We start from the raw sequence: 48,388 nt of genomic DNA, 5'->3' as shown, positions 1-48,388 counted from the left end.
CATGATCAAACTCTTCAATTTAAGTTTGATGCTCGTGAATTAAACTTCGTAATGAATTACGTATGTTCACTCAGAGACTTGGTATTCATTTTTCGTCTTGCGACGTTAAGAATCCATGTCACTTTGAGTGCCCACACAGATTGTCTGATAAATTGTTAAAGAGCAGTGCAACGCGGCTTTCGCTCACCGTTGCGAGGTGGCGTATATTACGCTTTCCTCTTTCAGAGTCAACCCGTTATTTCAGGATTTTTTCTCTTCAACCGACCGGGTTAACTGTGAAGTGATTCACATCCGCCGTGTCGATGGAGGCGCATTATAGGGAGCTGCCGAGGAATGACAAGCGGAAATATGCATTTTTATTTCGACCGCTCACCTTTTCGCCAAAAAGGCTATTTCTGATGCTTTTTTATCTCTTTTGGCAGCTCTGCCAGACTATTAATCACCCAATCCGCTGCACTTTCTGCTTCTGGTGTTACGGGCTTACCGGTACGCACTAATATTTTGGTACCCACTCCCGCCGCTGCGGCCGCCTGCATATCTTCCAGCTTATCGCCCACCATATAAGAAGCAGCCATATCAATGTGCAAGAACTCCTGCGCAGAGTTAAACATGCCCGGATGCGGTTTACGGCAGTCGCAGGTCTGACGATACTCTTCTACCGTTCCCTGCGGGTGGTGCGGGCAGTAGTAAATGCCATCAAGATCGACCCCGCGATCGGCCAGCGACCAGTCCATCCATTCCGTCAGCGTCTCAAACTGCGCTTCGGTGAACTTACCGCGCGCGATGCCGGACTGGTTCGTTACGACCACCAGCGCATAGCCCATCTCTTTTAGCTGGCGCATTGCCTCTATAACGCCGTCGATAAATTCGAATTCATCGATCTCATGCACATAACCGTGATCCACATTAATCGTGCCATCACGGTCGAGAAAAATTGCGGGTACTGATTTTGCCACCGGTTTGCTCCTGAAAAAGGCCTGTTGAGCTAGTATCTCATGAATCGCAGCGCAATAAAGTGCTCATCGTACAGAGTTGGATTGATTTAGACGTCTGGATGCCTTAACATCCGTTTTGTTTACGGTCATCACCCGTATCTGGCAGAAGAAAATGCCACGGCTAACTTACATACGATAAAAATAATCTAATGATTAAACTTTCCAATATCACCAAAGTGTTCCAGCAGGGGAACCGAACCATTCAGGCGCTGAACAACGTCAGCCTGCATGTTCCTGCTGGTCAAATTTATGGCGTCATTGGCGCATCGGGTGCGGGTAAAAGCACGCTGATCCGTTGTGTTAACCTGCTTGAGCGCCCAACCCAGGGCAGCGTAGAAGTTGGCGGTCAGGAACTTACCGCCCTTTCAGAAAAAGAACTCACCAAAGCGCGCCGTCAAATTGGCATGATCTTCCAGCACTTTAACCTGCTGGCTTCCCGCACGGTGTTCGGCAACGTCGCCTTACCGCTGGAGCTGGATAACACGCCGAAAGAAGAAGTGAAGCGTCGCGTTACCGAACTGCTCGACCTCGTGGGTCTGGGTGATAAGCATGATAGCTACCCGGCAAATCTGTCCGGTGGGCAGAAGCAGCGTGTTGCTATTGCCCGCGCGCTGGCCAGCAACCCAAAAGTACTGCTGTGCGACGAAGCTACCAGCGCACTGGATCCGGCCACCACACGTTCTATTCTGGAACTGCTGAAGGACATTAACCGTCGCCTGGGCCTGACGATCCTCCTTATTACGCACGAGATGGACGTGGTGAAACGCATCTGCGACTGCGTGGCAGTCATTAGCAACGGTGAACTGATCGAGCAGGACACGGTAAGCGAAGTATTTTCCCATCCGAAAACGCCGCTGGCGCAGCAGTTTATTCAGTCCACGCTGCATCTGGATATTCCAGAAGATTATCTGGAGCGTTTGAAAACCGAGGCAACGGCGGACAGCGTCCCGATGTTGCGTATGGAATTCACCGGTCAGTCCGTTGATGCCCCTCTGCTTTCCGAAACCGCGCGTCGCTTTAACGTGAACAACAACATTATTAGCGCGCAGATGGATTACGCCGGTGGCGTGAAGTTCGGCATCATGCTGACGGAAATGCACGGCACGCAGGAAGAAACCCAGGCGGCAATCGCCTGGCTGCAAGAACATCATGTAAAAGTAGAGGTACTGGGTTATGTCTGAGCCGATGATGTGGTTACTGGTTCGCGGCGTTTGGGAAACGCTGGCAATGACCTTTGTATCGGGTTTCTTTGGTTTTGTGATTGGCCTGCCGGTAGGCGTACTGCTGTACGTGACGCGTCCGGGTCAAATCATTGAGAACGCGAAGCTCTACCGTACGCTCTCCGCGCTGGTGAACATCTTCCGTTCCATCCCGTTTATTATTCTGCTGGTGTGGATGATTCCGTTTACCCGCGTGATCGTCGGCACATCGATTGGTCTGCAGGCGGCTATCGTTCCGCTGACCGTAGGCGCTGCGCCGTTTATCGCCCGTATGGTGGAGAACGCCCTGCTGGAGATCCCAACCGGTTTGATTGAAGCTTCTCGTGCAATGGGGGCAACACCTATGCAGATCGTCCGCAAGGTTCTGCTGCCTGAAGCACTGCCGGGCCTGGTGAATGCGGCAACGATTACGCTTATTACTCTGGTAGGGTATTCCGCGATGGGCGGTGCAGTTGGCGCTGGCGGTTTAGGACAGATTGGTTATCAGTACGGCTATATTGGATATAACGCTACCGTGATGAATACTGTTCTGGTATTGCTGGTTGTTCTGGTTTACTTAATCCAGTTCTCTGGCGATCGCATCGTCCGGGCTGTTACTCACAAATAACGTTACACACAACACAAACTCGACGAGTTAAGGATAAAACATGGCGTTTAAATTAAAGACCTTTGCAGCAGTAGGCGCGCTGATTGGATCTCTGGCACTGGTGGGTTGCGGTCAGGACGAAAAAGATCCAAACCATATTAAAGTGGGCGTTATCGTAGGTGCAGAACAGCAGGTTGCTGAAGTTGCTCAGAAAGTGGCGAAAGAAAAATACGGTCTGGACGTTGAGCTCGTAACCTTCAACGATTACGTTCTGCCGAACGAAGCGCTGAGCAAAGGCGATATCGACGCCAACGCCTTCCAGCATAAGCCATACCTGGATCAGCAGATCAAAGATCGCGGTTATAAGCTGGTTGGCGTGGGTAACACCTTCGTCTACCCGATTGCAGGCTACTCCAAGAAAATTAAATCGCTGGACGAACTGCAGCCGGGCTCTCAGGTAGCCGTGCCTAACGATCCAACCAACCTCGGACGCTCCCTGCTGCTGCTGCAGAAAGTGGGCCTGATCAAACTGAAAGACGGCGTTGGCCTGCTGCCAACCGTTCTGGATGTCACCGAGAACCCGAAAAATCTGAAAATTGTTGAACTGGAAGCACCGCAGCTGCCGCGTTCTCTGGACGATGCGCAGATTGCCCTGGCCGTTATCAACACCACTTACGCCAGCCAGATTGGCCTGACGCCAGCGAAAGACGGTATCTTCGTTGAAGATAAAGACTCTCCGTACGTTAACCTGATCGTGACTCGCGAAGATAACAAAGACGCGGAAAACGTGAAGAAGTTCGTTCAGGCCTATCAGTCAGACGAAGTTTACCAGGAAGCCAACAAAGTGTTTAACGGCGGCGCTGTTAAAGGCTGGTAATCTCACCTCAGTGTAATATCATCAGGACGGGCTTATGCCCGTCTTGTCATTTGTGCAGTCACCTGATTCAATATCTGACGTTTTGATTATCCATTGAGGAATTATTATGCGTGCTTTACCGATCTGTCTTTTAGCACTCATGCTGAGCGGCTGTTCTATGCTAAGCAGATCTCCTGTTGAACCCGTTCAAAGCACGGCAACCCCGCCAAAAACAGAGCCTGCAAAACCGAAAGTGGTTCGCCCTGCGCCGGTTCGCATTATCACCAAGGCTGACGAACTGGTCGGCAAACCGTTCCGTGAACTGGGTGAAGTGAGCGGTGAATCCTGTCAGGCAACCAATCAGGACTCTCCACCGAATATCCCGACTGCGCGTAAACGCATGCAGATTAACGCCGCAAAAATGAAAGCTAACGCGGTGCTGCTGCACAGCTGCGAAGTCACCAGCGGCACGCCGGGCTGCTACCGTCAGGCGGTTTGCATCGGTTCTGCGCTGAACATTACGGCGAAATGAGTGCATTTCAGTTTGAGCAAATAGGCGTTATCCACTCTCCGTATAAAGAGAAGTTCGCCGTGCCCCGCCAGCCCGGTCTGGTCACCAGCGGCAGCGGCGAGCTTCATCTTCAGGCACCTTATAACCAGGCCGATGCGGTACGCGGGCTCGAGTCTTTCAGTCACTTATGGGTGGTATTTGTTTTTCACCAGACAATGGAAGGCGGCTGGCGTCCCACCGTGCGTCCCCCGCGCCTGGGAGGAAATGCGAGAATGGGCGTGTTTGCGACTCGTTCGACCTTCCGCCCCAATCCGATCGGGATGTCGCTGGTTGAACTGAAAGGCATACGTTGCCAGAAGGATCAGGTCATCCTTGAGCTGGGCAGCCTGGACCTGGTTGACGGCACGCCGGTTATCGACATTAAACCCTATTTGCCTTTCGCCGAATCCCTCCCGAATGCGCGTGCAAGCTACGCTCAGGACGCACCGCAGGCGGATATGCCAGTCTCGTTTACGCCTGAGATAGCCTTACAGCTGAGTCAGCTGGAGAAACGCTATCCTCGCTTACGGCATTTCATCACTGAAGTTCTGGCACAGGACCCCCGTCCGGCCTACCGTAAAGAAGAGGAAGCAGGAAAGACGTACGCCGTCTGGCTGCTGGATTTTAACGTGCGCTGGCGCGTCACTGGGGCAGGTTTCGAAGTGTTTGCCCTTGAACCCAGGTAATTTTGTTCTCCTCTCTTTTGGCATCTTTGCCACACTGGTAAACTAAACCACTTTTTTTGTGTCAGGCTGGCGTTTCAGCCTGTTCCAATCGTCGAAATGGAACCGTAACAACATGCGTACTAGCCAATATCTGCTCTCCACTCTGAAGGAGACACCTGCCGACGCCGAAGTGATCAGCCATCAGCTGATGCTGCGCGCCGGGATGATCCGCAAGCTGGCCTCCGGGTTATACACCTGGCTGCCGACCGGCGTGCGCGTCCTGAAAAAAGTCGAAAACATCGTGCGTGAAGAGATGAACAACGCCGGTGCTATCGAGGTGTCCATGCCCGTGGTTCAGCCCGCTGACCTGTGGCAGGAGAGCGGTCGTTGGGAGCAATATGGCCCAGAACTGCTGCGCTTCGTCGATCGCGGCGAGCGTCCATTCGTTCTCGGTCCAACGCATGAAGAAGTCATTACCGATCTGATTCGTAATGAGCTGAGCTCTTACAAACAGCTGCCGCTGAACTTCTTCCAGATCCAGACCAAGTTCCGTGACGAAGTGCGCCCACGTTTCGGCGTGATGCGCTCTCGCGAATTCCTGATGAAAGATGCCTACTCTTTCCATACGTCACAGGAATCGCTGCAAGAGACCTACGACAAAATGTACGAGGCTTACAGCAAAATCTTCTCCCGCATGGGTCTGGATTTCCGCGCTGTGCAGGCTGATACCGGCTCCATCGGCGGTAGCGCGTCCCATGAGTTCCAGGTTCTGGCGCAGAGCGGTGAAGACGATGTGATCTTCTCTGACTCTTCAGACTACGCGGCGAACATCGAATTTGCAGAAGCGCTGGCACCAAAAGAACCTCGCGGCGCGGCAACGCAAGAGATGACGCTGGTTGATACGCCAAATGCGAAAACCATCGCCGAGCTGGTCGAGCAGTTCAGTCTGCCAGTCGAAAAAACCGTGAAAACGCTGCTGGTGAAATCCACCGAAGGCAGCGCTTACCCGCTGGTTGCCCTGCTGGTGCGTGGCGATCATGAACTGAACGAAGTGAAAGCCGAAAAGCTGCCGCAGGTCGCCAGCCCGCTGACGTTCGCCACGGAAGCGGAAATCCGCGCCGTCGTGAATGCCGGCCCAGGCTCTCTCGGTCCGGTGAATATGCCGGTTCCTGTCGTTATTGACCGCACGGTTGCTGCAATGAGCGACTTCTCCGCGGGTGCTAACATCGACGGTAAACATTACTTCGGCATCAACTGGGATCGCGACGTAGCGACGCCGGAAGTAGCTGACATCCGTAACGTGGTTGCAGGCGACCCAAGCCCGGACGGCCAGGGTACGCTGATGATCAAGCGCGGTATCGAAGTGGGCCACATCTTCCAGCTGGGTGATAAATACTCTCGTGCGCTGAACGCCGCCGTTCAGGGTGAAGATGGCCGTAACCAGATCCTGACCATGGGCTGCTACGGTATCGGGGTAACGCGCGTGGTGGCTGCGGCCATCGAGCAGAACTACGACGAGCGCGGCATCGTCTGGCCGGACAATATCGCGCCGTTCCAGGTGGCCATTCTGCCAATGAACATGCACAAGTCTTACCGCGTGCAGGAGCTGGCCGAGAATCTGTATGCCGAGCTGCGCGCTCAGGGTATCGAAGTGCTGATGGATGACCGTAAAGAGCGTCCGGGCGTGATGTTTGCCGATATGGAACTGATCGGTATCCCGCACACCGTCGTCATCGGCGACCGTAACCTCGACAGCGATGAGATTGAATACAAATACCGTCGCAGCGGCGAAAAACAGATGATCAAGACCGGCGATATTCTTGATTACCTGGTGAAAGCCGTCAAAGGCTAAACAAAAAACCCCGCTCTGGCGGGGTTTTTTAATGGCTCAACGTCAAATTATTTACTGTTACAGTCTTTACCCGCGGCAAACTTCGCGTCTTTATCTGCCACCAGCGTTTTCACCATCTCCCCGCTATCCGGGTTTGGCTCCAGCGTAAAGTGGCCGTCAACCGTCAGCAATACCGGCTTGCTGTCATTGCCGCGCGCCACGGCGTAATCACGTTCAAGCTGCGCATTGTTTGCCACGCTGACTTTCTTACCGGTAGCGCAGTCAGTAAAGATCGCCGCATCCGCCATATAGAAATACATCCCCCGCATCGTCATTGGCGTGGCTGGCAGCGACGCTTTCACCGGCGTCAGCGTGTAGTTGAGCTGGGATTCAATCGGATTGCCTTCCCGGTCGAGCATTTCCATGTTCTCACCTTTAGGGCGGAACCAGGTTTTGTCACCGGTGGTATCTGTCAGGACCAGCTTCTCCGCCGTACGCGCCCATGTCCCGTAGGTGGCAAATGAAGAGGGTTCTTTCGCGCCCTGGTAGCGTTGGTTCATCACCCAGGTACCGTCTTTTTGCAGGAACAGTGACGTTTCAATGCCTTCGCAGTCCGCGCAAGGCAATACGCCGCGCCAGCTCTGCTGCATTGGCTTTAACTCTTCATTCTGCGCTGGCTGCAAAACCTGCGTTTCAGAACGGTTGTTACACCCGAAAAGCGCAAACAATGTACTCACTGCCAGCGCTGAAAATAATGCTTTTTTCACAATGAATTCCTTATGAAAATTGTGTTCCCTTTCGTCACTCCATCGGGCGACGAACTTTACCGCGCAATGCTTTCACTGTGGATTTTTGGGCTTTCGAGGACAGCCGACGCTCTTTCGATGCGCGGGTTGGCCGTGTTGCCCGGCGGCTTTTTTGTACTGCCGTTAACTCTTTGATGACCGCCACCAGCCTGGCTAGCGCCGCCTCCCGGTTTAATTCCTGGCTGCGATACTCCTGGGCTTTGATCACAATCACGCCATCGCTGGTGATCAGATGATGGCTGGCGGCAAGCAGGCTTTCTTTATAATACTCTGGCAGGCTTGATGCCCGAATGTCAAAACGCAAATGGATAGCCGTCGACGCCTTGTTGACGTGCTGTCCGCCCGCGCCCTGAGCACGGATGGCGGCGATCTCCAGCTCGCTATCAGGGATGCTGACGCTTCGGGACAAGACGATCATGACGCAGGCTGCCAGGCTGTCAGATGAATTTCCAGATTATTCTGAGAGTCAGAAAGCCAGATGGCTCCGTCCTGGATCGTTGCCTGCAGCGCCATCGTCCGGCTGGCGAACTCGCTCAGCTGCGCCAGCTGTTCATCATCCAGATACCAGACGACGAGATTTTTAAACTGCGCGCATTTATTCTTATTTTGCTGCCACCAAATCTCCGCCGCGCGCTGGTTATAGGCGAATAACGCCACTTCCGCAGACTGAGTACACGCCTTCTTAATCCTGCGCTCGTCCGGCAGACCGAGTTCAATCCATAAATCGATCCCCAGATGGTCGTTGCGCAGCCAGGCTTCAGGCTCGTCTTCCGCACTTAACCCACGGGTAAACTGCAGACGTTCATCAGCATACTTAATCCACGCCAGCAGGCGCAGCATCATACGCTCCTGTGTTTCGGAGGGGTGGCGTGCCAGCGTAAGCGACGCATCCAGAAACTGGTTGCGATCAAGATCGGCCACGTTGACCACTGCTTTATAAATTGTCGCTTTCAGCGCCATGAGAGAACTCCATTCGAATCAGCCGCACATTGTAGCGAAAACGGAGGCAAAAGGCTGTTACCGAGTAATAAATACACCGCTATCAAGGCGCTGATATTGCTTAAATGAGTATGGTATAGTCACCTTGCTAAACCGAGTTTATCTTCGTAGGCTTAATGATATCTCACAGTAAGTCAGTGCGCTGGCGGGAGGGGATGTGAATAATTATTGTGAGTTAATTCGCAAACGGTATGCGGAAATCGCCAGCGGAGATCTGGGGTATGTCCCGGACGCGTTGGGCTGTGTATTGAAAGTGCTTAATGAAGTGGCCTCTGATGAGAGCCTTTCAGAGTCGGTCAGGGAAAAAGCAGCGTATGCTGCGGCGAATTTACTGGTGAGCGATTATGTCGATGAATGATACTTATCAACCCATCAATTGTGATGACTATGACAACCTCGAACTCGCCTGCCAGCATCATTTAATACTGACGCTGGAGCTAAAAGATGGCGAAGTGTTGAAGGCGAAGGCCAGCGATCTGCTTTCACGCAAGAATGTGGAATACCTGGTCGTGGAAGATGCCGGTGCGACGCGCGAGCTGCGTCTGGACAAAATAGCCAGCTTCAGCCACCCGCAAATCGGCACCGTCGTGGTGAGCGAATCCTGATGACACTAACGGGCAGCCGGGCTGCCCGTTACGCTTTCCGCCACTCGAAGCTGGCCCCCTCTTCTGTCCACCCCTCTTCCGTGATGAAAACCCCTGCAGCAGCAATCAGCGTTTCACCGTAGAACAGCAGCGGCGTGGTGTCGCGTAGCCACGGCGGCACGTTGTACTCCTGCCATATCTTTTTCAGCTTCCGTCCCCCGTTGCGTCCGACGATATGCAGCAAGCCGCCAGCCTTAAAGCGCACGCTGACGGGTTCTCCGGGCTTTGGCAGACGCACATGCCCAGTCGGCATCAGAGAGACACTCCCCGCGTCACGGGGCAATATCAGCGGTGCCTCAGGTGAGGTCCAGTGAAGCACCACATCGGTCAGCGAGGGGGAGTATTTTACCCACCAGAGTTTGCCTTTATAGCGTCTGACCTCATATCCGCTGAGGTGTACGCAGGGGGAAGCATCTTCCCGCGCCTGCGCGACTTCGTCCCAGATACGGCTCAGCATTGCCCGCGACGGCATCGCAGCATGATGAGTGGCGAGCCAGCGACGTAACAGCGCGGCCCGATGCGCCGGGCTTATCGCCTCCAGAGGCGCAATTGCCAGCGCTCCGTCTTCTGAAATGAGGTCAGACAGCTCCTCGCTGAGTAACTCATCCAGCAGGCTTTCCTGTTCGGCACACAGCATGGCGCTTCTTGCCGTCGCGTCGGCGAAATGCGGCCAGCGCTCGCTTAAAAGCGGGAGGACGCGCAGACGCAGGAAGTTACGATCGTAGCTATCGTCCTGGTTGCTCTCATCTTCGATCCAGCTCAGCTGATGTTCCCGCGCCCAGGCTTCCAGCGACGCGCGTGTCTCGCCAAGCAACGGACGCAATAATTGCGTTCCGGCAAAATCAGAACGTGCCGGCATGGCGGAAAGCCCCGCGGGTCCGCTGCCACGCTTAAGCGCCAGCAAAAAAGTTTCGCACTGATCGTCCAGATGCTGCGCAGTGACCAGCGCTTCGCCGGGCAGCAATACGCCTGCAAAAGCGGTATAGCGGGCTTTACGCGCCTGCGCCTCAATACCCAATCCTTCATCAGCAAGCGTGACGCGCTCAACGATGAGCGGGATAGCCCACGCCTCACACAAGGCTTCACAGTGCGCCACCCAATCCTCTGCATGACGGCTTAGTCCGTGGTGGATATGTATAGCCCGAAGCTGGACGCCAGGGTCCCGGTCGCGCCAGAGCTTAAGGCGATGTAGCAACACGGTGGAATCCAGGCCACCGCTAAACCCCACCAGCAGCTGGCGGTACGGTGAAACGGCTTGTGCGATAGCGGGTAAGGTCATAGGAAATTACACATAAAAAATGCCCGAACTGAGCGGGCATTATCACACAGGACAAACATTACTGCTGGTAAAGCTCCAGCGGCAGGCCGTCCGGATCGTTGAAAAAGGTGAAACGCTTATCGGTAAATGGATCGACGCGAATCGCCTCGCACGTCACGCCGTGCGCTTCCAGGTGTTTTACTGCGCTATCAAGGTCATCAACGCTGAAAGCCAGATGACGCAGTCCGCAGGCTTCCGGACGGGACGGACGCGAAGGCGGGAAAGGAAAAGAGAACAGCTCAATCACATACTGCCCGTTTAGCGCGAGATCGCCCTTCCAGGAGTCACGCTCCTCGCGGTAGGCCTCGCTCATGAGCGTAAAGCCAAGAATGTCGCAGTAGAAGGCCTTACTTTTCGCATAATCGGTGGCGATGATCGCAATATGGTGAACCGCTTTTAAACCCAGCATAGCTTCTCCTTTTTATGATGCCTGAACGTTACAACCGAAAACCCACACCTGGCAAGCGGTCACCTTTATTTTAGGACTCGCACCCAGTACACGCCGTTTTCATCGCGTTTCGCGCCGTGGATATCCGTTTCAAAGCCTGGATAGTGACGTCCTACCGAACAGAGCATCAGCAGAAAATCGAGCACCGCCCGGCTCTCCTCGGTGATCATCTCACCCGGCATCAGCAGCGGCACGCCCGGCGGATACGGCAGGATCATGTTGGCCGATACCCGCCCGACCAGATTTTCCAGCTCAACGGTTTCGACTTCGCCTTTCACCTGCCGCTGCCAGGCTTTGTGCGGCGTCAGCTTCATGTCAGGCAGGACGTCAAACGCCTGGAGCATCAGGCGCGGCAGATCGTGCTGGCGGATCAGCCGGTGGATCCCCTGGGCCAGATCCTGAATGCGCATGTTGCGGTAAAAGTCAGGATCTTCCGCGTAGAGATCCGGCAGCATGTTCTTCACCCGCAGGTTGAGATCATAGGCGCGCTTGAACTCCATCAGCCCGCGGAGCAAACCCATCGCCCGTGTTTTATCGATCCCGATGCTGAACAGGAACAGCAGATTGTAAGGACCGGTTTTTTCCACCACCACACCGCGCTCGTCAAGGAACTTCGCTACCAGTGCAGCAGGGATCCCCTCCTCGCCCATCACGCCCTGTTCGTCCATGCCCGGCGTCAGGATCGTCACCTTCACGGGATCGAGAAACATGTGGTCTGCATCGGCATCCCGGAAGCCGTGCCAGCTCTCTCCCGGCGCGACGGGCCAGCACTCCGCCTCGTCGATCTCTTCCGGCTGCCAGATATCGAAGAACCAGCCGTCGGCCTCATCCTTCAGCCGCTGGACCTCTTTACGGAAATGCAGCGCCCGTTCCACCGAGCGGTTAATCAGGCGTTTACCCGGATTGCCGCGCAGCATCGCCGCCGCCGTCTCGATAGAGGCCACCAGCGGATAGCTCGGTGAGGTGGTGGTGTGCATCATAAAGGCTTCGTTAAACGTATCCTCATCGTACTCGCCTTTAATATGGATTAACGAAGCCTGCGAAAACGCGGCCAGCATTTTGTGCGTCGACTGCGTTTCGAAAAAGACCTTGCCCGGCACGCGCTCGCCGCTCATGCCGCTTTTACCCGCGTAAATCGGGTGGAAATTGGTGTACGGCACCCACGCGGAATCGAAGTGGATCGACGGCACGTCCAAAGTCTTTTTGATCCAGTTCGTGTTATACAGCAGACCGTCATAAGTGGAGTTGGTGATTACCGCATGGACAGGCCAGCTTGCGTCGGGGATCGCCGCAACCTTACTTTCGATGGCCTGGTGCGTGAACTCCCGGCGCGGAATGCCGCCGAGGATACCGAGCGCGTTACGCGTGGGTGACAGCCAGATCGGGACGACGTCGCTCATCATCAGCAGGTGCGCCAACGATTTATGGCAGTTACGGTCAATCAGCAACGTGCTTCCGGTTGGCGCGGCGTACATCCCGACGATTTTGTTCGAGGTCGAGGTGCCATTGGTCACCATATAGCTCTGCTCGGCGCCAAAGGTGCGGGCGATATACTCTTCGGCTTCCAGATGCGGGCCGGTGTGATCCAGCAGAGAACCCAGTTCTGTCACTGAAATCGACACGTCTGCTTTCAGGGTGTTGCCGCCGAAGAAATCATAGAACAGGCACCCCACCGGGCTTTTTTGATAGGCCGTTCCGGCCATGTGTCCCGGCGTACAGAAGGTGTATTTCCCCTCTTTCACATAGGTGAACAGCGCGCGCGTAAACGGCGGCGTGATGTTATCCAGGTATTCACCGGTGTACTGCTGAATGCGGGTCGCAATGTCCTCGGCCACGCCGAGCGAGTATTCGAAGAACCACAGCGCCATGCGCATATCGTGCGCGCTGACGTCCATGGTCGAGTGTGTGTTGATAAAGGCGTAGAGCGGAAGGTATTCATTCAGCCTGTTGATCTCGCTGCACAGCTCCATGTCGTATTCGTCCCAGTCGAATATCACGCCACAGATGCGCGGATTATGTTCGATGAATTTCAGCAGATCGGCGCTGTTTTGCGGCCAGATCAGCTGATAACCGCGTGCTTTAAGAGCTTGCTCCAGCTCCTTGATGGGCTCGTCTTTATAAAAGACGCCGTGTGGCCCCATGATGGCGATGATGTTCATGGTTTACCTCCTTGAAAAACATCAGATAAGCATAGTTAAGGTAAACGGCAGGTATAAAAAAAGCCGCAACAATGTGCGGCTTTTCAGATAATTGTGAAGCTTACGCGTAACCGTAGGTCATCAGACGCTGGTAACGACGGTTGAGCAGGTCTTCTTTGCTCAGGACGTCCAGATCGGCCAGGTCGGCCAGCAGCTGTGCTTTCAGGGAAGCAGCCATCACTTCCGGCTTACGATGCGCGCCGCCCAGAGGCTCCGGGATAACGGTGTCGATCAGCTTCAGCTCTTTCAGACGCGGCGCAATGATGCCCATCGCTTCCGCGGCCAGCGGCGCTTTGTCGGCGCTTTTCCACAGAATGGACGCACAGCCTTCCGGGGAGATAACGGAATAGGTGCTGTACTGCAGCATATTCACTTTATCGCCCACGCCAATCGCCAGCGCGCCGCCGGAACCACCCTCACCGATAACGGTACAGATGACCGGAACCTTCAGGCGAGACATCTCGCGCAGGTTGCGTGCGATAGCTTCAGACTGGCCGCGCTCTTCCGCGCCTACGCCTGGGTATGCACCCGGCGTGTCGATGAAGGTGATGATTGGCATATTGAAACGCTCAGCCATCTCCATCAGACGCAGGGCCTTACGGTAGCCTTCTGGTGCTGGCATACCGAAGTTACGACGGATCTTCTCTTTGGTTTCACGGCCTTTCTGGTGACCAATGATCATCACCGGACGTCCATCCAGACGCGCGATACCGCCGACGATAGCTTTATCGTCAGCGTATGCGCGGTCGCCTGCCAGTTCGTCAAATTCGTCAAACGCCAGGCGGACATAATCCAGGGTGTACGGACGCTGTGGATGACGCGCCAGCTGCGCGATCTGCCATGCGCCGAGATCGGCAAAGATTTTGCGCGTCAGCTCTACGCTTTTTTCGCGCAGACGATGCACTTCTTCGTCGATGTTAATATCCAGTTTTTCATCCTGACGGCTTACCGCTGTCAGAGAATCGATTTTCGCTTCCAGCTCAGCAATCGGCTGTTCGAAATCAAGGAAATTCAGACTCATAGTATTCCTGTATTAGTCAAACTCCAGTTCCACCTGCTCCGAACCAATGAGGCCACGGAGATCGTTCAGTAAACGATCGCTCGGAGAGACACGCCACGTTGCACCAAAGCGCAACCGCGCACGTGCATCCGCCCTCTGATAGTAGAGATGTACTGGAATGGTCCCCGAGCGGTGGGGTTCCAGAGACTGACGGAGTCGGTTTAAAAGCTGGTCATCAATTTGCCTGTCCGTCAGCGAGATAGCAAGCCCGCGAGCATATTTTTCCCGGGCTTCGTCAATGTCCATCACTTCGCGGGCGGTCATTTTAAGCCCCCCGCTGAAGTCATCAAAGCTGACCTGTCCGCTGACGATAAGTATGCGGTCTTTTTCCAGCAATTGCTGGTATTTATCCAGCGCGTCGGTGAACAACATCACCTCCAGACGCCCGGAACGGTCATCCAGGGTACAGATGCCGATACGATTGCCGCGCTTGGTGACCATTACCCTTGCAGCAATCACGAGCCCCGCAGCCGTGGTGATTTTACCACGTTCTGTCGGATGCATGTCTTTAAGCCTGTGGCCGCCGACATAGCGCTCAATTTCTTTAAGATACTGGTTGATCGGGTGCCCCGTCAGGTACAGACCTAACGTTTCCCGCTCTCCATCCAGCACCACCTGTTCTGGCCACGGCTGGCAGTTGGAATAGGACTGCTCGATCTGCTCTGGCTCTTCCGCCAGCACGCCGAACATATCCGCCTGGCCAATGGCTTCCGCTTTTGCATGCTGATCGGCCGCCTTCAACGCATCGCCGAGCGAGTTCATCAGCGCGGCACGGTGTGGCCCCAGCCTGTCAAACGCGCCGGACATGATCAGTTTTTCCAGCACGCGGCGGTTCAGTTTTTTGGTATCGGTACGGGCGCACAGATCGAACAGCTCACGGAAGTAGCCGCCGTTATTACGCGCTTCGATGATCGCCTCGATCGGCCCCTCACCCACGCCTTTGATCGCGCCGATCCCGTAGACGATCTCCCCGTCATCGTTAACGTGGAAATGGTACAGACCCGAGTTAATATCCGGCGGCAGGATCTTCAGCCCCATGCGCCAGCACTCGTCCACCAGGCCAACCACCTTCTCAGTGTTGTCCATATCGGCGGTCATTACCGCCGCCATAAACTCAGCGGGATAGTGGGCCTTGAGCCACAGCGTTTGATACGAAACCAAAGCATAGGCGGCGGAGTGAGATTTGTTAAATCCGTACCCGGCGAATTTCTCCACCAGGTCGAAGATTTTCATCGCCAGTTCGCCATCGACGCCGTTTTTCTTCGCCCCATCTTCAAAGATGGAGCGCTGCTTGGCCATCTCTTCCGGCTTTTTCTTACCCATCGCACGACGCAGCATGTCCGCGCCGCCAAGGGTATAGCCGGAAAGCACCTGGGCGATCTGCATGACCTGTTCCTGATACAGGATGATGCCGTAGGTCGGCTCCAGCACCGGTTTCAGGCTTTCATGCTGCCACTGTACGTCCGGGTAGGAAATCTCTTCGCGCCCGTGTTTACGGTCGATAAAGTTATCCACCATCCCTGACTGCAGCGGGCCCGGACGGAACAGGGCCACCAGTGCGATCATATCTTCGAAGCAGTCGGGCTGCAGGCGTTTAATCAGATCTTTCATGCCGCGGGATTCAAGCTGGAAGACGGCTGTTGTCTCCGAGCGCTGCAGCATGTCGAAACTTTTCTTGTCATCCAGCGGGATGGCCGCGATATCCAGCGGCGGCTCGCCGTTCTTCTCGCGGCGGGCGTTGATCATCTCCAGCGCCCAGTTGATGATAGTCAGCGTGCGCAGGCCGAGGAAGTCGAACTTCACCAGCCCGGCGTATTCCACGTCGTTTTTATCGAACTGGGTGACCGGGTGCTGGCCCGCTTCGTCGCAGTAGAGCGGCGCAAAGTCGGTGATTTTGGTCGGGGCGATAACCACGCCCCCCGCATGCTTACCGGCGTTACGCGTCACGCCTTCCAGCTTGCGCGCCATGTCGATCAGCGCTTTTACCTCTTCATCAGCTTCGTAGATTTCCGGCAGCTGAGGTTCAGCTTCAAAGGCTTTTGCCAGCGTCATGCCCGGATCGGGCGGCACCAGCTTTGAAATACGATCGACAAAACCGTACGGATGACCCAGCACGCGGCCCACGTCGCGGATAACCGCTTTCGCCGCCATGGTACCGAAGGTAATGATCTGCGAAACCGCGTCACGACCGTACATATCGGCCACGTGCTCAATCACCTGGTCGCGTTTTTCCATGCAGAAGTCGACGTCGAAGTCGGGCATGGAGACACGTTCCGGGTTAAGGAAACGTTCGAACAGCAGGTCAAACTCCAGCGGATCGAGGTCGGTAATTTTCAGCGCATACGCCACCAGTGAGCCCGCACCCGAGCCACGGCCCGGACCTACCGGCACGCCGTTATCCTTCGACCACTGGATAAACTCCATTACAATGAGGAAGTAGCCCGGGAAGCCCATCTGGTTAATCACCTGGAGTTCAATATCCAGGCGTTCGTCATACTCCGGACGACGTTTTTTACGCTCTTCTTCATCCGGGAACAGGAATTCGAGACGCTCTTCCAGACCTTCTTTCGATTTCATGACCAGGAAATCTTCCGTGGTCATGTCCCCGGTCGGGAACTGCGGCAGGAAGTATTCGCCGAGGCGCACGGTCACGTTACAGCGCTTGGCAATCTCTACGCTGTTTTCCAGCGCTTCCGGAATGTCGGAGAAGAGCTCGCACATCTCCTCTTCGCTGCGCATATACTGCTGCGATGAGTAGTTCCGCGGACGCTTTGGATCGTCGAGAGTGAAGCCATCGTGGATAGCGACGCGAATTTCATGCGCATCAAAATCGCCGGACTCCAGGAAACGCACGTCATTCGTTGCCACCACGGGCAAGCCGCGCTCTTCTGCCAGCGCGACAGCAGCGTGCAGATAGTTCTCTTCATCCTGGCGGCCGGTGCGAATCAGCTCCAGATAGTAACGATTCGGGAAGTACTCTTCATAGAACGAGACGCACTGATCCACCAGCGCGCTGTTACCGCGCAGCAGGGATTTACCGACATCGCCCATGCGGCCGCCGGAGATCAGCAGCAGCCCTTCGTTCAGCTCAGCCAGCCATTCCCTGTCAATCCACGGACCCAGCGCCCCATAACCGCGCTGATAGGCTTTTGAGATAAGCAGAGTGAGGTTTTGGTAACCCGTATTGTTCATAGCCAACACGGAGATTTGCGTCAGTTCATCGCCGATGAGATCGCTCTGCACATGGAAATCCGCACCGACGATAGGCTTCATCCCCGCGCCATGCGCCGTCCCGTAGAACTTAACCAGGCCGCACAGGTTGGTAAAATCGGTGATCGCCAGCGCAGGCATGCCAAGCGAGGCCGCCTTTTTTACCAGCGGCCCGGTCTTTGCCAGCCCATCGATCATGGAGTAGTCGCTATGCACCCGCAGGTGTACGAAACGTGGTTCAGCCATCTTCAGATCCCGCGTTACTTAATTGCTTGCGTCTTGATTCAGGACACCAGTCCCAGCGCGCGCTTCACCGGGCCAAAGCTGCGCCGATGATGTTCAGTTGCGCCATGTTCAGCCAGCTTTTCCAGATGGAAAGCCGTTGGATATCCCTTATGCTGGGCGAAACCATATGCGGGATAAGTGAGGTCCAGCGCGGCCATTTCGGCGTCGCGCGTCACTTTGGCAATAATAGACGCTGCACTGATCTCTGCGACGCGGCTGTCGCCTTTAACGACGGCCATCGAAGGCATCGGCAGCGCCGGGCAACGGTTACCGTCGATCAGCACATATTCAGGCACAACCTTCAGGCCAGCAACGGCTCGCTGCATTGCCAGCATCGTGGCGTGCAGAATATTCAGATCGTCGATTTCATTCGGCTCTGCGCGCCCGACGCTCCACGCCAGCGCCTTCTCTTTAATTTCATCGAACAGCGCCAGGCGGCGTTTCTCACTGAGTTTTTTTGAGTCGTTCAGACCCATAATCGGGCGCGTTGGATCGAGAATCACCGCCGCGGTCACCACGGCACCGACCAACGGGCCGCGCCCGACTTCATCCACTCCGGCAACGAGGTGCGTGTGGGGATAAGTAAATTCCATCATTTTGCTAACTCCAGCACTGCATCAGCCGCCTGCTCATCAGCATTACAGCGGATCTGCTGATGCATTTCACGGAAAGTATCGTGCATCTGGTGGCTGGTCTTGCCGTTGGCCAGCAGCGGCAGCAGGGCATCCGCAAGCGCCTGCGGCTGGCACTCATCCTGCAACAGCTCTTTCACCAGCTCGCGCCCGGCAAGCAGGTTTGGCAGGGAGACATAATCCGTTTTCACCAGACGTTTTGCCAGCCAGAAGGTAAACGGCTTCATGCGATAACCGACCACCATCGGGCATTTCGCCAGCATACACTCCAGCGCTGCCGTGCCGGAAGCCAGCAGTGCGGCATCGCTTGCATACATGGCTTCCCGCCCTTTCCCGTCGAGAAGACGAACGTGAAGATCCGGGGCAACGTCGGCTTTGATACGCTCGAACTGCTCGCGGCGTTTAGCATTCACCAGCGGCACAACCACTTCAAGATCGGGCCAGGTCTGGCGAAGAATCTGCGCGGTCTTCAGGAAATCAGCGCTCAGCATCTCGACCTCTGCGCCACGGCTGCCCGGCAGCAACGCCAGACAGTGCACATCATGCGGGATACCCAGCACGTCTCGCGCCGCGTTTTTATCCGGATCCAGCGGCATCGCATCCGCCATGGTATGACCGATAAAACGGCACGGAACATTAAATCTGTCGTAAAACGCTTTTTCGAAAGGCAGGAAAGCCAGCACCAGATTGGTGGACCGTCCGATTTTGAAAACGCGTTTCTGTCGCCACGCCCAGACGGACGGACTGACATAGTGAATGGTTTTGATGCCCTGCTTTTTCAGATTACCTTCGAGGGTAATGTTGAAATCAGGTGCATCGATACCGACAAACACATCGGGTTTGAGTTCGGTAAAGCGGCGGGTGAGATCGGCACGAATATGCAGCAGGCGTCGCAGGCGCCCCAGCACCTCGACGATGCCCATCACGGCCAGCTCTTCCATTTCATACCAGGCTTCACAGCCTTCGGCCTGCATCAGCGGGCCAGCCACGCCAACAAAGCGAGCATTGGGTACGCGCGCCTTAAGCGCCCGGATGAGACCTGCACCAAGAATATCGCCGGAGGTTTCTCCGGCGACCAGGGCTATCGTAAGCGGACGACTGTCGACCATTAACGAATCAGACCCCTCGTGGAACGGTCAAAGAATTCCATGAACGCGTTCACTTCAGGATGCTTATTCGCCAGCTCGGCAATTTCCGGCTTCGCCTCTTCCAGCGTTTTACCGCTACGGTACAGCAGTTTGTACGCGTTGCGGATAGCAGTAATCGCTTCGCGGCTAAAGCCACGACGCTTGAGGCCTTCGATGTTCACGCCAAACGGCGTGGCATGGTTGCCCTGCGCAATCACATACGGCGGGACGTCCTGCGCCACACCGGAGCATCCGCCGACCATCACGTGTGCACCAATGATGCAGAACTGATGGACTGCGGTCATGCCGCCAATAATTGCGAAGTCATCAACCGATACGTGTCCTGCCAGCGTTGCGTTGTTGGCAAGAATACAGCGATCGCCCACGGCACAGTCGTGCGCAATGTGCGCATTCACCATGAACAGGTTGTCGCTGCCCACCTTCGTCAACCCACCACCCTGCACTGTTCCACGATGGATGGTGACGCTTTCGCGAATACGGTTACGATCGCCAATTTCCAGACGGGTCGACTCACCAGCATATTTCAGATCCTGGTTAACTTCGCCGATGGAAGCGAACTGATAGATCTCGTTATTGCAGCCAATGGTCGTGTGACCATTCACGACAACGTGAGATTTCAGTACTGTACCCTCACCAATTTCGACATGGGGTCCAACAATACAAAACGGGCCAATGTGGACGTTTGCGCCAATAATGGCACCGGTTTCCACAATAGCGGTAGGATGAATAAAGGCGGATTTATCAATCACGTATCAGGACTCCCGGCTACGAGCACACATCATCGTCGCTTCGCAAACAACTTTGCCGTCAACCAGCGCTACGCCTTTGAAGCGAGTCAGGCCACGACGCGTTTTTTCAAAAGTGACTTCCATGATCATCTGATCACCAGGCACGACAGGACGCTTGAAGCGCGCTTCATCAATACCTGCGAAGTAATACAGTTCACCCGGCTCCAGCTTACCGACGCTTTTAAACGCCAGAATACCGGTAGCCTGAGCCATCGCTTCCAGAATCAACACACCCGGGAAGATAGGCTTACCCGGGAAGTGTCCCTGGAAGAACGGCTCGTTCACGGAAACATTTTTCACTGCGCGCAGAAAACGACCTTCTTCAAAATCCAGCACACGGTCTACCAGCAAAAACGGGTAGCGGTGCGGCAGAAGTTCTAAAATCTCTTCAATATGCAGAGTATGAGTGTCAGTAGTCAAAATACTCTTCCTGTCAAAATGTACTGATAACAATAATAACACGGCCTGCCGGTTTATTAGAAAGCCGACAGGCCGGGAAAGATAACGTTAAACGGGTGACGTTTAGTCTTGTTGATCGATCTTACGCTCAAGAGACTTGAGTCGCTTGTTCATATCATCAATGTTCATCACCAGAGCTGCTGTTTTACGCCATACCTTGTTGGGTTGCAGCGGAATACCGGAGGAATAGACGCCAGGTTCAGTGATAGGACGCATTACCATGCCCATGCCCGTCACCGTCACCTTGTCGCATATTTCCATATGGCCATTAATCACGCTCGCGCCGCCAATCATGCAGTAACGACCAATTTTCAGGCTGCCCGCCATGATGACGCCCCCCGCAACCGCGGTATTGTCGCCAATCACAACGTTATGCGCAATCTGGCACTGGTTATCGATGATAACACCATTGCCAATAATCGTGTCGTCGAGTGCACCACGATCGATCGTGGTACAGGCTCCGATCTCCACGCGATCGCCAATAATAACGCGACCAAGCTGCGGGATCTTAACCCAGTTACCGCGATCGTTCGCGTAACCAAAGCCATCAGAACCAATCACGGTACTGGACTGGACGAGGCAATTTTCGCCGATTTCAACTTCATGATAAACGGACACATTGGCCCATAAACGGGTGCCAGCGCCGATTTTCGTATTTTTCCCAACGAAGCATCCAGGGCCAATGACGACGTTATCGCCCAGCTCAACGCCAGATTCAATAACCGCATTCGCGCCAACGGCCACGTTGTTACCCAGCTTAGCCGTCGGATCAATCGCTGCACTGGCAGCAATGTTCTGCGCCGGCTGCGGCGTGGTATCAAGAATTTGAGCCATGCGTGCATACGTCAGGTAGGGATTTTTCACTACCAGCGCGCTTCCAGTGGCAAAAGGAAGATCGTCCTGCGTCAGAACAACAGCTGACGCCTGGCATTGAGCCAGTTGTTCACGGTACTTAGGGCTTACCATGAAGGTAATCGTGCCAGCTTTAGCAGATTGCATGGACGCAACAGCGGTGATGACGATATCGCCATCACCGTGTAATTCTGCATCCAACTGCTGAGCTAAATCAGCCAGTCGAATTGAAGGCATTACTTATTTAACCTGTTTCAGAACATCAGCGGTGATGTCTTTAACATCGCTGCTGTTGAAAGCAACGGCGTTCGCATCAACAACCAGATCGATGCTCTGATCGGCAGCAACTGCTTTAACAGCAGTCTGAATGCGAGTCACCAGCTTGCCACGCTCTTCGTTAGAACGACGCTGACGATCCTGCTCGAAAGCCTGCGCTTTCTGGGAGAAGGTCTGGCGCTGAGCCATAACGTCTTTTTCCAGTTTGCTGCGATCGCTTGCTTTCATGGTAGAACCATCACGCTGCAGACGCTGCATTTTGGACTGAAGATCGCCTTCCATACGCTGCAGTTCGCTCGCACGGCCTTTGAATTCGTTTTCCAGAGTCGCAGAAACACCTGTTTTCTGAGCGACCTGCTGGAACAAATTACCCATGTTGACGATTGCGATTTTGTCTGCTGCCTGAGCAGAAGTTGCCATCGCTAAACCGAGACCTGCAGCTAATAACCACTTTTTCACAATTAACTCCTTACCATCCCATTGGCACCAGAAGGTACCGTTCTTTGCGTGGCAAGGCGACCGTTTTACCGATCGCCGGTTGTCAGCGCTACACTGCCAACGCATTCCATTGCAGCGGATTATTACCAGGTTTTACCAATGTTAAACTGGAATTGCTCCGCTTTGTCTCCATCGTATTTCTTAAACGGCTGGGCGTAGGAGAAGACCAACGGCCCCAGCGGTGACATCCATTGTAATGCGATACCGGCAGACATGCGAATATTGCCCGGATCGCTATAGTCTGGAACGCCAGCCGCGCGCATCTGGGCAGTATTCTCCCAGTTGGTATCCCACACCGTACCCGCATCCCAGAAGAAGGACGTACGTACGGAGTTCGCGTATTTATCACTGATAAATGGCGTTGGGGTGATGAACTCCAGGCTGGCCACGGCCATGGCGTTACCGCCTACCGCATCATCAGAGCTACATACTTGTTTTGGATCACGGCTTGCGCAGTTATCTTCATCATTACCGCCGTAATAAACCGCTTTCGGACCAATGTTGTTAGACTGGAAGCCACGCACGGTGCTTGAACCACCCGCGTAGAAGTTCTCATAGAACGGCAACTCTTTACTGCCGATACCGTCACCATAGCCCCAACGGGTACGACCCAGCACCACCCACTTGTGATCGTCATCAATCGGGAAGTAGGACGCGGTATCCAGCGTCACCTTGTAGAACTCGTTATCGGAACCAGGAATGGTCACCTTACCGTTCAGGTTGACGCGAGAGCCTTCCGTTGGGAAGAAACCGCGATCAAGACGGTTGTAGGTCCAGCCATAGTTGAAGGTGAAGTCATCTGCAGCAAAACCGTTGTCATCGCTGGAGGTACTCGCCGACTGGCCGATGGAATCCAGATAACGCCACATCGCCACCTGCGGCTGCATGTTGGACAGGTCGTTATGCACGTAACCTAAGCCCGCTCGCAGGGTGTTGTATTCGTTAACCGGGAAGCCAAGCGTTCCGTCCACACCGTAACTTTTGTTGGTGTAGGAAGACAGATCTGCATCATCCGCTTTAAAGTCGTTATAGAAGATACGACCGCCCAGGCTCACACCGTCAACGGTGAAGTATGGGTTGGTAACGGAGAACTCAGAGTAGGTCTGGTAGTCGTTTTTGGTACCGTTAATACCAACAGAGTAACCCGTACCCAGCCAGTTATCCTGCTGGACGCCTACCTGGAAACTCACGCCGCTTTCCGTGCCGTAGCCCACGCCGAAGTTAAAGCTACCGGTGTTACGCTCTTTCACTTTATAAACGACATCAACCTGATCCGGGCTGCCCGGTACACGCTGAGTTTCAGTATCTACGGTTTCAAAATAGCCCAGACGGTTCAGACGCTCTTTACCCTGGTCGACCAGGTCGCTGCCCAGCCACGCCCCTTCCATCTGACGCATTTCACGACGCAGAACGGAGTCTTTAGAGGTGTCATTACCGACGAAGCGGATCTTACGCACGTAGAAACGGTTACCCGCATCAACGTTAACGTGCAGCTTAACGGTTTTATCCGCATCGTTGATTTCCGGCTGGGTTTGTACGCGCGGATAGGCATAACCATAGCGGCCGAGCAGCTTCTTAATGCTGTCTTCCATTTTGGTGACTTTGGATCCGCTGTACAGATCGCCCGGCTGAATTTTGGTCAGCGATTCGATCTCAGCAGAATGCCCCGCCAGGTTACCACTCACTTCAACACCAGAAAGCTTGTACTGATCGCCTTCAGTGATGTTAACCGTAATGTAGATACCTTTCTTGTCCGGAGTCAGACTGACCTGAGTCGAGTCGATGTTGAAACGGGCATAACCGCGATCCAGATAGTAGCTGCGCAGGGTTTCAAGGTCGCCCGCCAGCTTCTGTTTCTGGTATTTACGATCGCCAACCACGTTCCACCACGGCACTTCATCGCGCAGCTGGAAGGTCGAGATCAGTTCGTCGGTGCTGAACGCGTGGTTACCCACGATGTTGATCTGCTGGATCTTCGCAGAAACACCTTCCTGGAAGACCAGCTTCAGGTCAACACGGTTACGCGGGAGCGGAGTGACAACCGCTTTCACGCTGGCGCTGTATTTACCGACGCTGTAGTAGAAGTCTTCCAGACCTTTTTCAATGTCTGAAAGGGTTGTGCGGTCCAGAGATTCACCCACACGAACACCCGATGCTTCAAGGTTTTGCTTGAGCATGTCATCTTTCACCGACTTGTTGCCGGAGAAAGTGATACTGGCGATCGTTGGACGTTCTTTTACCTGTACCAGCAGCGTATCACCATCGCGCAGGACGCGGACGTCCTCGAAGTTGCCGGTGGCAAACAGAGCACGGATGGTGTTACTGATATCTTCATCATTAACCGTATCGCCGGGGCGCACAGGCATACTGAGGAGGGCCGCACCAACGGCGACACGCTGAAGGCCTTCGAAATGAATATCTTTCACTACGAACCCGTCAGCACCGTATACGGTGGCGCTGCTAAACAGCAGCGACGCTATGAGCAACTTTTTCATCGCCATCGTTATTATGCGTTCTTCCTAACTAACTCTCTTACAACCGAGAGAAATCATTGAAAAGTGCAAGCCCCATTAACAGCACCAGCAAAATCGAGCCAATGCGATAACTAAAGTCTTGAACTCGCTCGGATACCGGCCCGCCTTTTAGCTTTTCAATCGCTAAAAACAGCAGATGACCCCCGTCTAAAACGGGAAGCGGGAACAGGTTGATAATCCCAAGGTTCACGCTAATAAGCGCGAGGAACATGAGATAGTAAATCACCCCGAACTCCGCTGACATCCCAGCCCCCTGAGCAATCGAGATTGGCCCACTGAGGTTGTTCAGTTTCACATCACCGGTTATCAATTTCCCCAACATGTTGACCGTCAGCTTCATCAGTTGCCATGTTTTATCCGTGGCTTCAAGAATGGCGCTGAACGGCCCATACTGGCGTATAGTCTTGTACTCATCTGGCAGCGGGATCACTTTTGGCACAACGCCTGCAAACCCTTCTGCCTTTTTGCCGACCGACTTCGTATCCGGGATCAGCGTCAGCGAAAGCGGACTGCCTTGCCTTTCAACTTCCAGCGCGAGGGACGTCCCCGGATTATCGCGCACCAGAGTAACAAAGGTCATCCACTCTGTTAATGGTTGACCATCGACTTTAACGATCCTGTCGCCAGCTTGCAAACCCGCTTTGCTCGCCGCAGAATTTGCCTGTACTTCGGCTAATACCGGCTCAATCTGCGCGCCGCGGGGACGAATGCCCAGCGCAGCGACGGGATCCTCTTTGTCTGGCTCGAAACGCCAGTGGCGTAAATCCAGTACTTTGTCCTGACGCGCGTCTGACCCAAATGGCGAAACGCTGATAGTTGTCTGCGGATCGCCAATTTTGGCTACCAGCTGCAGTCGCACGGCATCCCAATCAGGGGTTTCGATGCCATCAATCGCTTTAAGTTCCATCCCGGAGGTAATTTGCGCACTCGCCGCGATGGAGTCAGGGGCAATATCCCCCACTACCGGACGCACGCCAGGGACGCCGATGATAAACACCAGCCAGTAAGCGAAAATCGCAAAGATGAAGTTGGCTACCGGTCCGGCAGCGATGATGGCGGCGCGTTGTCCAACGGTTTTGTTGTTAAACGCACTGTGTCGCAGTTCGGGAGCGACAGGCTCAACACGTTCGTCGAGCATTTTGACGTAGCCGCCAAGCGGGATAAGGGCGATGACAAATTCCGTGCCGTGACGGTCGGTGCGCGTCCAGAGTGATTTGCCAAAACCAATGGAGAATCGCTCTACCCGCACACCACAACGGCGAGCAACCCAGAAATGGCCAAATTCATGCACGGTAATCAGTACACCCAGTGCAACAATGAACGCCGCCAGATTCCAGAGAATGCTCAGCATAAAACCTTCCGTTAAATCGTCCCGAATACCAGTAAAAGCAGGCAAGCAAATACTGGAACAGCCGCTGTCAGGCTGTCAATGCGATCCAGTATACCGCCATGCCCTGGAATAAGATGTCCGCTGTCCTTAATCCCTGCTTCACGCTTAAACATACTTTCGGTTAAATCACCGAGCACTGAGGCAAGTGCAGCAAAAATCGAGCACACCAGCAGTATTGACGGTGCCACGGCCAGATCTGCCCAGACGCCATAGCCCCAGGAGATGATCGCTGCCGTAAACAAGCCGCCGATGAAGCCTTGCCAGGTTTTCCCCGGCGAAACTTTTGGTGCCAGCTTATGTTTGCCAAACAGTTTACCAAACATATAGGCCCCGGAGTCAGCCCCCCAGACGAGAATCATCACGTAAAGCAGCCAGATCGCACCGCTGTAGTGGTTTTCGTCATAATGCCAGGCGCGCAGCGCGACCATGCCCCAGAAAAACGGAACAATGGTGAGCAAACCAAAAATCAGTCGCAGCACTTTTGAATGACGCCAGATTGCGGCCGAACCTGGATAAAAAAGCACCAGTAATAGCGCAACAACCCACCAGGCCAACGACATCCACAAGGAGCCGGCAACCAGCGGTTGATGAATATCATGGTGATATTCAGGCAACATAAACAGCATTATGGCCAGGATAAAGCCACAGAGTACCGCAAGCCATACTCGCTGGCTGCGCGAGGTAAAGCCGCTAAACTGTCCCCATTCCCACGCGGCAAGCATGCACACTACCAGCGTGACAATGGCGAATCCCACCGGGGGCAGCAAAAACAGCGCCGCAATGACAATGGGTATTAAAACAAAAGCGGAAATCAGGCGATACTTCAGCAAAAGCTACCCCCATCAGGCTTTGTCGCCACCTGGCTCGGTGCCGCCGAAACGACGCTCTCGATTGGCAAAGGCATGCAGCGCACCTTCAAAGTCTTGTTCATCAAAATCGGGCCAGAGAACATCTGTAAAGTAAAGTTCAGCATAGGCAATTTGCCATATCAGAAAGTTACTTATGCGATGTTCCCCCCCTGTCCTAATTACCAAATCCACAGGTGCCAGTTCATTCATGCAGATTTGCTTGCTCAGCGCCTCTTCATCAATCTGGTCGGGTCTCAACAGCCCTTCCTGAACCTGTTCGGCCAGATGCCGAACGCCCTGGATAATATCCCAGCGTCCACCGTAATTCGCCGCAACGTTGAGCGTCAGACCGGTATTATTTTCCGTCAGCGCTTCTGCTTTACGAATCCGCTCCTGCAAACGTGAGTTAAAACGACTGGTATCGCCAATGATGCGCAGGCGAACGTTGTGGCGGTGCAGGCTTTTTACTTCGCTGTCTAGCGCCCACACGAACAATTCCATCAACGCAGTCACTTCCTGCGGAGGTCGATTCCAGTTTTCACTGCTAAAAGCATAGAGCGTTAACGCATCAATGCCGTTATTGGCGGCAAAAGAGACGGCGCGGCGAACAGATTTCGCTCCCGCTTTATGCCCAAAGGCTCGTATTTTCCCTTGTCTTTTCGCCCAGCGCCCGTTGCCATCCATAATGATTGCTACATGACGGCAGCCATGAGCTGGCAAGTTTTCGCTTATTGGTTGATTCGCAGACAACATAACGCGTTTTTTGTCCCTGAAAGGATTTAACGGTACTCAGGAATACTTATGCCTGTACATAAAAAAGCCGTGTCAAACCACGGCTTACCTGACCACATAAAGTCAAATTCCTGCGATCAGGTGGCGCAGACTATATCACTGAAGCCCAACGCTAACAAATAGCACGACCACTAGTGCTTGCTTTATCACCAGCTTGCGAGACGTGTCACCTGTTTACGCGCAATATCACGAGCAGCTGTATCCACCGCCAGTACCTCTTCCACGCTTTGTGGCTCACGCAAATCCATCATTTCCAGTACCGATAAATTTAAGGACGCGATATCGGTAAAACGGATCTGCTGATTCAGAAATGCGTCAACGGTAATTTCATTGGCTGCATTCAGTGCCGTCGTCGCCGCCTGCCCCTGGTCAAAGGCGTTCATTGCAAGCTTCAGACAAGGATAACGATCGTAGTCTGGTTCACTGAACGTCAGAGAACTGAGCTTACAGAAATCAAGCGGCTTCACGCCGGATTTCACCCGGTTCGGCCATGCCATTGAATGGGCAATAGGCGTACGCATATCCGGCTCGCCGAGCTGTGCCAGCACGCTGCCATCCTGATAGCGCACCATCGAGTGAATCACCGACTGCGGGTGGATCAGTACTTCCATCTGTTTCGCCGACGCATTAAACAGCCAGCGCGCTTCAATGTATTCCAGACCTTTGTTCATCATGGTGGCAGAATCCACGGAGATTTTACGCCCCATTGACCAGTTCGGATGACGGCACGCCTGATCTGGCGTCATTGCGCGCAGTTCAGAGAGTGGCGTTTCACGGAACGGGCCACCAGACCCGGTAAGCAGAATCGACACAACGCCATTCTGCTCCAGGTCAGCGTACCCCAGGTTCTGTTGAAAAGGTTGCGGTAAACTCTGAAAAATGGCGTTATGCTCGCTGTCGACCGGTAAAAGACGCGCCCCGCGCTGTTTTACCGCGTCCATGAACAGACGTCCGCAGGTCACCAGCGACTCTTTATTGGCGAGCAAAACATCTTTACCGGCATCGATCGCAGCAAGTGTCGGCAGCAGACCGGCTGCGCCGACAATGGCCGCCATAACCTGGTCAACCTCATCCAGCGCCGTCATCTCGCAGGCCGCCTGCTGGCCACTCAGCACCTCGGTTCGGCTGCCCTTCTCACGCAGTTGGGCTTTTAGCAGGCGTGCGCTCTCTTCGTTATCCATCACCGCATAGCGGGGCATAAACTCCAGGCACTGCTCGACCATACGCTGCACATTCTTACCGGCCACCAGCGCTGTCACGGTGTAAAGTTCAGGATTATGGCGGACGACGTCGAGAGTACTGCAACCGATGGAGCCGGTTGAGCCGAGGAGTGTTAAATGCTTCATGAGATGCCCGAAAAAAGTTAGACCAGATAAAAGCAAAACGCCGCCAGCAAGACCCGAAGTCCCTCTGAACGGCGTTTATCAGTGTACGACAGAAATCAGAACTGCATCAGTTCCGCTTCTTTTTCTGCCAGCGCCGCATCAATTTTCTTGATGGCAGCGTCAGTCATTTTCTGAATGTCGTCCTGAGAACGACGATCGTCATCTTCGCTGATCTCTTTTTCTTTCAGCAGTGCTTTCACTTTATCGTTCGCATCGCGACGCACGTTACGCACGGAAACACGACCCTGCTCAGCTTCACCGCGAACCACTTTGATGAGATCTTTACGACGCTCTTCCGTCAGCGGAGGCAGCGGAACGCGGATGTCAGCACCCGCTGAGCTTGGATTCAGCCCCAGGTCAGAAGCCATGATCGCTTTCTCAACGGCCGGGCTCATAGAGCGATCGAAGACGTTGATTTTCAGCGTACGGGTATCTTCAACCGTCACGCTCGCGAGCTGACGCAGAGGGGTTGGCGTACCGTAGTATTCTACGATGATGCCATCCAGCAGGCTTGGGGAAGCACGGCCAGTACGGATTTTGCTGATTTGGTTTTTGAACGCTTCTACGCATTTGTCCATGCGTACTTCAGCATCTTTTCTGATGTCGTTAATCACGTTACGAATCCTTGAAAACTTGTCTCAGGCAGACTATCCGCCAGCACAGCGCTACAGGTGTGCTAAGTATAGTCGCGTTTAATTCATGACAACGCCAAAGGCGCGTCCAGGTAAGATACCACTACAAAGTAAAGCGGAATCTTACCTGTATTTATCGTCGACGGAAATTATTCCGTGATCAAAGTGCCTTCTTTTTCGCCCATGACCACGCGACGCAGTGCGCCAGGCTTGTTCATGTTGAAGACACGGATCGGCAGTTTGTGGTCGCGAGCCAGCGTGAAGGCGGCAAGATCCATCACTTTCAGCTCTTTATCCAGCACTTCGCTGTAGCTCAGCTGATCGTACATGGTCGCAGAAGGATCTTTTGCCGGGTCGGCAGTAAACACGCCGTCTACTTTGGTCGCTTTCAGCACCACGTCGGCTTCAATTTCGATACCGCGCAGGCAGGCAGCGGAATCGGTGGTAAAGAACGGGTTACCCGTACCGGCGGAGAGGATCACCACGCGGTTGTTGCGCAGCAGGCTGATGGCCTCTGCCCAGCTGTAATTATCGCATACGCCATTCAGGGGAATCGCGGACATCAGGCGGGCATTCACGTAGGCGCGATGGAGCGCATCACGCATTGCCAGGCCATTCATCACGGTTGCCAGCATACCCATGTGGTCGCCCACAACGCGGTTCATCCCCGCTTTCGCCAGACCAGCACCACGGAAAAGGTTGCCACCGCCAATGACCACGCCAACCTGGATACCCAGTTCGACCAGTTCTTTGATTTCCTGTGCCATGCGATCAAGGATGCTTGCGTCAATACCGAAGCCTTCCGATCCCTGCAGCGCTTCGCCACTCAGCTTAAGCAGAATGCGTTTGTACACGGGTTTTGCATTGGTAGCCATGTTTCTTTCCTGAGACTGTCAACGATTAAGATGGGAGTTAATTCTGGCGACATAATATGCCGCAAATCAGCACGGCGATACTGGAGCCTGTCTGATTTCCTGTGACGGGTGACAAAAAGAAGCCGCCCTCAGGCGGCTCCTTTTCAATCATTAAGACTGCTTGGACATTGCAGCAACTTCTGCTGCGAAGTCAGTCTCAACTTTCTCGATGCCTTCGCCCACTTCGAAGCGGATGAAGCCAGTTACGTCAGCGTTGTGCTCTTTCAGCAGCTGAGCAACAGACTTGCTTGGATCCATAACGAAAGGCTGGCCAGTCAGAGAAACTTCGCCGGTGAATTTCTTCATGCGGCCTTCAACCATTTTCTCTGCGATTTCTTTTGGCTTACCAGACTGCATCGCGATGTCCAGCTGAACCTGGTACTCTTTTTCTACCACTTCAGCAGACACGTCTTCTGGCTTAACGAATTCTGGTTTGCTTGCAGCGATGTGCATAGCCAGCTGTTTAACCAGCTCTTCGTCAGCGCCTTTAGCCGCAACCAGAACACCGATACGTGCGCCGTGCTGGTAAGAACCCAGTACTTCGCCTTCCAGGGAAGATACGCGACGGATGTTGATGTTCTCACCGATTTTAGCAACCAGCGCAACACGTTCTTCTTCGAACTGTGCTTTCAGAACTTCAACGTCAGTGATTTTGCCAGCAACAGCTGCGTCCAGAACTTTGTTCGCAAATGCCTGGAAACCGCCATCTTTAGCAACGAAGTCAGTCTGGCAGTTAACTTCCAGAATGATGCCGTAGGTGCCGTCGATTTTAGTGATGATCACGCCGTCAGCAGCAACGTTGCCTGCTTTCTTAGCTGCTTTGATCGCACCGGATTTACGCATGTTTTCGATTGCCAGCTCGATGTCGCCGTTCGCTTCAGTCAGCGCTTTTTTGCAATCCATCATGCCTGCGCCAGTACGCTCGCGCAGCTCTTTTACCAGGGATGCGGTAATTTCAGCCATTCTTAAATCCTCGGGAGATGTGAACTGCCCGGCCGGAGGCCAAACAGTGTAAATTGAAAAAAGGGGCCGATAATGGGCCCCTATTCATACACGGTACTAATAAGGGGTAAAACCTTATTATTCAGCTTCTACGAAGCTTTCTTCCGCCTGAGAAGCCAGATCCTGGGAACGGCCTTCACGAACGGTAGCAGCTACAGCGCTCAGGTACAGGCTAACAGCACGGATTGCGTCGTCGTTACCCGGGATAACGAAGTCAACACCGTCCGGATCGGAGTTGGTATCAACGATAGCGAATACCGGGATACCCAGGTTGTTAGCTTCTTTGATAGCGATGTGCTCGTGGTCTGCATCGATTACGAACAGCGCGTCTGGCAGGCCGCCCATATCTTTGATACCGCCCAGGCTGTTTTCCAGCTTGTCCAGTTCACGAGTGCGCATCAGCGCTTCTTTCTTAGTCAGCTTGTCGAAAGTACCGTCCTGAGACTGGGTTTCCAGATCTTTCAGGCGCTTGATGGACTGACGAACAGTTTTCCAGTTGGTCAGCATGCCGCCCAACCAGCGATGGTTCACGAAGAACTGGTCGCAGCTGTTAGCAGCATCTTTCACAGCTTCGCTTGCAGCGCGCTTAGTACCAACGAACAGAATCTTACCTTTACGGGAAGAGATCTTGTTCAGCTCAGCCAGGGCTTCGTTGAACATTGGTACAGTTTTCTCAAGGTTGATGATGTGAACTTTGTTACGCGCGCCGAAGATGAAAGGCTTCATTTTCGGGTTCCAGTAACGGGTCTGGTGACCAAAGTGAACACCAGCCTTGAGCATGTCGCGCATGGAAACAGTTGCCATGTTTTAAAACCTCTATATTGAAAGTTGGGGTTATGCCTCCACGTATCCCATATTACCGACCCCGAAGGGCACCCCGGAATATGTGCCGATACGTGTGTGTTGTTACACAAAGTGAGATTTGTCGCTTCCGTCCAGCCTGTGTATCTGAGATGGATCGGAAGTCCGGCGCGCTTTATACCACAAAACACGACCAGAAACCAACAGTTGTTGGCGGAGTGTGCTGTTAATGATTCTCAATTTGGCACGGGGCGTGCCTGACTGATACCATTGACGACACTTAGACTAGTATTGTCGAAAAAATCGACACCGATGGACAGATTACATGGCTATCTCTATTAAGACACCTGAAGAAATTGAAAAGATGCGCGTCGCCGGTCGTCTGGCCGCGGAAGTGCTGGAAATGATCGAGCCGTTCGTGAAGCCGGGCGTCAGCACCGGCGAACTGGATCGCATCTGTAATGACTATATTGTTAACGAGCAGCACGCGGTTTCCGCCTGTCTCGGCTACCACGGTTTCCCGAAATCCGTCTGCATCTCTATTAATGAAGTGGTTTGCCACGGTATTCCGGACGACGAAAAACTGCTTAAAGATGGCGATATCGTCAATATCGACGTGACCGTCATTAAAGACGAGTACCACGGTGACACCTCGAAGATGTTCATCGTTGGCAAACCAACGATTCTGGGCGAGCGTCTGTGCAAAGTGACGCAAGAGAGCCTGTACCTGGCGCTAAAAATGGTTAAGCCGGGCATCCGCCTGCGCACCCTCGGTGCCGCAATTCAGAAATTCGTGGAAGCGGAAGGTTTCTCCGTGGTGCGCGAATACTGCGGTCACGGCATTGGCCGCGTCTTCCATGAAGAGCCGCAGGTTCTGCACTATGATGCCGATGACGGCGGCGTGGTGCTGCAAAAAGGGATGACCTTCACCATCGAACCGATGGTCAACGCCGGTGACTACCGCATCCGCACTATGAAAGACGGCTGGACGGTGAAAACCAAAGACAGAAGCTTGTCTGCCCAGTACGAGCATACTATTGTGGTAACGGACAACGGCTGCGAAATTATGACGTTGCGCAAGGATGACACCATCCCGGCGATACTGACGAACATTGAGTGATAAGAAGCCGGCAAATGCCGGCTTTTTTAATGGCGATAGCTTTTTCTTATGGGTGGCGCACGATGAGTAATCTATTACCCGAACAGTATGCTAACACAGCACTTCCCACCCTCCCCGACCAGCCCGATAACCCGGGCGTCTGGCCGCCGCACGAGCTGACCTGCGCGCACATAAAAGCCCATATGGATGTTTTCCACCGCTGGCTGGGCAGCGCGTTCGACGCGGGCGTCTCTGCCGAGCAGCTCATCGAAGCGCGCACCGAATTTATCGACCAGCTCCTGCAGCGTCTGTGGATCGACTACGGTTTCGGGCAGGTGAGCGACGTCGCGCTGGTTGCCGTCGGGGGCTATGGCCGCGGGGAGCTGCATCCGCTTTCCGATATCGACCTGCTGATCCTGAGCCGCAAAAAGCTGCCGGACGAACAGGCGCAGAAAATAGGCGAGCTGCTGACTCTGCTGTGGGACGTCAAGCTTGAAGTGGGCCACAGCGTGCGCACCCTGGAAGAGTGCCTGCTGGAGGGGTTATCTGACCTGACCGTCGCCACCAACCTGATTGAAACCCGCCTGCTGATTGGTGACGTCGCGCTGTTTCTAGAGCTGCAAAAGCATATTTTCAGCGACGGCTTCTGGCCATCTGAGAAATTCTTCGCCGCCAAGGTCGAGGAACAAAACCAGCGCCACCAGCGCTACCACGGCACCAGCTATAATCTTGAACCCGATATTAAAAGCAGCCCCGGCGGCCTGCGCGACATTCACACGTTACAGTGGGTCGCCCGTCGTCACTTTGGCGCCACCTCGATGGACGAGATGGTCGGCTTTGGCTTCCTGACCGAGGCCGAGCGTAACGAGCTGAACGAGTGTCTGCACCTGCTGTGGCGCATCCGTTTTGCCCTGCATCTGGAAGTTACCCGCTACGATAACCGCCTGCTGTTTGACCGTCAGCTCAGCGTAGCGCAGCGGCTGAACTATCAGGGCGAAGGCAACGAGCCGGTTGAGCAGATGATGAAGGATTTCTTCCGCGTCACCCGCCGGGTTACCGAGCTGAACCAGATGCTGTTGCAGCTGTTCGACGAGGCCATTCTGGCCCTGACTGCCGACGAAAAGCCGCGCCCGATTGACGATGAATTCCAGCTGCGCGGCACGCTTATCGATCTGCGCGACGAAACGCTGTTTATCCGCGAGCCGGAAGCGATCCTGCGGATGTTCTACACCATGGTGCGCAACAGCACCATCACCGGGATCTACTCCACCACCCTGCGCCATCTGCGCCACGCGCGCCGCCATCTGACGCAGCCTTTGTGTTACATCCCGGAAGCGCGCTCACTGTTCCTGAGCATGCTCCGCCATCCGGGTGCCGTCAGCCGCGGGCTGCTGCCGATGCACCGCCACAGCGTGCTGTGGGCCTATATGCCGCAGTGGTCGCACATCGTTGGGCAGATGCAGTTCGATCTGTTCCACGCCTACACGGTGGATGAACACACCATCCGCGTGATGCTCAAGCTGGAAAGCTTTGCCAAAGAAGAGACGCGCTCCCGCCACCCGCTGTGCGTGGAGCTGTGGCCGCGCCTGACCCATCCGGAACTGATCCTGATTGCCGCCCTGTTCCACGACATCGCCAAGGGCCGCGGCGGCGATCACTCGGTGCTGGGCGCGCAGGACGTGCTGAAATTTGCCGAACTGCACGGTCTCAACTCGCGCGAAACGCAGCTGGTCGCCTGGCTGGTGCGCCATCACCTGCTGATGTCGGTCACAGCCCAGCGTCGCGATATTCAGGACCCTGAGGTTATTAAGCAGTTCGCCGAAGAAGTTCAAACGGAAAACCGTCTGCGCTATCTGGTCTGCCTGACGGTGGCCGATATTTGCGCCACCAACGAGACCCTGTGGAACAGCTGGAAGCAGAGCCTGCTGCGCGAGCTGTACTTCGCCACCGAAAAACAGCTGCGACGCGGGATGCAAAACACCCCGGACATGCGCGAGCGCGTGCGTCATCACCAGCTGCAGGCGCTGGCGCTGCTGCGGATGGATAACATTGATGAAGAAGCGCTGCATCAGATTTGGGCCCGCTGCCGTGCCAACTATTTTGTGCGCCACAGCCCAAACCAGCTTGCCTGGCACGCGCGGCACCTGCTGAAGCACGATCTGTCTCAACCGATGATCCTGCTGAGCCCGCAGGCCACGCGCGGCGGAACGGAGATATTCATCTGGAGCCCGGACCGGCCTTATCTGTTTGCTGCCGTCTGCGCCGAGCTGGACAGGCGTAACCTGAGCGTTCACGACGCGCAGATTTTTACCACCCGCGACGGCATGGCGATGGATACCTTTATTGTGCTGGAGCCGGACGGCAGCCCGCTGTCCTCGGACAGGCATGAAGGGATACGCTTCGGTCTGGAGCAGGCGATCACGCAGCGCAGCTGGCAGCCACCGCAGCCGCGCCGTCAGCCGGCGAAACTGCGTCATTTTACTGTCGATACCGAGGTCAACTTCCTGCCGACCCACACCGACCGTAAATCGTTCCTGGAGCTGATCGCGCTCGACCAGCCAGGGCTGCTCGCCCGGGTCGGCCAGGTTTTTGCCGATCTGGGAATTTCGCTCCATGGGGCCCGAATTACAACCATTGGCGAACGAGTAGAAGATTTATTTATAATCGCCACCGCCGACCGGCGTGCCCTTAATAATGACCTGCAGCTTGAAGTGCAACAACGGTTGACAGCAGCCCTCAATCCAAACGATAAAGGGTGACGTGTTTTTTAGTGAAATGGAAAGAGTAAACAATGCAGCAGTTACAGAACGTTATTGAGTCCGCTTTTGAGCGTCGCGCCGAGATCACTCCGGCAAATGTGGATACCGTGACCCGTGAAGCGGTAAACCAGGTTATTTCCCTGCTGGATTCCGGCGCCCTGCGCGTGGCAGAAAAAATCGACGGTCAGTGGGTCACTCATCAATGGCTGAAGAAGGCCGTGCTGCTCTCTTTCCGCATCAACGATAACCAGGTTATCGACGGAGCAGAAAGCCGCTACTTCGATAAAGTGCCAATGAAATTCGCGGATTACGACGAAGCGCGTTTCCAGAAAGAAGGCTTTCGCGTAGTCCCACCAGCGGCAGTTCGTCAGGGCGCATTCATCGCACGTAATACCGTGCTGATGCCATCCTATGTGAACATCGGTGCGTACGTTGACGAAGGCACCATGGTCGATACCTGGGCAACCGTCGGTTCCTGCGCGCAGATCGGTAAAAACGTTCACCTGTCCGGCGGCGTTGGCATCGGTGGCGTTCTGGAGCCACTGCAGGCTAACCCGACCATCATCGAAGACAACTGCTTCATCGGCGCGCGTTCAGAAGTGGTTGAAGGCGTGATCGTGGAAGAAGGCTCCGTGATCTCCATGGGCGTTTACATCGGCCAGAGCACCCGCATTTACGATCGCGAAACCGGCGAAGTGCACTACGGTCGCGTTCCGGCGGGCTCAGTGGTCGTTTCCGGTAACCTGCCGTCAAAAGACGGTAAATACAGCCTTTACTGTGCCGTTATCGTGAAGAAAGTGGATGCGAAAACCCGCGGTAAAGTGGGCATCAACGAACTGCTGCGCACCATCGACTAATCCCCGACGCGTTGATAAACCGGGACGCGCCTGTGCGTCCCGGTATAATCATCAAAAACGTCCGTTTCCGCAGTCGCGATTGCCATTCCCTTTTTTCTCAATCCTGCGATATCCGCCGCCATACGCTGGCTCCCCAGCCAGAAAAGCCCGTCGAGAGCCGTCACGGCCAGACCCGACTCCAGCGCCAGCTTCAGTCGCTCACGCGGCGCTTTTACCTCTTTGGCGATCTGCCGGAAGGGCTCTGCAGTAAGCCCGGTGGGATCGATCCGCCGAATGCGGGTGCTCATGCGGTACTGAAAAGCCTCAGGAATCGCATTGAGATCGGCTTTCAGGCTGTAGACGCAGCCAAAGCGCTTGCCGTTAAAGATGACGTTCTTCTGGCTTAGCTGAAACTCATCGCGCAGCCCGGCGATAAGCTGAGGGGCGCGGGTCAGCACCAGCCGGAACGGCAGTTCGAAGCTGGTGACATAATCCACGTTCAGTAAGGCAATACGTAAACGCTCTTCCGCACCCGCCTTTAGCTGGCGGCACTCTGCGGCAACTTCTGCCCACTGGTGCGTGAGCCTTGGGCTCTCATCTGCGGCGCCAAAGCTGTATTTTTCGATCTGATAATCAATGCGTCCTGACATGTCATTATCCCCGCGGGCTACGCTTTCGTGCGATAACTTTGCCTCATTTCCCCGCTTTTGAATACCCGTCTCGCTCGCCTTTTCTCAGCTGAAGTAACAATGATGAATCTCTTTACAAGCAAGTTCACCTCGTTACTTAATGCAAATTTTTTCTTTTAAAACATAGGTTTGTTGAAAAACAGGATTAACGATATTATTCGTGAACAGCAAAAAATAATCTGGCCTTGCGGGCAATAAACGGGAATCGTGCAATGAGTCATTACGGCAAAATAATTGGTGCGGGGATCGCAGGTCTGGTCACTCTGGCCGGGACGTATTTATGGGGAAAAAATAACGGCAAAGACGAAGGGATTGCCGAAGGGCAGCAGATCGCAAAAGCTGAATACGCCGAAAAGATCAAAAAACTCCAGACTGAACTGGCGGACAAGATGCGCGATATCAGTAAACGGGATGACTTTATCCTCGCGGCATATGCGCTGGGGACATGCTGCATCAAGGCTAATGGCAAGACCCCAGCGGAAAATATTGCCCTGCTGGATGATGCAGTGTCTGGTCTTGTTCCGCGGGAAAAGTTACCTCAAGCCGTTCAGCAGAAGATCGTCGAGATGGTCGAAACACCGCCCAATCTGCCAACGGTTTGGTCACTTATAAATGAATATCAGCTTAACGATGCGAAAAGCCTGGAGAGGTTTAGCCTCATTGTTGGCATGATGGCAAGTCAGGATGAGCTAAGAACACAAAGCGAAAGTGATTTTATGGCCTCCTGGAACTTACTGGTTGCGGCCTGAGGACGACGGATGACAAATCTTAATGCACATCTCGCCAGAATGAAAAAGCTGCAACAGGTGCGGAATGCCCCTGCGCTAAAATCCGTGGCGACGGCGTCCGCCATCGAAGCTCATCTGACCGGAGAAGTCGATGCTGCATTTATAAAGGGGTGCGATACCGGCAGCATTTACCGCGAAGCGATCATGGGGGCCAACCTGACGGTCAGCAACGACGACGTTATGGCCCGCCTGGACGTAATCTCAACGGGCAGCGCCATCGACAATATCCTCGAACCCGTGTTTCTCAGCCTGCTCGACGGCACAATGCGCGCCTGCAATATCGGCACCCGACAAGGTGTTACCCCGTCCCGCCTGTACCAGGAGTGCCGGGCGTTCAGTTACGAAGCGCCCGAAAGAAATGCCTTTATGCTGGATAGCTACAGCGAGCACTTGAACGAGCGTCAAAACATTGACCGTTTTTCTGAACAATCGTCGTTTAACGGCGGCGAAATGACGCGCAACAACGACTCTCTGAACATGCGCGATGGTGCAAAAATGAAGGCCCGTAAAGAGAACCATTTCTCCGGTAATCTGCGCGCTGAGGATGAATATGGTAACGGCACGATCTACCAGTACAAAAAACATGCGAAAAGCGAGGGAGAGCAGAAGCAGGCTGCCGAAGTCGATCATGTCGTCTCCTGCGCCGAAGTATGCAACAACCTCAAAAGCAACAAAGCTCTGAAGCTTGATGACATCAAAAATATTCTCAATATTGACGAAAATTATGCTGTTACCAGCATGCAAAACAACCGTGGCGAGAAAACCGGTAAGTTCGCTAAAACCCGCGAAGAACTCCAGCAGGAGATCGATCAGGGCTTTGTAGTTGTCAAAAAAGGGAAAAAAGATGTCGCGCATCCGCTGACAGAAGAGGAAATCAAAACGCGGCAGGTGATGGTCGAGAAAATGGACATCGCGCAGCAAACGATGGATACCAAAACCAATGAAACCGTATTTGATAATATCCGCAAGGATCGCGACGTCCAAAAAGTTCTGGCGAAAGATGCGGCCCAGGCATCAGGTCATCAGTCGCTGGGCGATCTCATTCTCTTCATTATCAAGCCTCTTTACTATGAGCTGCGCAGCTGTTTAACGCACGGTATTGAAGCTGGCGTAGGTGCGAGCGATTTTTCGCAGGCTCTGTCGATTCGTCTTGGTCGCATGAAAGATCACATTCTCAAAAACGCTGTCGTTTTATTAAAAGATGTTGCCGTCGGCTTTATTAAAAATTTCGTTTCGATGCTGCTGGAAGGGATTGTTAACTGCTTCGTTGGCGTGTTCAAAAACATCATGCGGATGGTAAAAGAAGGCTTTAAGGTCCTGATGCAGACGGTACCGATCCTCAGGGATAAACACAGCAGTATGGCCCAAAAAGGCGATGCCATTCTTAAGCTTGTAGCAGGTTCTCTTTCCGTCTTTGCGGCTATTGGCCTTGAGTCATGGCTCAGCGGCCTTGGTCTACCAGGACCGCTCCCCATTTTACTCTCATCGGTCCTGACCGCCGTGATTACGGCGCTGGTGATGTTCCTGCTGGATAAGCTCGATCTGTTCGGCGTCAATCAGGCAATCAAAAAACAGCGGATCGACGAACTGTTGGAACAGGAAATTACCACCACGGAAAGCGAAATGCTGGCCTCCATCGCCTTACTGCGCTAGCGCTCAGATCGTCAGGTTTTGGTATTAAATTGATTTCCACTTGACGTAGTCGTTAAAAACAACAATAAACGAGTGGGGGCAATGCACCTTCCCTGCCCGGTAATTTCAGTGAAATGTAATCAGGATCGACCCCGCTTTTTTTGTATATGAGGGTGGCAAAAAGGAATTTTTTCATTAATTATTCAAAGGTTATGTTGAGATAAGGGTACCGCTATGTACGATAATCTGAAAAGTCTGGGCATTACCAATCCTGATGAAATCGATCGTTACAGCCTTCGCCAGGAAGCCAACAACGACATTTTAAAAATCTATTTTCACAAGGATAAAGGAGAGTTTTTCGCCAAGAGCGTGAAGTTTAAATATCCACGCCAGCGTAAGACCGTCGTCGCTGACGGCGTAGGACAAGGGTACAAAGAGGTGCAGGAAATCAGCCCTAACCTGCGCTATGTGATCGATGAACTCGATCAGATTTGCCAGCGCGATCGCACCGAAGTCGATCTCAAGCGTAAGATCCTCGACGATCTGCGTCACCTTGAAAGCGTTGTCACCAACAAGATCAGCGAGATTGAAGCGGATCTTGAGAAATTAACGCGGAAATAAAAGCAAAACGGCAATCCCTGATTGCCGTTTTTAGTGTTTGCGCCCTCTCCCCGTGGGAGAGGGATGGGGTGAGGGCACCAGACCGCACTCAGTCATCTCTGTTCGTCCAGCTGCAACGCGACATAGAGCAGCAGCCTGTCATCAAAGTTCCCCAAATCCAGCCCCGTCAGCTCCGAGATCCGGTTTAGCCGGTACTCAAGCGTATTGCGGTGAATAAACAGCGCTTTTGAGGTCGCCAGCGGTTGCACGTTATGGCGAAACCACGCCTGCAGTGTCCGGCGCAGCAACCCATTGTTGTCCATCGCCTTCAGGCGCGCTAATGGCCGCGCCAGCTCATTGGCCTGCCAGCCGCCGCGCAGGCTGTCGAGCAGCACCGGCAGCATCAGATCCTGATAGAAATAACTGCGGCTCTCCGGCATCCGCTGCTTGCCCACCATCATGGTGGTGCGCGCGGTACGCCAGGACCGGGCGATGCTGCCCGGCCCGGTAAAGTAATTGCCCAGGGCAACGCGAAAACGCAACTGGCCGTTCTCCTGCATACGGGAAATCAGCAGTTCCACGCGACGACGATGGTCCTCAGCATCCCAGCGGCCAAACGCATTGAGCGCCGGTTTGAGCACCACCATTTCCGTCAGCGAGACGATCGCCACCAGGTTGTCGCGCTCCGGCGTCGCCAGCGCATTTTGCAGTTGCTGCAGCTCGGCCATCGCGCTGTCTACGCCAAGCTGTCCGCTATCGACCTCAATCACCGCCACCACGCGCGGCTGGTTCAGATCGATCCCCAGACGCTGCGCCCATTCGCTGAGTGCAGGCGTATGTTCTTCCGCCTGAATCAGGTTCATCACCAGCTCTTCACGTAAGCGGCTGTCCTGGGCAAGCAGATGCATCAGGCGCGACTGCTCCAGCATCATTTCCGCCGTCATGCAGACCAGCTCGCCGTATTTACGCAGAGATTCCGGTTCGCCCGTCAGGCCAATGACGCCAACAATTTCCCCTTCCAGACGCAGCGGCAGGTTGATCCCCTGACGCACGCCGTGCAGGTGTTTTGCTACCGCATCATCGATATCAACCACGCGGCCCTGAGAGAGCACCAGCAGGGCTCCTTCGTGCAATTCCCCAATACGCTCGCGATCGCCGCTGCCAATAATGCGCCCGCGGGCATCCATTACGTTGATATTGGTATCAATGATGCGCATGGTGCGCGCCACGATATCCTGCGCCATTTTGGTATCTAGATGCCAGCCAGCCATGTAACCCTCCTGTGAGCAGAGCTCAAGCATAGGGAAGTTCAGCAGCGACTGCATTGTGCGAATGCACAAAGTGAGAGGGGGAAGTATGGAGTTGCGGTAGGCGTCACAGAAACAAGAAAGCCCCTGCGTACAGGGGCTTAAGAGAATTACTGCATCAGCAGGTAAATTGAGGTGTCACCGCGCTGGATATTCAGCGCCAGCACGGACGGTTTGCTGTCGAGAATTTTGCGCAGTTCAGCGATGTTTTTCACCGGTTGCTGGTTAGCCCCCATGATCACATCGCCTTTTTTCAGGCCGATACGGGCAGCAGGTGAATTTGCTTTCACGTTGTTCACCACCACGCCTTTGTCCTGGCCCTTGTTACTCATCTCTGCGCCTTCAATTCCGCTGAAGATGGTGCTGGAGTCCACCTGATTCTGGCTGCTCTGCTGCAGCTCCAGGCTTACGTTAACCGGTTTGCCGTCACGCAGCAGGCCAAGGGTCACTTTGCTGCCAATTGGCATCGAGCCCACTTCCGCACGCAGGGCGGCAAAGCTGCTGATCGGCTTACCGTTCAGGGAGGTGATCACATCACCCGCTTTAATGCCCGCTTTCGCCGCAGAGGAGTTCGGCATCACCTGGCTGACGAATGCCCCGCGCTGGGCGTCAACCTTCATCGCCTTCGCCAGTTCAGAGTTCAGTTCGGTACCGAGGATACCCAGCTCACCGCGTTTCACCTGGCCATACTGCACCATCTGCGCAGTCAGGTTTTTCACCATGTTGCTCGGGATAGCAAAGCCGATACCGATGTTACCGCCGTCCGGTGCCAGAATAGCGGTGTTGATACCGATCAGCTCGCCGTTCAGGTTCACCAGCGCACCGCCGGAGTTACCACGGTTAATGGCCGCATCCGTCTGGATGAAGTTTTCATAGTTTTCCGCATTCAGGCCGCTACGGCCCAGCGCAGAGACAATACCGGAGGTCACGGTTTCACCCAGACCGAACGGGTTACCGATAGCGACGGTGTAATCGCCCACGCGCAGCGCATCGGAGTCGGCAATTTTAATCGCCGTCAGGTTCTTCGGATCCTGAATCTGGATCAGCGCGATGTCGGAGCGCGGATCTTTACCCACCACTTTAGCATCGAATTTACGACCATCGCTCAGCTGAACTTTAATGGTGCTGGCGTTATCCACAACGTGGTTGTTGGTGACCACGTAGCCTTTTGCGGCATCAATAATCACACCGGAACCAAGCGCCATGAATTTCTGTTGCTGGCCGCCGCCCTGGCCGTCATCCCCTGCGCCACCGCCCTGACAGAACGGAGAACTCTGGAATGGCGAACCGTCCTGGCAGAACGGTGAATTGTCACCGAAGAACTGCTGGAAGTTACGCGGCATGCGCGGCGTATTGACGGTCGTGCTGCCCTCAACGTTAATACTCACCACCGATGGCATCACTTTTTCGAGCATCGGTGCCAGGCTTGGCATCTGCTGCGCGGTTGCTGCCGACGACGCGGTCTCAGCTGCAGTAGCAGTCAGAGGAGACAGCGCTAAACCTAAACTCAGAGCCAGTGCACTCATTGCTAATGTGGTTTTTTTCATGTTTCTCAATCTCGATTTACAGGTAACGCAAAATTGCTGTGTAACTCAGATTCATTTTATACCGCTTAGTTCCGGCCATAAGTTTATGGAAAAGGTAAAAATTTATTGGCCTTCTTTACAAAACTCCGGAATTATTCCACGGCCATGAGCTTGCGGTATTCATCCCAGGCATACAAATCGGTCATGCCGCTGATATAGTCCTGGATCAGACGGCAGCGATAATAATATTCCATCACCGGCCATTCCAGAGCGTGGCGATCCAGCTTACCCATCGCTTCGACATACGCCAGCCGATGGCGGGTAGAAAGTTTCTGATAAAGCCGGGATTCGATAGGAATTCGCCGCACGCGTTCTTTTTCCACCAGCTCGCTAAACTCCTCGACGGAGAGCTGAAGCAATGGGGAATAAATTTCGAGTAATCCACTGATTACACGGTATCCCTGCAGTTCCAGCTGCTCGACATCAGGATGGCTGAACACATGCCGCATCGCCACATGTTTATAAAGCTCAAGGAGTTGGCTGAAACTGCTGTCATCTTCCAGCAGCGCATGATTGAATTCCCCGCTAAAGATTTGCGGCAAATTATCAATAAAGCGCGAGGCGGCATACGGCACCAGTTTATTTAATGTATTGACCCGCAAATACATAAAGAACTGATCTTCCGTACTGCGGCTCAACGTATTTGAGCGCGATTTTTCCCAGGCATTTTCGACAACCTGCGCAAACAGCGATCCTTTTTCATGGGTTCCCCATGCCGCATAAAGATGCTGATAAAGCTCCTCGACGCTGAATATTCTTTTCTCAACGGCATCTTCCAGGTCAGCCACGCAATAGGAAATATCGTCGGCGGCTTCCATAATCCACGTCAATGGGAATCGGCCGTTTGGCGTCAGGGAAAGTTCTTTACGCAGCCGTTCTATATAGGCCTCTTCGGAAAGGTAATAGCCCGGTTTTTTCATTAAATAGCTATGGGATGCGGGCGTCTCCCCCATCCACCACGCGGGACGCGTATATTTCAAAATGCAGCCAACCTGCGCCCAGGTCAGGTTCATGCGCATCAGGGAGTGCACCAGCCGGATCCCCTGCGCGTTGCCCTCAAAGTGACAGAGATCCTGGCGCACTTTGCGGCGCAGATCGTTCAGCCCTTCTTCGCCTTCACGCAGGCGTAAATCGCGCACGATGCAGCGGTCATCGCTGAGTGGCTGGCTTGCCGCATCCGACGGATAAAGCCGTTGTTTAAACCAGTCATTAATAGCCGCCTCGCCAAAATGGCCAAAAGGCGGGTTGCCGATGTCGTGCATCAGGCAGGCCATCTCAACGATGCTCTCGAAAGGCCCCGTCAGCTCATCCAGGCCATAGGTTTCCAGTAAACGCTGCTCTTTGAGGCGGCTTAAAATCTCTTTGGCAATATAACGCCCGACCTGCTGCACTTCCATGGAGTGGGTTAAGCGCGTGCGCACCGCGGCGTTACGCTCCAGCGGGAATACCTGGGTCTTTTGCTGCAGACGCCGGATGGCGGGCGAGTTAATAATCCTGCCGCGATCGCTTTCGAAGATACGCAGGATCTCATGTTCGCTCTTTTCGCCCTGCGGCGAACGGAAACGTCGGTGCCAGTTAATTTTGGTACGAAAATCGATTGGTGACATGTGCTCCCCCGCGTGAGAATGCGTTTCCCCTTAACCGCATGATAGACTATGCCTCTTAACAAGGCACATCGCGAGTAAATCTATGAAAATCGGCATTATTGGTGCAATGGAAGAAGAAGTTACGCTCCTGCGTGACAAAATTGAGAACCGTCAGACCCTCTCTCTCGGGGGTTGTGAGATCTACACCGGGCAGTTGAACGGTGTTGAGGTGGCTCTGCTGAAATCAGGCATCGGTAAAGTGGCTGCTGCGCTGGGTGCGACCCTGCTGCTTGAGCGCTGCAAGCCGGACGTCATCATTAACACGGGCTCAGCAGGCGGTCTGGCACCGACGCTGAAAGTGGGCGATATCGTTGTCTCCGACGAAGCGCGTTACCACGATGCTGACGTCACCGCGTTCGGCTACGAGTATGGCCAGCTTCCGGGCTGCCCGGCAGGGTTTAAAGCTGACGATAAACTGATTGCGGCGGCTGAAGCCTGCATTGCTGAGCTCAATCTCAACGCGGTACGCGGCCTGATTGTCAGCGGTGATGCGTTCATCAATGGCTCCGTCGGTCTGGCGAAAATCCGTCATAACTTCCCGCAGGCGGTTGCCGTAGAGATGGAAGCGACCGCGATTGCGCACGTTTGCCACAATTTCAGCGTACCGTTCGTGGTGGTTCGCGCCATCTCTGACGTGGCAGACCAGCAGTCTCACATCAGCTTCGACGAGTTCCTGGCCGTTGCGGCAAAACAGTCCACCGTGATGGTGGAACGCCTGGTGCAGAACCTGGCGCGTGGCTAAACGGTCTATCAGGGCGCTGGCCGCCCTGCTGCTGCTTGCACCGGCGTGGCTGTTCGCCGCGCCGCGTGTGATTACCCTTTCTCCCGCTAATACCGAACTGGCGTTTGCCGCCGGGATCACCCCCGTTGGCGTCAGCAGCTTTTCAGATTACCCCCCACAGGCGGCCGGCATTGAGCAAGTGGCAACCTGGCAAGGGATGAATCTTGAGCGCATTGTGGCGCTTAAGCCGGATCTCGTGCTGGCCTGGCGCGGCGGTAACGCCGAGCGGCAGGTTAACCAGCTCACCTCGCTTGGCATCAAGGTCATGTGGGTTGACGCGGTAAGTATTGAGCAGGTCGCTCAGGCTCTGCGCGCCCTGGCCCCTTATAGCCCTGCGCCTCAAAAAGCCGAGAGAGCGGCGAACCAGATGCTCAGCGACTATGCCGCGCTGAAAGCCCAATACGATACGCCTGTTAAAAAGCGCATCTTCCTGCAGTTCGGCAGCCAGCCGCTGTTTACCACCGGAAAAGGCTCGATTCAGAACCAGGTGCTGGAAGTCTGTGGCGGTGAAAATATCTTTGCTGCCAGCCGGGTACCGTGGCCTCAGGTGAGCCGTGAGCAGGTTCTGGCGCGCCAGCCGCAGGCCATCGTCGTGGTCGGAAATGCGAGCGAGATTCCTAAAATTAAACAATTCTGGCAGAGCCAGCTAAAAATTCCGGTGATCCCACTCAACGGTGACTGGTTTGAACGCGCCAGCCCGCGTATTATCCTCGCCGCAAAACAGCTCTGTGCCGCCCTGGCAGAGGGTCATTAACATTTGTTCGAGGATTTAACGATGCTCGTTTATTGGCTGGATATTCTTGGTACAGCCGTTTTTGCTATCTCCGGCGTCCTGCTCGCCGGAAAACTACGCATGGATCCGTTTGGCGTGCTGGTGCTTGGCGTGGTGACCGCCGTTGGCGGCGGGACAATCCGCGATATGGCGCTGGCAAATGGCCCGGTGTTTTGGGTGAAAGATCCTACCGATCTTGTGGTCGCGATGGTCACCTGTCTGTTAACCATTGTGCTGGTTCGCCAGCCCCGCCGATTACCCAAATGGATATTGCCGGTACTGGATGCCGTCGGTCTGGCCGTGTTTGTGGGGATCGGGGTGAATAAAGCCTTCAATGCCGGAACAGGGCCAATGGTGGCGATCTGCATGGGGGTATTAACCGGCGTGGGCGGCGGCATCATTCGCGACATTCTGGCGCGTGAGGTGCCGATGATCCTGCGTACTGAAATTTACGCAACGGCCTGTATTGCGGGCGGCATTGTCCACGCGACCGCGTACTACACGTTTGCAATTCCGCTGGAAAACGCCGCGATGCTGGGGATGGTCGTGACGCTGGTGATACGTTTAGCGGCGATACGCTGGCACCTGAAGCTGCCGACGTTTGCGCTGGATGAAACTTCAAGATAGGCGTCGTTTATAAGCCCGGTGGCGCTTCGCTTACCGGGCCTACAATCCGCATTCAGGCTTAAATGCTGAACGAAGAACCACACCCGCAGGTGCTTGTTGCGTTCGGGTTGGTCACCACAAAACGCGAACCTTCCAGACCTTCGGTGTAATCCACCGAACCGCCCACCAGATACTGCAGGCTCATCGGGTCAACTACCAGCGCGACGCCCTGCTTCTCGATGGTCATATCGCCGTCGTTCACCTGATCGTCAAAGGTAAAACCGTACTGGAAGCCGCTGCAGCCGCCACCGGTAATATAGACACGCAGTTTCAGATCCGGATTGTCTTCGTCGGCAATCAGGGTTTTCACTTTGTTGGCTGCTGCTTCGGTAAACTCCAGCGGCACAGCTACGTCATCACTCATCTTATGCTCCCATGAATACTGCTATTGGGTAAAATTCACCCAATTCTTTTCGTCATTATCTAATACCCTGGTAATTCATTCAAGTATTCTGCGTGGCGGCCCGCTCCGCCTCTTGTTTTGCCAGGGTACGCGCGAGGATGGTGGAGTATAGCGGTTTTCCACCCAGGAATTGGGCTAATAGTGTCGCGCCGAGACAGGTAATGATCATTGGCAAAATGAGCTGGTAATTATCCGTCATCTC

At 54.3% G+C, this 48,388-nt stretch carries 47 protein-coding genes (1 of these 47 cut by a window edge); 17 read left to right on the top strand and 30 right to left on the bottom strand.

The window, feature by feature from the left end; translation table 11 throughout:
• Window positions 1-389: 389 nt before the first annotated feature.
• Complete coding sequence (gmhB, locus tag AC2FAJ_RS12835; RefSeq protein WP_028015601.1) at window positions 390-956, bottom strand: D-glycero-beta-D-manno-heptose 1,7-bisphosphate 7-phosphatase; 567 nt, start codon at window positions 954-956, stop codon at window positions 390-392.
• 188 nt (window positions 957-1,144) lie between these two features.
• Here gmhB and metN point away from each other — a divergent pair, with 188 nt between their 5' ends.
• From metN to proS, 6 genes are all read left to right on the top strand, one after another.
• Window positions 1,145-2,176 (top strand): methionine ABC transporter ATP-binding protein MetN, encoded by a 1,032-nt coding sequence (gene metN / locus AC2FAJ_RS12830; RefSeq protein WP_028015600.1) that lies wholly within the window; start codon window positions 1,145-1,147, stop codon window positions 2,174-2,176.
• Entirely contained in the window at window positions 2,169-2,822 is a 654-nt protein-coding gene (locus AC2FAJ_RS12825) for a methionine ABC transporter permease MetI (RefSeq protein WP_003856130.1), read from the top strand. Before metN ends, AC2FAJ_RS12825 begins: the two co-directional genes overlap by 8 nt.
• Before the next feature lie 40 nt (window positions 2,823-2,862).
• Window positions 2,863-3,678 carry a methionine ABC transporter substrate-binding lipoprotein MetQ gene (gene metQ, locus AC2FAJ_RS12820; protein WP_014168729.1) on the top strand — a complete coding sequence of 272 codons (816 nt, stop codon included), beginning with the start codon at window positions 2,863-2,865 and terminating at the stop codon, window positions 3,676-3,678.
• A 106-nt stretch (window positions 3,679-3,784) separates the two neighbouring features.
• A complete protein-coding gene (gene rcsF, locus AC2FAJ_RS12815; RefSeq protein WP_008501883.1) occupies window positions 3,785-4,189 on the top strand; it encodes an Rcs stress response system protein RcsF in 405 nt (134 codons plus the stop codon).
• Window positions 4,186-4,893 carry a tRNA (N6-threonylcarbamoyladenosine(37)-N6)-methyltransferase TrmO gene (gene tsaA / locus AC2FAJ_RS12810; RefSeq protein ID WP_041911179.1) on the top strand — a complete coding sequence of 236 codons (708 nt, stop codon included), beginning with the start codon at window positions 4,186-4,188 and terminating at the stop codon, window positions 4,891-4,893. Before rcsF ends, tsaA begins: the two co-directional genes overlap by 4 nt.
• A 112-nt stretch (window positions 4,894-5,005) precedes the next feature.
• On the top strand, window positions 5,006-6,724 hold the full coding sequence (proS, locus tag AC2FAJ_RS12805) for a proline--tRNA ligase (RefSeq protein ID WP_045631174.1): 1,719 nt from the start codon (window positions 5,006-5,008) through the stop codon (window positions 6,722-6,724).
• A gap of 47 nt (window positions 6,725-6,771) precedes the next feature.
• Here the strand turns inward: proS and nlpE are convergent, their stop codons facing one another.
• The 3 genes from nlpE to AC2FAJ_RS12790 are packed head-to-tail and all read right to left on the bottom strand — an operon-like array spanning window position 6,772 to window position 8,469.
• Window positions 6,772-7,470 (bottom strand): envelope stress response activation lipoprotein NlpE, encoded by a 699-nt coding sequence (gene nlpE / locus AC2FAJ_RS12800; protein WP_045631175.1) that lies wholly within the window; start codon window positions 7,468-7,470, stop codon window positions 6,772-6,774.
• A 34-nt stretch (window positions 7,471-7,504) separates the two neighbouring features.
• Complete coding sequence (arfB, locus tag AC2FAJ_RS12795) at window positions 7,505-7,927, bottom strand: alternative ribosome rescue aminoacyl-tRNA hydrolase ArfB (protein WP_028015595.1); 423 nt, start codon at window positions 7,925-7,927, stop codon at window positions 7,505-7,507.
• Entirely contained in the window at window positions 7,924-8,469 is a 546-nt protein-coding gene (locus AC2FAJ_RS12790) for a YaeQ family protein (protein WP_045631177.1), read from the bottom strand. The genes arfB and AC2FAJ_RS12790 overlap by 4 nt, the downstream gene beginning before the upstream one ends.
• Window positions 8,470-8,665: 196 nt before the next feature.
• Between AC2FAJ_RS12790 and AC2FAJ_RS12785 the strand changes: the two genes are divergently transcribed.
• Window positions 8,666-8,866, top strand: a complete 201-nt coding sequence (locus tag AC2FAJ_RS12785; RefSeq protein ID WP_008501889.1) for a YaeP family protein — start codon at window positions 8,666-8,668, stop codon at window positions 8,864-8,866.
• A complete protein-coding gene (rof, locus tag AC2FAJ_RS12780; RefSeq protein WP_028015593.1) occupies window positions 8,853-9,113 on the top strand; it encodes a Rho-binding antiterminator in 261 nt (86 codons plus the stop codon). Before AC2FAJ_RS12785 ends, rof begins: the two co-directional genes overlap by 14 nt.
• 28 nt (window positions 9,114-9,141) lie before the next feature.
• Here rof and tilS read toward each other — a convergent pair whose 3' ends face one another.
• From tilS to rpsB, 20 genes are all read right to left on the bottom strand, one after another.
• Window positions 9,142-10,431, bottom strand: a complete 1,290-nt coding sequence (gene tilS / locus AC2FAJ_RS12775) for a tRNA lysidine(34) synthetase TilS (RefSeq protein WP_045631178.1) — start codon at window positions 10,429-10,431, stop codon at window positions 9,142-9,144.
• 58 nt (window positions 10,432-10,489) lie between these two features.
• Window positions 10,490-10,879, bottom strand: a complete 390-nt coding sequence (locus tag AC2FAJ_RS12770) for a VOC family protein (RefSeq protein WP_028015591.1) — start codon at window positions 10,877-10,879, stop codon at window positions 10,490-10,492.
• Window positions 10,880-10,944: 65 nt separating this feature from the next.
• Window positions 10,945-13,077 carry a lysine decarboxylase LdcC gene (locus tag AC2FAJ_RS12765; protein WP_041911185.1) on the bottom strand — a complete coding sequence of 711 codons (2,133 nt, stop codon included), beginning with the start codon at window positions 13,075-13,077 and terminating at the stop codon, window positions 10,945-10,947.
• Window positions 13,078-13,177: 100 nt separating this feature from the next.
• Window positions 13,178-14,137: an acetyl-CoA carboxylase carboxyl transferase subunit alpha gene (gene accA, locus AC2FAJ_RS12760; RefSeq protein WP_013095666.1), complete on the bottom strand. Its 960-nt coding sequence runs from the start codon at window positions 14,135-14,137 to the stop codon at window positions 13,178-13,180.
• Window positions 14,138-14,149: 12 nt separating this feature from the next.
• Entirely contained in the window at window positions 14,150-17,632 is a 3,483-nt protein-coding gene (gene dnaE / locus AC2FAJ_RS12755; RefSeq protein WP_041911187.1) for a DNA polymerase III subunit alpha, read from the bottom strand.
• A gap of 38 nt (window positions 17,633-17,670) precedes the next feature.
• Window positions 17,671-18,267, bottom strand: coding sequence for a ribonuclease HII (rnhB, locus tag AC2FAJ_RS12750; protein ID WP_028015588.1), 597 nt, complete (start codon window positions 18,265-18,267; stop codon window positions 17,671-17,673).
• Complete coding sequence (lpxB, locus tag AC2FAJ_RS12745) at window positions 18,264-19,412, bottom strand: lipid-A-disaccharide synthase (protein WP_485454211.1); 1,149 nt, start codon at window positions 19,410-19,412, stop codon at window positions 18,264-18,266. The genes rnhB and lpxB overlap by 4 nt, the downstream gene beginning before the upstream one ends.
• Window positions 19,412-20,200 carry an acyl-ACP--UDP-N-acetylglucosamine O-acyltransferase gene (lpxA, locus tag AC2FAJ_RS12740; RefSeq protein WP_041911189.1) on the bottom strand — a complete coding sequence of 263 codons (789 nt, stop codon included), beginning with the start codon at window positions 20,198-20,200 and terminating at the stop codon, window positions 19,412-19,414. The genes lpxB and lpxA overlap by 1 nt, the downstream gene beginning before the upstream one ends.
• Window positions 20,201-20,203: 3 nt before the next feature.
• The gene (gene fabZ / locus AC2FAJ_RS12735; protein ID WP_010426706.1) at window positions 20,204-20,659 is read right to left on the bottom strand and encodes a 3-hydroxyacyl-ACP dehydratase FabZ; all 456 of its coding nucleotides are present in this window, start codon (window positions 20,657-20,659) and stop codon (window positions 20,204-20,206) included.
• A gap of 102 nt (window positions 20,660-20,761) precedes the next feature.
• Entirely contained in the window at window positions 20,762-21,787 is a 1,026-nt protein-coding gene (gene lpxD / locus AC2FAJ_RS12730) for a UDP-3-O-(3-hydroxymyristoyl)glucosamine N-acyltransferase (RefSeq protein ID WP_045631179.1), read from the bottom strand.
• Window positions 21,788-21,790: 3 nt separating this feature from the next.
• Window positions 21,791-22,285: a molecular chaperone Skp gene (gene skp, locus AC2FAJ_RS12725; RefSeq protein WP_014882635.1), complete on the bottom strand. Its 495-nt coding sequence runs from the start codon at window positions 22,283-22,285 to the stop codon at window positions 21,791-21,793.
• A 122-nt stretch (window positions 22,286-22,407) separates the two neighbouring features.
• On the bottom strand, window positions 22,408-24,825 hold the full coding sequence (gene bamA, locus AC2FAJ_RS12720; protein WP_028015584.1) for an outer membrane protein assembly factor BamA: 2,418 nt from the start codon (window positions 24,823-24,825) through the stop codon (window positions 22,408-22,410).
• A 31-nt stretch (window positions 24,826-24,856) separates the two neighbouring features.
• A complete protein-coding gene (gene rseP, locus AC2FAJ_RS12715) occupies window positions 24,857-26,209 on the bottom strand; it encodes a sigma E protease regulator RseP (protein WP_041911192.1) in 1,353 nt (450 codons plus the stop codon).
• Window positions 26,210-26,220: 11 nt separating this feature from the next.
• Entirely contained in the window at window positions 26,221-27,078 is an 858-nt protein-coding gene (gene cdsA / locus AC2FAJ_RS12710; RefSeq protein WP_045631181.1) for a phosphatidate cytidylyltransferase, read from the bottom strand.
• 12 nt (window positions 27,079-27,090) lie between these two features.
• The gene (gene ispU, locus AC2FAJ_RS12705) at window positions 27,091-27,849 is read right to left on the bottom strand and encodes a (2E,6E)-farnesyl-diphosphate-specific ditrans,polycis-undecaprenyl-diphosphate synthase (protein WP_028015581.1); all 759 of its coding nucleotides are present in this window, start codon (window positions 27,847-27,849) and stop codon (window positions 27,091-27,093) included.
• A gap of 185 nt (window positions 27,850-28,034) precedes the next feature.
• Window positions 28,035-29,234 carry a 1-deoxy-D-xylulose-5-phosphate reductoisomerase gene (gene ispC / locus AC2FAJ_RS12700; protein ID WP_485454210.1) on the bottom strand — a complete coding sequence of 400 codons (1,200 nt, stop codon included), beginning with the start codon at window positions 29,232-29,234 and terminating at the stop codon, window positions 28,035-28,037.
• 95 nt (window positions 29,235-29,329) lie between these two features.
• Window positions 29,330-29,887 (bottom strand): ribosome recycling factor, encoded by a 558-nt coding sequence (frr, locus tag AC2FAJ_RS12695; RefSeq protein ID WP_003856180.1) that lies wholly within the window; start codon window positions 29,885-29,887, stop codon window positions 29,330-29,332.
• 167 nt (window positions 29,888-30,054) lie between these two features.
• Window positions 30,055-30,780: a UMP kinase gene (gene pyrH, locus AC2FAJ_RS12690; RefSeq protein ID WP_008501910.1), complete on the bottom strand. Its 726-nt coding sequence runs from the start codon at window positions 30,778-30,780 to the stop codon at window positions 30,055-30,057.
• Window positions 30,781-30,930: 150 nt separating this feature from the next.
• Window positions 30,931-31,782, bottom strand: a complete 852-nt coding sequence (gene tsf / locus AC2FAJ_RS12685; RefSeq protein ID WP_028015579.1) for a translation elongation factor Ts — start codon at window positions 31,780-31,782, stop codon at window positions 30,931-30,933.
• 117 nt (window positions 31,783-31,899) lie between these two features.
• Complete coding sequence (gene rpsB, locus AC2FAJ_RS12680; RefSeq protein ID WP_003856207.1) at window positions 31,900-32,625, bottom strand: 30S ribosomal protein S2; 726 nt, start codon at window positions 32,623-32,625, stop codon at window positions 31,900-31,902.
• Between the two features lie 322 nt (window positions 32,626-32,947).
• On the opposite strand from rpsB, the gene map reads away from it, so the two are divergent.
• The 3 genes from map (at window position 32,948) to dapD (ending at window position 37,337) form a co-directional block, all read left to right on the top strand.
• Window positions 32,948-33,742 (top strand): type I methionyl aminopeptidase, encoded by a 795-nt coding sequence (map, locus tag AC2FAJ_RS12675; protein WP_028015578.1) that lies wholly within the window; start codon window positions 32,948-32,950, stop codon window positions 33,740-33,742.
• Window positions 33,743-33,804: 62 nt separating this feature from the next.
• Complete coding sequence (gene glnD / locus AC2FAJ_RS12670; protein ID WP_008501914.1) at window positions 33,805-36,480, top strand: bifunctional uridylyltransferase/uridylyl-removing protein GlnD; 2,676 nt, start codon at window positions 33,805-33,807, stop codon at window positions 36,478-36,480.
• A gap of 32 nt (window positions 36,481-36,512) precedes the next feature.
• Entirely contained in the window at window positions 36,513-37,337 is an 825-nt protein-coding gene (gene dapD, locus AC2FAJ_RS12665) for a 2,3,4,5-tetrahydropyridine-2,6-dicarboxylate N-succinyltransferase (protein WP_008501915.1), read from the top strand.
• Here the strand turns inward: dapD and AC2FAJ_RS12660 are convergent.
• Window positions 37,334-37,966, bottom strand: a complete 633-nt coding sequence (locus AC2FAJ_RS12660; protein ID WP_041911197.1) for an ECs1377 family protein — start codon at window positions 37,964-37,966, stop codon at window positions 37,334-37,336. The genes dapD and AC2FAJ_RS12660 overlap by 4 nt on opposite strands.
• Window positions 37,967-38,217: 251 nt before the next feature.
• Here AC2FAJ_RS12660 and AC2FAJ_RS12655 point away from each other — a divergent pair, with 251 nt between their 5' ends.
• From AC2FAJ_RS12655 to AC2FAJ_RS12645, 3 genes are all read left to right on the top strand, one after another.
• Window positions 38,218-38,754 (top strand): hypothetical protein, encoded by a 537-nt coding sequence (locus AC2FAJ_RS12655; RefSeq protein WP_047363662.1) that lies wholly within the window; start codon window positions 38,218-38,220, stop codon window positions 38,752-38,754.
• Window positions 38,755-38,763: 9 nt separating this feature from the next.
• Window positions 38,764-40,446, top strand: coding sequence for a hypothetical protein (locus AC2FAJ_RS12650; RefSeq protein WP_395279033.1), 1,683 nt, complete (start codon window positions 38,764-38,766; stop codon window positions 40,444-40,446).
• 213 nt (window positions 40,447-40,659) lie between these two features.
• The gene (locus AC2FAJ_RS12645) at window positions 40,660-41,046 is read left to right on the top strand and encodes a DUF3461 family protein (protein ID WP_014168696.1); all 387 of its coding nucleotides are present in this window, start codon (window positions 40,660-40,662) and stop codon (window positions 41,044-41,046) included.
• A gap of 92 nt (window positions 41,047-41,138) precedes the next feature.
• On the opposite strand, the gene cdaR is transcribed toward AC2FAJ_RS12645, so the two are convergent.
• From cdaR to dgt, 3 genes are all read right to left on the bottom strand, one after another.
• Complete coding sequence (gene cdaR / locus AC2FAJ_RS12640; RefSeq protein ID WP_032644978.1) at window positions 41,139-42,296, bottom strand: DNA-binding transcriptional regulator CdaR; 1,158 nt, start codon at window positions 42,294-42,296, stop codon at window positions 41,139-41,141.
• A gap of 146 nt (window positions 42,297-42,442) precedes the next feature.
• Entirely contained in the window at window positions 42,443-43,879 is a 1,437-nt protein-coding gene (gene degP / locus AC2FAJ_RS12635; protein WP_047363510.1) for a serine endoprotease DegP, read from the bottom strand.
• Window positions 43,880-44,010: 131 nt separating this feature from the next.
• Window positions 44,011-45,525, bottom strand: a complete 1,515-nt coding sequence (dgt, locus tag AC2FAJ_RS12630) for a dGTPase (protein WP_028015571.1) — start codon at window positions 45,523-45,525, stop codon at window positions 44,011-44,013.
• A gap of 82 nt (window positions 45,526-45,607) precedes the next feature.
• Between dgt and mtnN the strand changes: the two genes are divergently transcribed.
• The 3 genes from mtnN to AC2FAJ_RS12615 are packed head-to-tail and all read left to right on the top strand — an operon-like array spanning window position 45,608 to window position 47,744.
• Window positions 45,608-46,306 carry a 5'-methylthioadenosine/S-adenosylhomocysteine nucleosidase gene (gene mtnN, locus AC2FAJ_RS12625; RefSeq protein WP_028015570.1) on the top strand — a complete coding sequence of 233 codons (699 nt, stop codon included), beginning with the start codon at window positions 45,608-45,610 and terminating at the stop codon, window positions 46,304-46,306.
• Entirely contained in the window at window positions 46,299-47,099 is an 801-nt protein-coding gene (btuF, locus tag AC2FAJ_RS12620; RefSeq protein WP_041911199.1) for a vitamin B12 ABC transporter substrate-binding protein BtuF, read from the top strand. The genes mtnN and btuF overlap by 8 nt, the downstream gene beginning before the upstream one ends.
• A gap of 21 nt (window positions 47,100-47,120) precedes the next feature.
• Window positions 47,121-47,744: a TRIC cation channel family protein gene (locus tag AC2FAJ_RS12615; protein WP_023616579.1), complete on the top strand. Its 624-nt coding sequence runs from the start codon at window positions 47,121-47,123 to the stop codon at window positions 47,742-47,744.
• Between the two features lie 58 nt (window positions 47,745-47,802).
• On the opposite strand, the gene erpA is transcribed toward AC2FAJ_RS12615, so the two are convergent.
• Window positions 47,803-48,147 carry an iron-sulfur cluster insertion protein ErpA gene (gene erpA / locus AC2FAJ_RS12610; protein WP_008501923.1) on the bottom strand — a complete coding sequence of 115 codons (345 nt, stop codon included), beginning with the start codon at window positions 48,145-48,147 and terminating at the stop codon, window positions 47,803-47,805.
• A gap of 79 nt (window positions 48,148-48,226) precedes the next feature.
• Window positions 48,227-48,388, bottom strand: the 3' end of a protein-coding gene (gene clcA / locus AC2FAJ_RS12605) for a H(+)/Cl(-) exchange transporter ClcA (protein WP_485454209.1). The gene runs 1,239 nt beyond the window's last position; the window shows 162 of its 1,401 coding nt (coding positions 1,240-1,401); its start codon lies off the right edge, out of view — the gene reads right to left on this strand; its stop codon occupies window positions 48,227-48,229.

The organism is Enterobacter cloacae complex sp. 385G4 (assembly GCF_057320665.1).
The sequence above is the reverse complement of the archived record's forward strand: the minus strand, read 5'-3'. Positions and strand labels throughout refer to the sequence as shown.

What these genes read in the sequence shown, in the direction of transcription:
- metN (WP_028015600.1), top strand. Translation starts at nt 1,145, where the DNA reads ATGATTAAACTTTCCAATATCACCAAAGTGTTCCAGCAGGGGAACCGA.
- AC2FAJ_RS12825 (WP_003856130.1), top strand. Translation starts at nt 2,169, where the DNA reads ATGTCTGAGCCGATGATGTGGTTACTGGTTCGCGGCGTTTGGGAAACG.
- metQ (WP_014168729.1), top strand. Translation starts at nt 2,863, where the DNA reads ATGGCGTTTAAATTAAAGACCTTTGCAGCAGTAGGCGCGCTGATTGGA.
- rcsF (WP_008501883.1), top strand. Translation starts at nt 3,785, where the DNA reads ATGCGTGCTTTACCGATCTGTCTTTTAGCACTCATGCTGAGCGGCTGT.
- tsaA (WP_041911179.1), top strand. Translation starts at nt 4,186, where the DNA reads ATGAGTGCATTTCAGTTTGAGCAAATAGGCGTTATCCACTCTCCGTAT.
- proS (WP_045631174.1), top strand. Translation starts at nt 5,006, where the DNA reads ATGCGTACTAGCCAATATCTGCTCTCCACTCTGAAGGAGACACCTGCC.
- arfB (WP_028015595.1), bottom strand. Translation starts at nt 7,927, where the DNA reads ATGATCGTCTTGTCCCGAAGCGTCAGCATCCCTGATAGCGAGCTGGAG.
- AC2FAJ_RS12790 (WP_045631177.1), bottom strand. Translation starts at nt 8,469, where the DNA reads ATGGCGCTGAAAGCGACAATTTATAAAGCAGTGGTCAACGTGGCCGAT.
- rof (WP_028015593.1), top strand. Translation starts at nt 8,853, where the DNA reads ATGTCGATGAATGATACTTATCAACCCATCAATTGTGATGACTATGAC.
- tilS (WP_045631178.1), bottom strand. Translation starts at nt 10,431, where the DNA reads ATGACCTTACCCGCTATCGCACAAGCCGTTTCACCGTACCGCCAGCTG.
- AC2FAJ_RS12770 (WP_028015591.1), bottom strand. Translation starts at nt 10,879, where the DNA reads ATGCTGGGTTTAAAAGCGGTTCACCATATTGCGATCATCGCCACCGAT.
- AC2FAJ_RS12765 (WP_041911185.1), bottom strand. Translation starts at nt 13,077, where the DNA reads ATGAACATCATCGCCATCATGGGGCCACACGGCGTCTTTTATAAAGAC.
- accA (WP_013095666.1), bottom strand. Translation starts at nt 14,137, where the DNA reads ATGAGTCTGAATTTCCTTGATTTCGAACAGCCGATTGCTGAGCTGGAA.
- dnaE (WP_041911187.1), bottom strand. Translation starts at nt 17,632, where the DNA reads ATGGCTGAACCACGTTTCGTACACCTGCGGGTGCATAGCGACTACTCC.
- rnhB (WP_028015588.1), bottom strand. Translation starts at nt 18,267, where the DNA reads ATGATGGAATTTACTTATCCCCACACGCACCTCGTTGCCGGAGTGGAT.
- lpxB (WP_485454211.1), bottom strand. Translation starts at nt 19,412, where the DNA reads ATGGTCGACAGTCGTCCGCTTACGATAGCCCTGGTCGCCGGAGAAACC.
- lpxD (WP_045631179.1), bottom strand. Translation starts at nt 21,787, where the DNA reads ATGCCTTCAATTCGACTGGCTGATTTAGCTCAGCAGTTGGATGCAGAA.
- bamA (WP_028015584.1), bottom strand. Translation starts at nt 24,825, where the DNA reads ATGGCGATGAAAAAGTTGCTCATAGCGTCGCTGCTGTTTAGCAGCGCC.
- rseP (WP_041911192.1), bottom strand. Translation starts at nt 26,209, where the DNA reads ATGCTGAGCATTCTCTGGAATCTGGCGGCGTTCATTGTTGCACTGGGT.
- ispU (WP_028015581.1), bottom strand. Translation starts at nt 27,849, where the DNA reads ATGTTGTCTGCGAATCAACCAATAAGCGAAAACTTGCCAGCTCATGGC.
- ispC (WP_485454210.1), bottom strand. Translation starts at nt 29,234, where the DNA reads ATGAAGCATTTAACACTCCTCGGCTCAACCGGCTCCATCGGTTGCAGT.
- pyrH (WP_008501910.1), bottom strand. Translation starts at nt 30,780, where the DNA reads ATGGCTACCAATGCAAAACCCGTGTACAAACGCATTCTGCTTAAGCTG.
- tsf (WP_028015579.1), bottom strand. Translation starts at nt 31,782, where the DNA reads ATGGCTGAAATTACCGCATCCCTGGTAAAAGAGCTGCGCGAGCGTACT.
- rpsB (WP_003856207.1), bottom strand. Translation starts at nt 32,625, where the DNA reads ATGGCAACTGTTTCCATGCGCGACATGCTCAAGGCTGGTGTTCACTTT.
- map (WP_028015578.1), top strand. Translation starts at nt 32,948, where the DNA reads ATGGCTATCTCTATTAAGACACCTGAAGAAATTGAAAAGATGCGCGTC.
- glnD (WP_008501914.1), top strand. Translation starts at nt 33,805, where the DNA reads ATGAGTAATCTATTACCCGAACAGTATGCTAACACAGCACTTCCCACC.
- dapD (WP_008501915.1), top strand. Translation starts at nt 36,513, where the DNA reads ATGCAGCAGTTACAGAACGTTATTGAGTCCGCTTTTGAGCGTCGCGCC.
- AC2FAJ_RS12660 (WP_041911197.1), bottom strand. Translation starts at nt 37,966, where the DNA reads ATGTCAGGACGCATTGATTATCAGATCGAAAAATACAGCTTTGGCGCC.
- AC2FAJ_RS12655 (WP_047363662.1), top strand. Translation starts at nt 38,218, where the DNA reads ATGAGTCATTACGGCAAAATAATTGGTGCGGGGATCGCAGGTCTGGTC.
- AC2FAJ_RS12650 (WP_395279033.1), top strand. Translation starts at nt 38,764, where the DNA reads ATGACAAATCTTAATGCACATCTCGCCAGAATGAAAAAGCTGCAACAG.
- AC2FAJ_RS12645 (WP_014168696.1), top strand. Translation starts at nt 40,660, where the DNA reads ATGTACGATAATCTGAAAAGTCTGGGCATTACCAATCCTGATGAAATC.
- cdaR (WP_032644978.1), bottom strand. Translation starts at nt 42,296, where the DNA reads ATGGCTGGCTGGCATCTAGATACCAAAATGGCGCAGGATATCGTGGCG.
- degP (WP_047363510.1), bottom strand. Translation starts at nt 43,879, where the DNA reads ATGAAAAAAACCACATTAGCAATGAGTGCACTGGCTCTGAGTTTAGGT.
- dgt (WP_028015571.1), bottom strand. Translation starts at nt 45,525, where the DNA reads ATGTCACCAATCGATTTTCGTACCAAAATTAACTGGCACCGACGTTTC.
- mtnN (WP_028015570.1), top strand. Translation starts at nt 45,608, where the DNA reads ATGAAAATCGGCATTATTGGTGCAATGGAAGAAGAAGTTACGCTCCTG.
- AC2FAJ_RS12615 (WP_023616579.1), top strand. Translation starts at nt 47,121, where the DNA reads ATGCTCGTTTATTGGCTGGATATTCTTGGTACAGCCGTTTTTGCTATC.
- erpA (WP_008501923.1), bottom strand. Translation starts at nt 48,147, where the DNA reads ATGAGTGATGACGTAGCTGTGCCGCTGGAGTTTACCGAAGCAGCAGCC.